The sequence below is a fragment of the Kaistella sp. genome, from assembly GCF_041824135.1.
In the GTDB taxonomy this organism is placed as follows: domain Bacteria; phylum Bacteroidota; class Bacteroidia; order Flavobacteriales; family Weeksellaceae; genus Kaistella.
The window spans coordinates 1-57,671 of sequence record NZ_JBGZYM010000096.1 but is presented as its reverse complement, the minus strand read 5'-3'; the positions used below and the strand labels follow the sequence as shown (position 1 = coordinate 57,671).

50 protein-coding genes (1 of these 50 running past the window's edge) are annotated in these 57,671 nt (G+C 35.6%); 37 read left to right on the top strand and 13 right to left on the bottom strand.

Annotated features, from left to right (window positions below; translation table 11 throughout):
- From mutY to ACEYOS_RS12425, 12 genes are all read left to right on the top strand, one after another.
- Positions 1 to 184 carry the end of an A/G-specific adenine glycosylase gene (mutY, locus tag ACEYOS_RS12480; RefSeq protein ID WP_373708906.1) on the top strand. The gene continues 866 nt to the left of window position 1, outside the view, so 184 of the gene's 1,050 nt are visible here — the last part of the coding sequence; its start codon lies beyond the left edge, outside the window; its stop codon occupies positions 182 to 184.
- A gap of 544 nt (positions 185 to 728) precedes the next feature.
- Positions 729 to 1,286, top strand: coding sequence for a gliding motility lipoprotein GldD (gldD, locus tag ACEYOS_RS12475; protein WP_373708907.1), 558 nt, complete (start codon positions 729 to 731; stop codon positions 1,284 to 1,286).
- A 170-nt stretch (positions 1,287 to 1,456) separates the two neighbouring features.
- Positions 1,457 to 2,377, top strand: a complete 921-nt coding sequence (locus tag ACEYOS_RS12470) for a PfkB family carbohydrate kinase (protein WP_373708908.1) — start codon at positions 1,457 to 1,459, stop codon at positions 2,375 to 2,377.
- A 75-nt stretch (positions 2,378 to 2,452) separates the two neighbouring features.
- On the top strand, positions 2,453 to 2,716 hold the full coding sequence (locus tag ACEYOS_RS12465) for a hypothetical protein (RefSeq protein ID WP_373708909.1): 264 nt from the start codon (positions 2,453 to 2,455) through the stop codon (positions 2,714 to 2,716).
- Positions 2,717 to 2,725: 9 nt separating this feature from the next.
- Positions 2,726 to 4,570, top strand: a complete 1,845-nt coding sequence (locus tag ACEYOS_RS12460) for a peptidylprolyl isomerase (protein WP_373784625.1) — start codon at positions 2,726 to 2,728, stop codon at positions 4,568 to 4,570.
- A 65-nt stretch (positions 4,571 to 4,635) separates the two neighbouring features.
- Positions 4,636 to 6,012: a peptidylprolyl isomerase gene (locus ACEYOS_RS12455; RefSeq protein WP_373708911.1), complete on the top strand. Its 1,377-nt coding sequence runs from the start codon at positions 4,636 to 4,638 to the stop codon at positions 6,010 to 6,012.
- Between the two features lie 565 nt (positions 6,013 to 6,577).
- Positions 6,578 to 7,912: a hypothetical protein gene (locus tag ACEYOS_RS12450; protein ID WP_373708912.1), complete on the top strand. Its 1,335-nt coding sequence runs from the start codon at positions 6,578 to 6,580 to the stop codon at positions 7,910 to 7,912.
- A 182-nt stretch (positions 7,913 to 8,094) separates the two neighbouring features.
- Positions 8,095 to 8,559, top strand: a complete 465-nt coding sequence (locus ACEYOS_RS12445) for a hypothetical protein (RefSeq protein WP_373708913.1) — start codon at positions 8,095 to 8,097, stop codon at positions 8,557 to 8,559.
- 160 nt (positions 8,560 to 8,719) lie between these two features.
- The gene (locus ACEYOS_RS12440) at positions 8,720 to 9,019 is read left to right on the top strand and encodes a hypothetical protein (protein ID WP_373708914.1); all 300 of its coding nucleotides are present in this window, start codon (positions 8,720 to 8,722) and stop codon (positions 9,017 to 9,019) included.
- Positions 9,020 to 9,482: 463 nt separating this feature from the next.
- On the top strand, positions 9,483 to 10,043 hold the full coding sequence (locus ACEYOS_RS12435; protein WP_373708915.1) for a hypothetical protein: 561 nt from the start codon (positions 9,483 to 9,485) through the stop codon (positions 10,041 to 10,043).
- 219 nt (positions 10,044 to 10,262) lie between these two features.
- A complete protein-coding gene (locus tag ACEYOS_RS12430; protein WP_373708916.1) occupies positions 10,263 to 10,514 on the top strand; it encodes an FUSC family protein in 252 nt (83 codons plus the stop codon).
- A gap of 146 nt (positions 10,515 to 10,660) precedes the next feature.
- Positions 10,661 to 10,999, top strand: coding sequence for a cupin domain-containing protein (locus tag ACEYOS_RS12425; protein ID WP_373708917.1), 339 nt, complete (start codon positions 10,661 to 10,663; stop codon positions 10,997 to 10,999).
- Positions 11,000 to 11,134: 135 nt separating this feature from the next.
- On the opposite strand, the gene ACEYOS_RS12420 is transcribed toward ACEYOS_RS12425, so the two are convergent.
- Positions 11,135 to 12,433, bottom strand: a complete 1,299-nt coding sequence (locus ACEYOS_RS12420) for a DEAD/DEAH box helicase (RefSeq protein ID WP_373739070.1) — start codon at positions 12,431 to 12,433, stop codon at positions 11,135 to 11,137.
- Positions 12,434 to 12,663: 230 nt separating this feature from the next.
- Here ACEYOS_RS12420 and ACEYOS_RS12415 point away from each other — a divergent pair, with 230 nt between their 5' ends.
- The 3 genes from ACEYOS_RS12415 (at position 12,664) to ACEYOS_RS12405 (ending at position 14,674) form a co-directional block, all read left to right on the top strand.
- Positions 12,664 to 13,149, top strand: a complete 486-nt coding sequence (locus ACEYOS_RS12415; RefSeq protein WP_373797587.1) for an N-acetyltransferase family protein — start codon at positions 12,664 to 12,666, stop codon at positions 13,147 to 13,149.
- Positions 13,150 to 13,161: 12 nt separating this feature from the next.
- On the top strand, positions 13,162 to 13,503 hold the full coding sequence (locus ACEYOS_RS12410) for a hypothetical protein (protein WP_373708920.1): 342 nt from the start codon (positions 13,162 to 13,164) through the stop codon (positions 13,501 to 13,503).
- Between the two features lie 226 nt (positions 13,504 to 13,729).
- The gene (locus ACEYOS_RS12405) at positions 13,730 to 14,674 is read left to right on the top strand and encodes an NAD(P)H-dependent flavin oxidoreductase (protein ID WP_373708947.1); all 945 of its coding nucleotides are present in this window, start codon (positions 13,730 to 13,732) and stop codon (positions 14,672 to 14,674) included.
- A 565-nt stretch (positions 14,675 to 15,239) separates the two neighbouring features.
- Here ACEYOS_RS12405 and ACEYOS_RS12400 read toward each other — a convergent pair.
- The gene (locus ACEYOS_RS12400) at positions 15,240 to 15,575 is read right to left on the bottom strand and encodes a HopJ type III effector protein (protein WP_373708921.1); all 336 of its coding nucleotides are present in this window, start codon (positions 15,573 to 15,575) and stop codon (positions 15,240 to 15,242) included.
- A 136-nt stretch (positions 15,576 to 15,711) separates the two neighbouring features.
- Here ACEYOS_RS12400 and ACEYOS_RS12395 point away from each other — a divergent pair, with 136 nt between their 5' ends.
- Positions 15,712 to 16,422, top strand: a complete 711-nt coding sequence (locus ACEYOS_RS12395) for a hypothetical protein (protein ID WP_373708922.1) — start codon at positions 15,712 to 15,714, stop codon at positions 16,420 to 16,422.
- 212 nt (positions 16,423 to 16,634) lie between these two features.
- On the opposite strand, the gene ACEYOS_RS12390 is transcribed toward ACEYOS_RS12395, so the two are convergent.
- Both ACEYOS_RS12390 and ACEYOS_RS12385 read right to left on the bottom strand, forming a co-directional pair.
- Positions 16,635 to 20,651, bottom strand: coding sequence for an AAA domain-containing protein (locus tag ACEYOS_RS12390; protein ID WP_373708923.1), 4,017 nt, complete (start codon positions 20,649 to 20,651; stop codon positions 16,635 to 16,637).
- A 244-nt stretch (positions 20,652 to 20,895) separates the two neighbouring features.
- Complete coding sequence (locus ACEYOS_RS12385) at positions 20,896 to 22,380, bottom strand: cytochrome P450 (RefSeq protein WP_373739069.1); 1,485 nt, start codon at positions 22,378 to 22,380, stop codon at positions 20,896 to 20,898.
- Positions 22,381 to 22,460: 80 nt separating this feature from the next.
- Here ACEYOS_RS12385 and ACEYOS_RS12380 point away from each other — a divergent pair, with 80 nt between their 5' ends.
- A complete protein-coding gene (locus ACEYOS_RS12380; protein WP_373708925.1) occupies positions 22,461 to 25,379 on the top strand; it encodes an ATP-binding protein in 2,919 nt (972 codons plus the stop codon).
- Positions 25,380 to 25,476: 97 nt separating this feature from the next.
- On the opposite strand, the gene ACEYOS_RS12375 is transcribed toward ACEYOS_RS12380, so the two are convergent.
- Positions 25,477 to 26,835: an acyl-CoA dehydrogenase family protein gene (locus tag ACEYOS_RS12375; RefSeq protein ID WP_373708926.1), complete on the bottom strand. Its 1,359-nt coding sequence runs from the start codon at positions 26,833 to 26,835 to the stop codon at positions 25,477 to 25,479.
- 252 nt (positions 26,836 to 27,087) lie between these two features.
- Here ACEYOS_RS12375 and ACEYOS_RS12370 point away from each other — a divergent pair, with 252 nt between their 5' ends.
- From ACEYOS_RS12370 to ACEYOS_RS12360, 3 genes are all read left to right on the top strand, one after another.
- Positions 27,088 to 27,312, top strand: a complete 225-nt coding sequence (locus ACEYOS_RS12370) for a hypothetical protein (protein ID WP_373708927.1) — start codon at positions 27,088 to 27,090, stop codon at positions 27,310 to 27,312.
- Entirely contained in the window at positions 27,300 to 27,593 is a 294-nt protein-coding gene (locus ACEYOS_RS12365; RefSeq protein ID WP_373708928.1) for a type II toxin-antitoxin system RelE/ParE family toxin, read from the top strand. Before ACEYOS_RS12370 ends, ACEYOS_RS12365 begins: the two co-directional genes overlap by 13 nt.
- Positions 27,594 to 27,928: 335 nt before the next feature.
- Positions 27,929 to 28,444 carry a hypothetical protein gene (locus ACEYOS_RS12360; RefSeq protein ID WP_373708929.1) on the top strand — a complete coding sequence of 172 codons (516 nt, stop codon included), beginning with the start codon at positions 27,929 to 27,931 and terminating at the stop codon, positions 28,442 to 28,444.
- A gap of 67 nt (positions 28,445 to 28,511) precedes the next feature.
- Here the strand turns inward: ACEYOS_RS12360 and ACEYOS_RS12355 are convergent, their stop codons facing one another.
- Entirely contained in the window at positions 28,512 to 30,863 is a 2,352-nt protein-coding gene (locus tag ACEYOS_RS12355) for a polyribonucleotide nucleotidyltransferase (protein WP_373708930.1), read from the bottom strand.
- Positions 30,864 to 31,217: 354 nt separating this feature from the next.
- On the opposite strand from ACEYOS_RS12355, the gene ACEYOS_RS12350 reads away from it, so the two are divergent.
- Positions 31,218 to 31,460 (top strand): GlsB/YeaQ/YmgE family stress response membrane protein, encoded by a 243-nt coding sequence (locus ACEYOS_RS12350; RefSeq protein WP_312819755.1) that lies wholly within the window; start codon positions 31,218 to 31,220, stop codon positions 31,458 to 31,460.
- A 65-nt stretch (positions 31,461 to 31,525) separates the two neighbouring features.
- On the opposite strand, the gene ACEYOS_RS12345 is transcribed toward ACEYOS_RS12350, so the two are convergent.
- On the bottom strand, positions 31,526 to 33,451 hold the full coding sequence (locus ACEYOS_RS12345; RefSeq protein WP_373708931.1) for a DUF2207 domain-containing protein: 1,926 nt from the start codon (positions 33,449 to 33,451) through the stop codon (positions 31,526 to 31,528).
- Positions 33,452 to 33,455: 4 nt separating this feature from the next.
- A complete protein-coding gene (locus ACEYOS_RS12340; RefSeq protein ID WP_373708932.1) occupies positions 33,456 to 34,007 on the bottom strand; it encodes a LemA family protein in 552 nt (183 codons plus the stop codon).
- A 181-nt stretch (positions 34,008 to 34,188) separates the two neighbouring features.
- Between ACEYOS_RS12340 and der the strand changes: the two genes are divergently transcribed.
- Together der and upp are read left to right on the top strand one after the other, a co-directional pair.
- Positions 34,189 to 35,496, top strand: coding sequence for a ribosome biogenesis GTPase Der (der, locus tag ACEYOS_RS12335; RefSeq protein ID WP_373708933.1), 1,308 nt, complete (start codon positions 34,189 to 34,191; stop codon positions 35,494 to 35,496).
- Positions 35,497 to 35,577: 81 nt separating this feature from the next.
- Complete coding sequence (upp, locus tag ACEYOS_RS12330) at positions 35,578 to 36,228, top strand: uracil phosphoribosyltransferase (protein WP_373708934.1); 651 nt, start codon at positions 35,578 to 35,580, stop codon at positions 36,226 to 36,228.
- A gap of 90 nt (positions 36,229 to 36,318) precedes the next feature.
- On the opposite strand, the gene ACEYOS_RS12325 is transcribed toward upp, so the two are convergent.
- Positions 36,319 to 36,972 (bottom strand): ComF family protein, encoded by a 654-nt coding sequence (locus ACEYOS_RS12325; RefSeq protein WP_373708935.1) that lies wholly within the window; start codon positions 36,970 to 36,972, stop codon positions 36,319 to 36,321.
- Positions 36,973 to 37,053: 81 nt separating this feature from the next.
- Positions 37,054 to 38,523 (bottom strand): helix-turn-helix domain-containing protein, encoded by a 1,470-nt coding sequence (locus ACEYOS_RS12320; protein ID WP_373708936.1) that lies wholly within the window; start codon positions 38,521 to 38,523, stop codon positions 37,054 to 37,056.
- A gap of 177 nt (positions 38,524 to 38,700) precedes the next feature.
- Between ACEYOS_RS12320 and aceB the strand changes: the two genes are divergently transcribed.
- The 10 genes from aceB (at position 38,701) to ACEYOS_RS12270 (ending at position 50,046) form a co-directional block, all read left to right on the top strand.
- Positions 38,701 to 40,278 carry a malate synthase A gene (aceB, locus tag ACEYOS_RS12315; protein WP_373708937.1) on the top strand — a complete coding sequence of 526 codons (1,578 nt, stop codon included), beginning with the start codon at positions 38,701 to 38,703 and terminating at the stop codon, positions 40,276 to 40,278.
- A 273-nt stretch (positions 40,279 to 40,551) separates the two neighbouring features.
- Positions 40,552 to 41,844 (top strand): isocitrate lyase, encoded by a 1,293-nt coding sequence (aceA, locus tag ACEYOS_RS12310; protein ID WP_373708948.1) that lies wholly within the window; start codon positions 40,552 to 40,554, stop codon positions 41,842 to 41,844.
- A 144-nt stretch (positions 41,845 to 41,988) separates the two neighbouring features.
- Positions 41,989 to 42,657, top strand: a complete 669-nt coding sequence (locus ACEYOS_RS12305) for a Yip1 family protein (RefSeq protein ID WP_373708938.1) — start codon at positions 41,989 to 41,991, stop codon at positions 42,655 to 42,657.
- 86 nt (positions 42,658 to 42,743) lie between these two features.
- Positions 42,744 to 43,196 (top strand): 6-pyruvoyl tetrahydropterin synthase family protein, encoded by a 453-nt coding sequence (locus ACEYOS_RS12300; RefSeq protein ID WP_373708939.1) that lies wholly within the window; start codon positions 42,744 to 42,746, stop codon positions 43,194 to 43,196.
- Positions 43,197 to 43,294: 98 nt separating this feature from the next.
- A complete protein-coding gene (locus ACEYOS_RS12295; RefSeq protein WP_373708940.1) occupies positions 43,295 to 44,059 on the top strand; it encodes a UDP-2,3-diacylglucosamine diphosphatase in 765 nt (254 codons plus the stop codon).
- An 83-nt stretch (positions 44,060 to 44,142) separates the two neighbouring features.
- Positions 44,143 to 44,556 carry a hydroxyisourate hydrolase gene (gene uraH / locus ACEYOS_RS12290; RefSeq protein ID WP_373708941.1) on the top strand — a complete coding sequence of 138 codons (414 nt, stop codon included), beginning with the start codon at positions 44,143 to 44,145 and terminating at the stop codon, positions 44,554 to 44,556.
- Positions 44,557 to 44,650: 94 nt separating this feature from the next.
- Positions 44,651 to 45,685, top strand: a complete 1,035-nt coding sequence (locus ACEYOS_RS12285) for an acyl transferase (RefSeq protein ID WP_373708942.1) — start codon at positions 44,651 to 44,653, stop codon at positions 45,683 to 45,685.
- 11 nt (positions 45,686 to 45,696) lie between these two features.
- Positions 45,697 to 46,236, top strand: coding sequence for a hypothetical protein (locus ACEYOS_RS12280; RefSeq protein ID WP_373708943.1), 540 nt, complete (start codon positions 45,697 to 45,699; stop codon positions 46,234 to 46,236).
- Positions 46,237 to 46,328: 92 nt separating this feature from the next.
- Positions 46,329 to 47,081 carry a DUF4230 domain-containing protein gene (locus ACEYOS_RS12275; protein WP_373708944.1) on the top strand — a complete coding sequence of 251 codons (753 nt, stop codon included), beginning with the start codon at positions 46,329 to 46,331 and terminating at the stop codon, positions 47,079 to 47,081.
- 97 nt (positions 47,082 to 47,178) lie between these two features.
- Entirely contained in the window at positions 47,179 to 50,046 is a 2,868-nt protein-coding gene (locus ACEYOS_RS12270; RefSeq protein ID WP_373708945.1) for an alpha-amylase family glycosyl hydrolase, read from the top strand.
- Positions 50,047 to 50,103: 57 nt separating this feature from the next.
- Here ACEYOS_RS12270 and ACEYOS_RS12265 read toward each other — a convergent pair whose 3' ends face one another.
- From ACEYOS_RS12265 to pfkA, 3 genes are all read right to left on the bottom strand, one after another.
- Entirely contained in the window at positions 50,104 to 50,913 is an 810-nt protein-coding gene (locus ACEYOS_RS12265; RefSeq protein WP_373739292.1) for an oxygenase MpaB family protein, read from the bottom strand.
- A 744-nt stretch (positions 50,914 to 51,657) separates the two neighbouring features.
- Positions 51,658 to 52,662, bottom strand: a complete 1,005-nt coding sequence (gap, locus tag ACEYOS_RS12260; protein ID WP_373739290.1) for a type I glyceraldehyde-3-phosphate dehydrogenase — start codon at positions 52,660 to 52,662, stop codon at positions 51,658 to 51,660.
- A 33-nt stretch (positions 52,663 to 52,695) separates the two neighbouring features.
- Positions 52,696 to 53,682: a 6-phosphofructokinase gene (pfkA, locus tag ACEYOS_RS12255; RefSeq protein WP_373709838.1), complete on the bottom strand. Its 987-nt coding sequence runs from the start codon at positions 53,680 to 53,682 to the stop codon at positions 52,696 to 52,698.
- A 164-nt stretch (positions 53,683 to 53,846) separates the two neighbouring features.
- Between pfkA and ACEYOS_RS12250 the strand changes: the two genes are divergently transcribed.
- From ACEYOS_RS12250 to ACEYOS_RS12235, 4 genes are all read left to right on the top strand, one after another.
- On the top strand, positions 53,847 to 54,203 hold the full coding sequence (locus tag ACEYOS_RS12250) for a hypothetical protein (protein ID WP_373709837.1): 357 nt from the start codon (positions 53,847 to 53,849) through the stop codon (positions 54,201 to 54,203).
- An 89-nt stretch (positions 54,204 to 54,292) separates the two neighbouring features.
- On the top strand, positions 54,293 to 56,677 hold the full coding sequence (locus ACEYOS_RS12245; RefSeq protein WP_373709836.1) for a TonB-dependent receptor: 2,385 nt from the start codon (positions 54,293 to 54,295) through the stop codon (positions 56,675 to 56,677).
- A 12-nt stretch (positions 56,678 to 56,689) separates the two neighbouring features.
- A complete protein-coding gene (locus ACEYOS_RS12240; protein WP_373709835.1) occupies positions 56,690 to 57,247 on the top strand; it encodes a hypothetical protein in 558 nt (185 codons plus the stop codon).
- Between the two features lie 106 nt (positions 57,248 to 57,353).
- The coding region (locus ACEYOS_RS12235) for a trigger factor (RefSeq protein WP_373797586.1) at positions 57,354 to 57,671 on the top strand (318 nt) is incomplete at its 3' end.

The following is a 57,671-nucleotide window of genomic DNA, read 5'->3' as shown; positions in this document are numbered from 1 at the left end:
CACTCATAAAAATTTAACCATCCAAATGAGTCATGTTAGATTGGAGTCCAAAGAAGTTTTCACCGAATTTGCTGTTGAGAATGATTATCTAATTATTAATGAAGAAGAATCGCATCTTAAATCCTTCCCAAAACCCTTAGAAAATTACTTAACTGATTTTTTTAAAAGAACTGAACTGTTTTAAGATAAACCGAAGTTCTTAAACCACAAAGTCACAAAGTTTTTTACGGTCTGTTCGAAGTGATTACGATGGTATTAAAGTTCATGAAGATTGGCGCACCACAATTTCCGTAGGAAAACCTTAATGAACCTTAACACCTTTATAGAAAACTTAAAGGTTCAATTCAGCTGATGTTTTTTAGTTTTTTAAACCACAAAGTCACAAAGGTTTTATGATGTAAAAAGCTTTTAAATATAATCTAAAAGTTCATGAAGATTGGCGCAGCACAATTTCCGTAGGAAATCTTAATGAACCTTAACTCCTTAATCAAAACCTTAATGGTTCAAATTTTTTAATCAAAATTATCCCGCAGATTTTGCAGATCGTGCAGATTAATTAAATGCATAATGATGAAATTCGCTCAGTCCACAAAATTTACGGGAACTTAAATTTTTATCTTTGAATAATCACACCATATAAAAAACAAGAAAAGTCTCGGTTTTCAGAACTCAATTCGAACCATAATTATCTTTTTTAAAAATTTAAAACTAATTCGTATTTTTGCGCAATGTTTAAAAAACTCATTTTCACTTTTTTAGGATTTGTTTTACTTTCCTGTTCAGAGGAAACGCAGCCAAAACCTTCTGGTGAACTTCGTTTAGAATATCCCACCCCGAAATATCAACGGTTCACATCTGCCTGTAATTTTGGTTTTGACTACTCTGATTTTGCGAAAGTTAGAGAGGCGAAAAATCCGTGTTGGTATTATATCGAATATCCGGAAATGAAAGCGAAAGTATTTATTACCTATTTTCCCATTAAAAACGACTTCGATCTGCATGTCAAAGAATCGGAGAAAATGGTTTACGAACATACCATCAAAGCAAGCTCGATCGATACGAAATCCTTCAGTTTTCCAGAGCACAAAGTTTTTGGAAACTTTTATGAATTAAAAGGACAAAGCGCTTCGAATCTCCAGTTTTTTGTAACGGATTCTACGCGTCATTATGTGACGGCAAATTTATATTTCAATTCCAGACCGAAACCGGATTCATTAGCGCCGGCGGTAGCTTATATTAAAAAGGATATGATGCGTTTGATTGAAAGTTTTGAATGGAAGAAGTAACAAGGAGTGATGGATAATTAGTAATAAGCAATGTTGGGAGATTGTAGTAAAACTATTTTTCAATTTAAAGATGATAAAATATAAAGCCACCAAGTGGTGATTTAACAAAGAGTAGGATGTGATCCTATTTATATTAAGAAACAAAGTACATTTAAAAAAAAGAATTAGATATGAAATTATTAGTTGTTGGGTCAGTTGCCTTCGATGCGATTGAAACTCCTTTCGGAAAAACAGATAAAATTTTAGGTGGCGCTGCAACCTATATTAGTATAGCATCTTCGATTTTGGGTGTAGAATCTGGAATTGTTTCCGTAGTGGGTGGCGATTTTCCACAGACCGATTTAGACATGCTTTCTGGAAGAGGAGTGAATATCGAAGGAATTGAGATCATCAAAGAAGGAAAAACTTTTTTCTGGAGTGGAAAATACCACAACGATTTAAATTCAAGAGATACTTTGGTTACAGAAGTAAATGTTCTAGAAAACTTCGATCCCAAAATTCCTGAATCAATGCAGGATGCAGAAATCTTATTATTAGGAAATTTACATCCGGGCGTGCAGCTTTCAGTTTTAGAAAAAATGCATAACCGTCCGAAACTGGTAATCCTTGATACCATGAATTTCTGGATGGATTCTGCAATGGATATTTTATTGCAAATGATTGCTAAAACTGACGTAATTTCTATTAATGATGAAGAAGCGAGACAGCTTTCTGGTGAATATTCATTGGTAAAAGCGGCTCAGAAAATTCACGCAATGGGTCCACAATTCGTGATCATTAAAAAAGGAGAACACGGTGCTTTACTATTCCACGAAGGAAAAATATTTGCCATTCCTGCTTTACCTTTAGAAGAAGTTTACGATCCAACTGGAGCTGGAGATACTTTTGCGGGTGGATTTGCCTCTTATTTAGCCAAGAAAGAAGATTTCTCTTTCGAAACCATGAAATCTGCTCTGATCGTAGGTTCTGCGATGGCTTCCTTTACAGTTGAAAAATTCGGAACTCAGCGTTTGGAGGAAGTGACAGAAGCTGAAATGTTGGAAAGAATTCAGAGCTTTAAAGAATTAACCACTTTTGAAGTGAACGTTTAACTTTCCTGGAAATTACAAATCTTATCAGTTCGTGTTTGTTGTAGCGGAAAGAAATAAGAAAAATATAAAATAGACATGAAAGCCAATCAGACTAAAGACGGAAAGCTGTCGCAAATGACCGAGCTAGAATTATCAAAAGTAGGAAGAACCAGAAAATCATTGTTCTACGTTCTTACTATTCTGGTTTCAATAATGGTCTTGGTTGCAATTTTCACAACTATTAAAAACGGTTTTACTTTCTTTACGCTTTTCCCTCTGTTTTTCGCTCCAATGGTTGTGAACAATTGGTTGCAGCTTAAGGCAGTGAAAGAGGAAGTTAAAGCGCGTAATGCAAACTAATCTATAAAAATGAAAGATAAAAATATGAGAAAAATATTCGGTGTAGTGATGATGATGGTTTTGGGCGGTGGACTTTCTGCACAATATATGATTGTGGGCAAAGACAGTATTTCACTGGCTCAGTTTAAAAAAGAAAATGTTTACGGTTTAGAAAATACCGGTGTTCAGAATACCATTAACACCACGCAGAATTTCTACTTATTTCAGCAATTTGCAGCCGATAAGAAAGCCGATACGCTGACTTATTTCCGCGAAAGAATGTCGGAGAAAGAAGCGGAATTAAGAGGCCAGTATTTTTTTCCAGCTCAGGTAATTGATCCTGTTTTAAATGATTACGTAAAAGATAATCAGACTGAAAAAGAAGTGCAGATTTTCATTCTTGAAAAAACTGCTGATGACAAGAACAATTACCAACAAGTTTACAATGAAGTGAAGTCTGGTAAGATGACGATGGAAGAAGCGATTTCTAAATATACGAAAGCAAGTCCGAAAGCAATTTTCATTAAACCCGGAAGTTTGGATAATCAAATGTATGCAGAGATTAAAAAACTGCCGAACAATACCATGACCCAATTCTTTGATACGCCTTCTTATATTGGATTTGCCAAAGTTTTGAGTTCCAGACCAAGTTTAGGTTATATGGTTTTCGGAACGGTTTCTTTTCCTAAAGATGGCAATTCTGAAACGGTGAAAGGAAATATCTACAAAGATTTAAAAGCCGGAAAAACTTTTCAGGAAGTTGCCAAATTATACGGAAGCAACGAGCATGAAAAAGACAATGGGGGTGTGATCATGGGTTCACCAACTTTGCCAAATGAAGTGTATGAATTATTCAAAGGTAAAAAAGCAGGTTATTATACGTCAGAACCAATTTTGTTTGGCGAAAATTATTTCGTGTTCAATATCTACAATGTAGAACCATACATTTTAACGGAGAAAAACAGAGCCTTTTTCTTAAGAGAAATGAACAACTCACTTTACGCAGAAATTTTGCAGGATAAAATGACGGCTTATTTGAAAACTGATCCTACTTACAAAGAGTTTCCAGCTTTACAGCAAGTCAAAAAATCGTATCAGAATTTAATGGCCGCCAAAGACAGCGAAGTTCTTTATCAATATAAAAATGAAAAAGTGACCGCTGGATTTATCAAAGAAATGATCGGCGACAAAAAAGATGATGCAGCTAAATTATCACCAGCAGTTTGGGCGGATGCGATCGAAAATATCAACTCGCAGGATGTGTTGAGAATTTACAGTAAAAACTTCACCAACCTTAAAAATGTAAAAGAAGAACTGGCTGCAAATAAAAAATCATTGTTCTCTGATTATATTTTCTCTAAATATCTGAATGAAGAAATTACAAAACACCCAGAATGGATGACTGAATATTACAATCAGAACAAAGCCAAATACATGTGGGATGAAAGAGCAGAAGGAAGAGTTGCGATCACCGGCGATGATAAATTGACCAAAGAAATTGCGAAAGACATTAAAGATCCGAAAACCTGGGAAACTTTGAAATCAAAATTCTCTGGAAAACTGAATGAAAAGAAACAGGTATTGGTCAACTTTGAAAAAGGCGAAATGTCGAAAGAGGCAGAAGTATTCACCAAATACAATGTTCCTTTTAAAACCGGCGTTCATCAAACCAAAATGGGCGATAAATCTTTGATCATTGCGATTGATAAAATCCTGGCGCCATCTCAAATGACGCAAGAAGAAGCCGCTGAAGAATTGAAAGATGCCGTGAACGAGAAAAAACTGAACGAGATCATCGCAGAACAAAAAGCAAAAACGAAAATTGTAGTTCAACCTGAATTCCTAAAGGATTTAGAAAAGAATTTTAAGAAATAATTATAATAAAAAATGCACGTTATTTCGTTTAGAATGATAGTTTTGCAAATCGATAAAAAATAGATATGAACAAGAATTTAAAATTCACCCTGCTCTTTAGCTTAATGCTTGTGTTTTTCAGCACGCTAAGTAAAGCGCAATCGCAGATGAAGAAAGGAGATTTAGTTGATGGTATTGCGGTAGTGGTAGGTGATGAAATTATTTTGGAATCCGATATAGAAGATCAGGCCAACTTTGCAAAACAGCAGGGAGCGACCGTGGCAGACAAATGCGAGTTCGTTGAAAGTATCATCAATAATAAGCTTTTGATTTATGAAGCGAAAAGAGATACCTTGATCGAAAACCGTTCTGCAGCCATAAAAGAAAATGCCAATCAAAAATACACGCAGATCTTGGGACAGTTTCCAGATGAGCGTGCGATGTTGACGACTTATAAATTCCGTACTTCTTATGAAATGAAAAACGCTATTGAAAAAATCGATAGCGATAACTATTACGGACAAAGTAAATACGGGCGTATTACCGAGAAAGCGGATGTTACTCCGAATGAAGTAACCGATTTCTTTACTACGTTTCAATATCAACTTCCAGAAGTGAAAGACGAAGTTTCTCTTTCTCAGATCATCATGTATCCGAAACTGACCAATGCGCATAAAGACGAGATCATTGCGAGATTGAATAAAATAAAAGCAGATATTCAGGGTGGTGAAACCTTTGAAAGTCAGGCGAGAATTTATTCCGACGATCCAGGTTCGGCGGCAAAAGGAGGTTTGTACACCAATATCTCCAAAGGGAAAATGGTGAAGCCTTTTGAAGCAGCAGCACTTAATTTACAGGAAGGAGAACTTTCTGAGCCTGTAGAATCTGACTTCGGATACCACTTAATTCAGTTGGTTAAGAAAAGCGGAAAGCAGTATGACGCACGACACATCCTGCTGAAAGCGGAACCAAATGCTGATGAAATCAGTGCCGCGAAAAAAGAATTAGACAGCATCAGAACCCTGATTGTAGATGGTAAAATGAGTTTCAAAGATGCGGCCTTCCGATTTTCAGATGACAAGCAAACCAAGTTCAATGCTGGTATTGTAACTTCTGCAGAAGACGGATCGGATAAAATTGAAAAACTGAATTTGCCACCAACGCTTTCTTACCAGATCGCTGGGTACAACAAAGGTGATATTACCGATGTATTCGAAGATGTTGCAGCACAGGATCGTAAAACAGTTACCATCGTGAAGATCGACGATGTGATCGCAGCGCACAAATTAGACATTTCTACCGATTACAACCGAATCAAGCAAATGGCGCTCAACAAAAAGAAAAACGAAATGGTTGAGAAATGGGTGAAAGAAAAATTACCCAATGTATTTATCTCCATCAACGATCGATACAAGGATTGTACCTTCAAAACCGACTGGCGTAAAACAGTTGAAACCAAATAAAATTAGATCTCTGCAGTAGCGGAGATTTTTTTTTGCCTTATGATTCCAGAATGGACATCTATTCTTTAGGAGCAATACCATTTGAGCTTCTTCCAAAACCCGTCCTGCTCTTCGTTACAATTCCTCATGCGCCGCTCTCCGCCGCGGCGGCTCGCGCCTCATTCCGGGATTTCCACTTCGCTCAGGGCTAGAAGTTCAGGCAGTCTTTATCTCAACCGATTTCTGCTGTAGTTGATTACACATTTTGTCTTGTTTCAATCAGTACATTTCCTTTTCAGTCACACCACAAATTTTCCACAACACCAGAGCTCATCCCCGTGTCGATATTTATGTCCACGATCGACCTCAGTATTATTTTTTGGTGATTTTCGAAACTTGCGTATATTTGAGAGTTGTAGGCAATTTCAAGAAAATATCTCCAAAATACGGTTTCCCGTAAAATATATCAATTGAAACGTTTTATTTTTGAAAAGTTAATTACAACGGCGGGTAATCTGAATTAAAAAAACATTCCAATTTGACGTCTAAGCGCATCATTGCGTAAATCAGGAATTAAAAAAAAATTATGAGACCATTATTACTAATTTTTGCATTTTTCTTGGCAATCGGAATAAATGCACAAACAGACAATTCTTTTAGTAAAGGATTTAGAGAAGGTTATGAATCAACTATTAATGATGCAAACTTACGAGGTCAGTATCATTTAGCAGATGAAAGAAAATGTACTCCTTCTCGAATATATAACAAAACTATTGATAAGAACGCCGATGAAAAACTATATGCAGAAGCTTATCGTTGTGGAGTACAGCAAGCAACTTCACATATTTCTAGAATTCAAGAATTAAATGCTTACGATGCAAATAAACGAATTCAAGATAATACTCAGATTAACAATAATCAAAATTCTGCAAATAATCAAAATTATGGTCAAAATGCACAAGTTGACCATAATCAGCGTCAACAAAATGAGGCAACAAACACTCAAAGAAGAGTTGAGCAAGAACGTAATATGAAAATGCAACAAAATCAAGCATATTATGAGTCAACCTTACAAAATATGAGAAACCAGCAGATTCAATCACAACAAAATTTTCAGCAGGAATTATCAAATAATCTAAATAGCATATCTTCTTCATTACAAGCAATGCAGTATAATGTGATAAAAAAAGAAATAGATAGAAGGCTTACAACAGCAAATAATTTTTCTCAATTTCAAAGTAACAAAATTGAAAAATTGCAAAATTTTTATAATCAAATTCCGAAATCTGAATTTAACAAGGTATTAAGTGGCATTTTTTCGGCAAGTATTTTAAGCAAAAAAAAGTATTCTTTTGTTAACAATCAAGAACTTACTGCGGAAACACCAGTATTAGTTAACATAGAAGATAATGTTATAAAGAATATCTATTTATACGGAAAAGAAAAAATGGAATTAGATTACCCAAAAAATAATCCTGAAAAGTCATATTTATCTAATGGATTTGTTACTTATTCTGATTTTAAAACGCTTGAAACCATCAATGTAGTTGTTTTAGAACCTTACACAACTTCAAATCCAACGAATTACAAATTGACCACCAATGAAGTTTCTTACATTACCTTATGGACATCTAATAAAGATGCTGTCAATAAAATTATTTATATTCAAGAATTAGATAAAAACGGAAATATTATTCGGGAAATTTCTGCACCTATTAATTATGCAAAAAATGAAAAATCTATTGATGATAGTTTCCCAAAAATCCCAATGAATTCTAATAACAAACTTTTATTTTTTGGAGAAGTTACAGCCACACCTTTCGGAAATTTTCCATTATATCCTAGAATGTCAAAAAGTGATATGAATGCACTAAAAGATGGAGAAAGTAGATTAGTAGAAATTAAAAAATACAGAGAATAAAGAAACTGCCTACAACAAGGGTTTGGCAATAGCGGGCGGAAAGTAAAAAGTTCACGTTTTGTACTTCGATTAAAATTTGTATTTTAGTTGAAAGTTTCGGCTTCAATTTGCCCGCCATCGCCAAGCCCCGAAACGTTATCGGCAATATTACAAACTTACTTTTCAAAAAAAAATCAAAGTATATGAAACTAAATTCAATGTTTATTTTATGTTCTATAATTTTTATTTCAATTTCTTGTGACGGACAAAATAAATCTACACCGCAGAAAACAAAATTTGAAGAAATAGAAAATGTAAAAAAACCTGAAAAAATAACAAATAATATGCGGATTGACAACCTAAAAAAATCAATGACTGAATATATGGAGATAGCAAATCCGTCATATTCTAAAAAAGACGTAGAAGAATGTGGAATAATTTTAAATGAATTTTTATCTGAAATTAATAAATCAAATTCTAAAGAAGAAGGATTAAAAATTGTAAAATTTGCTGTTGAAAAACTTAACAATTTGAATAACAAATGTGAGTCGGAACTTATTGAAACCTCTGAACGTGAAGAAATCACGGATATAATAAATTTGGCTACAAGTTCAAAAGGTTATAATAAATATGAGGACGATATTACAGAAGAATGGAGAGAATGGTAAAAAATACTGCATACAATACGGTATTTCTACAAGCGGGTATGAAGTTTTCATCGAAATTTTAGCGATTAATTAAGATTTTAGCAAGTAGAAAGTTTTCGTATTTTTAGCGTGGCGGCAAATGTCTGACAGATATTTGCAATTTTAAACTAAAAGTCCGCTGATGAAAAAAATTCTATTCTTTCTAATACTTTCCATAATCTCAAACTCGCTTAGTGCTCAAGATCAAGAATTAAATTTATTTAAAAATATACTTCTGAAAGGGGATTCGATTACCAAAGTTGAAATGGATACAATTCAACTATTTAAAGTTGCAAATAAGCTGGATAAAAAGCATCCTTCTCAATATTTCGATGAAATGGCTAATTATCTAAACGAAGAAAAATTTAACGAAGCAGCATTCCTATTTTATCTGGGACGAATGCGATATAGATATTATAATTCTGCAAATCCCAAATATTAAGCTTCAAATGATGGAGCATTATTAGCTTCTCTGTCAATGGTTCTTGGAGAACCTATAAATCTGTATTGTAGAACAAACGCCAATAATTTCATCCGCATTCTTTCAGTAACTAAAGAATATTTTAAAAATAATGACTACTAGTTTTATTCAAAAAAGAAGAATGAAATTAAATATGACGAGCAAATTAATTCAGTCAACAACTTAATTCAAACTATTGAGAATGAAAAGTTGACATTAGAAGAAGATTGGAAAGAAGAGCGCGAAAAATACATGGAATTATATCAAGGAAAATGAAAACTGCTACAACAAGTTTTCTACAAAGCAGATCTGAAGTTTTAGTCAAAGATTTTAGCGATTAATTAAGTTTCTTGCAAGTAGAAAGATTAGTGTTTTTAGCCCGCCTGCGTTAACAATCAGCTTAATACCAAGTCGAAGAATTCAGTAACGTAAGCAAATCAACAATATGTCAGACAAACAAAGAACGCTTGAAGAACAGAAAGAAGAATTCAAACAGAAGAAACTTCTGGCTTCTCCGATCGCAGGTATAATCGCGTGGTCTGTAGTAGCTTTATCTGGACTTTTCTTTTCTGATGAAATTACTGTTTGGGTCTTGTTCATCGCAACAGGTTCTATCGTCTATTTAGCGATGGCAATTTCGAAATTCACGGGCGAAGATTATCTTGACAAAAACAAGCCTAAAAACACTTTTGACAATCTCTTCTTTCTGACCGTAGCTCAAGCCGTTTTGGTCTACTCAATTGCGATTCCATTTTTTATTGAAAACTATACCTCTCTTCCTTTAACTGTTGGCATTTTGACTGGACTGATGTGGGTTACATTAACCTGGATCATTGACCATTGGGTTGGTCTATTTCACGCCATTGCACGGACGGTTTTAGTGGTAGTGCTTTGGTATTTATTTCCTGCAGACAGATTTGTGACAATTCCGATCGCAATTGTTATCGTATATATCGTATCAATTTTAATTTTGAAAAATAGAAATAGTAGAGCAGATAAATCCTGAACGTTTAAATAATCAAAACTTACCCAGATCTTTAGGATAAGTTTCTCGAATTTTAAAAGTAAAATCAGTTGTTCAACAGCAGGAAACAATTCAACAAAGATATAGTCAATCGTATATGTTCAGAATCAATTATATTTATTAGTAGTTTTTAGTTGGGTATATTTATATTTGTCAATACTATTAAATATTCAAGATCATCACCAAAACAAAACCCGCTCCATGAGTCAAAAAGAATTATCAGAACTAACCAACGAAGACCTTCTGCTTGAAGGCAAGAAAATTAAATCAGGTAATATTATGAATGCTGTTTTATTCGGTGTGATGATCGGTGTTGCAACCTGGAGCACCGTAAAATATGGTCTTGGAATCATTACTTTCTTTCCCTTACTTTTTATTCAAATGCTTCTTAAAAATAATGCCCGCAGAAAAGCTTTTGAAAATGAATTAAAAGAACGGAATTTAACGTTGTAAAGATGTTTAAATTCTGGTAATCGAAAATCAGAATTTTTGATATTAGCGCAATATATCAAACTCTTTTAATTAAAATTGTCGTCACAGGCAAGAAATAATATTCGAATGATTTCAGTAACTTGAAGGATAATATAAAAATCGAAATTATGAAAACAGCATCTTTAAGAAGCGAACTTAATTACAACGAAGATAAAGTAGCCGTAACGGTGATGATGGAAACAGAATCATCCAAAGAAATCCGGATCCTTTTTAGAAAAGGTCAAACCATGAAAGAACACAAAGCCGGTTTCCCAATTACCGTCGAGATTCACGAAGGCACGATCGAATTCGGAGTTTCGGGCGAGAAAATGGTTTTGAATGCAGGTGATCTGATCTCTTTGGAAGCTAATGTTCCGCACGATTTACTGGCACAGGAAGACAGTATTGTGAGATTGACGCTATCGAAATTTGATACCATCGAAAGAGTAAAAAAAGTAGTGGAATAGATCTCAAACTTTAAGTTGGAAACAATTTAAATAAAATTGATAACAAGACTTACCTAAAAGAAAAGCGGTCTAAATTTGGAGTTCAATACTTCAAATTTAGACCGCTTTATTATTTGGTGACAGAAACAGCAATAATTATTTACTATTCTCTGCTAAATAATTCGAGAGTACTTTATCAACCAGTTCTTCTTTCGTCAAATGGTGAAAGATAGTTTTAACCTGCTGTCTTACTTCCTCTGGAACCTCACGGTTGGGCTTCGTTTTAAACACTTTTTTCGCCCAAACTAAAGTATTATTCCATTCGATATCTTCAGCGTTTGCTTTCTTAACTGGATGAAATTTAATGCCTAATTCCTGCTCAAAATCTGCGATTTCTTTCACTTCTTCCTGCTGAATGATCGTCATCGAAAGTCCTTTGGCGCCAGCTCTACCTGTTCTTCCACTACGGTGAACGTAAGCTTCCGGCGTGTCAGGCAAGTGGTAATTCACCACGTACGCTAATTCCTTCACATCAATTCCACGCGCCACCAAATCGGTTGCGACGAGAATGTCAATATATCCTTCACGAAACTGATCCATGATACGGTCCCGAATTCCCTGCGTTAAACTTCCGTGCAAAGCTCCTGACGAAATTTTACGGATCGCTAGATTTTTAGCTAATTTATTGACGGCAGCTTTGGTTTTACAGAAGATAATTCCTCTTCCGCCTTCCTGCGTATTTAAAAAGTGCAAAAGCACATCTAATTTCTCAATCGGATCTACGACGATATATTGATGATCAATGCCTTCATGTCCAATCGTCGCCATATCAGAATTAATGGACACCGCATTCTTCGACATATAATTATGAACGATATCTTTCAGTTCTCCCGGCATAGTCGCACTAAACAAGTACGTACGTCGATTTTTAGGAACTGCTTTCAAGATCGACATCAAATCTTCCTTCAATGCTTGAAACATTTCATCGGCTTCATCTAAAACCAAATTCTTCAACGATTTAATATCGACTTCACCTTTCTCCAGCAAATCTAAAAAACGACCTGGCGTGGCCACAATAATTTGGGGAGCCGATTTCAACTCTTCCACTTGCGATTTTACGGTATTTCCTCCTGTTAATAAAACGATGGAAACTTCAGGCATATATTTCGCAAAGTCCGTCAGGTTATTATAGATCTGCTGACTTAATTCTCGTGTTGGCGATAAAATTAAAGTCTGAACCGTTGCGTTATCAGGATCTACCAACTGTAAAAGAGGCAATCCGAAAGCTGCAGTTTTACCAGTTCCCGTTTTTGCCAGCGCCACCAAATCTTCAGTCTGATCCAGAATGACCGGAATAACCTGTTCCTGAATATCAGTGGCCACCGTAATTTCTAAATCGGTTAAAGCGTTTTGAAGTTTTTTAATAATTCCTAAATCGGAGATAAGTCTGGACATGCTAATTTTTTTGCAAAGATAATCCTAGTTTTTTTGAATTGATTGATTTCCAGCTTTAATTAAAAATTTTATTAAAATATTTAAAGCGAAGAGACTTGAAGAAAAAATAGAATCCTTTTTCAATATCATACTCATCTTTTTATTATATTCACGAAACCATATCACCGCTTTTTAAAGTTGGCGCAGTCAGCTGTAAATAGAGTAGTGGCTGACAAATAATTCATTTATAAGTGAAAAATAATTTGAAAATAATTACGACGACAATTCTTTCAGAGGAAGAGAAAACACAGGTCTTTGATTTGTGGAATAGGGAGTATCCAGAAAAACTCTGTTACAACTCTTTGGCTGATTTTGACGAATATTTAGAGAAGCTAGCCGATCAGCACCATTTCTTATTGATCAATAATGAAAATAAAATTTTAGGTTGGGCCTTAACTTTCGATCGAGAAAATGAAAGGTGGTTTGCCATTATTCTAGCTGATGAAATACAAGGTCAAGGCTTCGGACGAAAAATGCTGGACCACTTAAAAGAACAGGAGTCAGTTTTGAACGGTTGGGTCATCGACCAAGAAACGAATCAAAAGAAGAATGGAGAACTATATAGATCACCTTTAAAATTTTACGAAAAATGTGATTTTGCAATTCTCACCAGCGAAAGAATAGAGCTGCCAAAGATCTCCGCTGTAAAAATTAAATGGACTAAACCGAAATCCTAGAAACCCAATATTATGGACCAATTAAACGAACTTGAATCAATACTTTTAGATCATTTAATCAAAAAATATCCGTCTTTAAAATCTCACGTTCCTCATTTGAAAGTGAGAGAGCGCGAAATAACTAAAAGCGGAATGATTGTACATTTTGACTACACGAATGCTAAAGAAGAAATCAATTTCGACGACATCAACGCTCTATTTAGCGGCGGAGAAAATATAGAGATCAAAAGTTTAAAACAGGGTTTAAGTTATGTCATTGATGTTACTGATGGTCAAATTTTCTATATAGAATTTACAACCTACGGCGAAAACTGGAATGGGAAATTTGATGACTATAAAATTATTGCAGAATAAATAGTCCCACGCTCCTAAGTGTGTAACTTCGAAATATTTTTTTAAATATTGGATGGTAGTCTTAACCATTAAGTTGTTGCGAGCTTTGCGAAGTGAAACTCCTTTGCGTTAATTTTATTTCTCTCATCAATTTTCCACTCCAACATTTTTTCCTCTTCACTGATTTAATTAAATTTACCACATGAGTACTATTTTAGATTTTGGTGTGGCCAAAAAAATGAAAGAAATGAACGAGAAACAAAATAAAGTCACCGACTTATTCGAAATAAAATATCCCATCATTCAGGGTGGAATGATCTGGCATTCAGGTTGGCGTTTAGCATCTGCCGTCTCACATAACGGCGGTTTAGGACTGATCGGTGCCGGAAGTATGTATCCAGATATTCTGCGAGAGAACATTCAGAAATGTAAAGAAGCGACCGACAAACCTTTTGGCGTCAACGTTCCGATGTTGTATCCGAATTTAGATGAAGTGATTCAGATTATTTTGGAGGAAGGGGTGAAAATCATTTTTACTTCTGCTGGAAATCCAAAAACGTACACAGAAACATTACAAAAAGAAGGCTTAAAAGTCGCTCACGTCGTTTCCTCCACCAAGTTTGCCATGAAGTGCGAAGACGCCGGCGTTGATGCTATTGTTGCCGAAGGTTTTGAAGCTGGCGGTCACAACGGTCGCGATGAAACCACTACTTTCTGTCTGATTCCAAACGTAAAACAACATATTTCAAAACCGTTGATTGCCGCGGGTGGAATTGCGTTAGGATCTCAAATGAAAGCCGCCATGATACTTGGTGCAGACGGTGTTCAGATCGGTTCTCGTTTCGCCGCCACCGAAGAAGCAAGTTCCCACGAGATCTGGAAAGATAAAATTATTTCTTTGAATGAAGGCGACACGCATTTAACATTGAAGGAATTGGCACCTGTAAGAATGGTCAAAAATAAATTTTTCCATGATTTAGAAAAACTCTACGACGCCGGACGAAATGTAGAAGCTTTGAAAGAAACGCTCGGACGAGCCCGCTCGAAACGCGGAATGTTTGAAGGTGATCTGGAAGAGGGAGAATTAGAAATTGGTCAAGTTTCCGCTTTAATTCACGAAATATTACCCGTCGAAAAAGTCTTTGAAAATTTATTGAGAGAATATCGCGAAGTGAATTCCTTTGATTTATAAATAAAAAAATTCCGTTTCAATTTTGAGACGGAATTTTTTTGTGTTAATATGAACCTGTAATGGGTTCTGGATTTCAACTTATCTCGTTCTTACCGAGCCTTGTTTTTTTCCATTGAATTTTTTCATAATATAACCTAATAACATTGGTGCTGCGAAGATTAAAATTCTTCTAAATAGTGTTCCCATAATAATTTATTTTTTTGTTAAAAGTAGTTTTGCAAATAATTTGCCAAACATGATCGACCTTTTATGTAGGACAGCTTTTTGATTAAGTTGAATGTCTATTTATTATTTTATTATGGCAGCTTTTTCCGCCTTCCGCTCCCGCTTTTTTGTTCCACTGCGTTTCACAAAAAGAGCTCCGCTCAAGTCGGGCTGTAAGATTAGGATTTCTAATGTAACTCTGTTTTACGTTTCGAACTACTTGCTGAAAAACATCATTTCTTCAATATTACCCCTAAACAATTCTTCTGAAAAAACCTTGTCAAGGTTCTGAACCTTGACAAGGTTAATATCAAAATATCCTCACAGCTGGTAACTGTAAATTTTCCATCCTCAAAAAAATCTACCTTTTTTCACTCAAAGCTTCACCTTCAAAATAAATTCCATCCCAACCAAACTGTATAAAGTTTCTGATATTTTGATGATCACTTCCGTCTGGATTTTTTAAAACATCGTTTCTATAAAATTCTCCAAAAAGAAATAAGGTTTCTTCTTGTGACAAATTATTCAACTTTGCGAAACTGAACACTTTGCAGGAACCATTATTCTGATTAGCTTCATTGCTGGTGTTTCCATTTCTGAATGGAGTTGGCGTGAAATCATAATGCTCATCAATAAATGAAATAACATCATTGAACTGTATGTTTTCAGGATTTGACTTTAACTGCGATAGTATCATTTTAAAATTTTCGTTAAAAATAAGAAAACGTTCGCAATTTAAATAGTAACTATTTAAACAAGAAACCGTAAAATCACCCCGATCACATTGGTGCTGATAGACCATATTTGCTCCTACTTCTATAAAAATCTAACCTATGGAAATACCTAACATCCATGAATTAGCGACTGAAAAAACAGATTCAACAACCATTTCGTACTTTCTGCTGCGACAGCTTATTGGGATTCTCGGAATTCTATTGCCGTTTGCTTTAATTATTTTCGGCGGGCGATTACAACCGTCGCTCAGCCACTATTATTATAGTTTTTCTCACACCATCTTTATAGGGACGTTAGCAGCGCTGTCAACATTTTTAATTACCTACAAAGGAGAATACAGAATTGAAAACTGGCTGGCGAACATTGCCGGAGTTTGTGCGGCTGGCGTAGCGATATTTCCGACCAATGTTAAAGGTTTCATCGGTGCGAAATTTATCAGTCTTCCCATTTCTGCGGAATCTTCGCACTTATCAAATGCACTTCACTATGGTTTTGCAACAGCTCTGTTTATCTGTTTTGCTTTATTCTGTGCGGTAGTTTTTCAAAAACCTGATAAAAACGAGATCGTTGATGATAAAAAACGGAGGCGGAACAGGATCTATCGAATTTGTGCTTATATAATGATTTTCAGTATTCTCGCGATCGCCTTTCTTTCTATTTTTAAAAACTTAGATTTTCCATATTCAACTCTTATTTTTGAATCGACCACCTTACTTCCTTTCGGGATTTCCTGGTTGTTGAAAGGTTCCTACAACTGGACTCATTCCAGGTATGATATTATCAAAATATTGATTAAACCTCTGAGGTAATTGAATCGAAGTTTTGATTGCAAAAAACACCCGAACTTCTCGGAGTTTCGTACTTATAATACAAGCATTTAAGATTGGAACTACGTTTTAGTTTGCTTTCGTTGACGTTGTTTGCATTCTTGAATTTTGACTGAAATATTAATGTTCAAAAATGAAAATGATGATCGCTTAAATTTAATATTTTCTGAAGATTTTTTTCAGTTGTTTTGAAATCATCCTAATTTCTTCACGATTTTTTGTATTTCCGAATCTAAGTTCTGCCAGCAGTTCTGACTCCAGATCCGCACATATTCAAACCCGGAATTCTGCAGAATTTTTGCTTTGTGAAGATCTTCCAGATAACCAAGCTCACCATCATATTTTTCCTTACTCATGCATTCCACGATAATTGATCGGTGATCCGGCTTTTCGATAATAAGATCTAAAACATAGCCGCCAAAATGATGGTTTTTAGAAATTTTTAATTCCGGAAATTTTTCTTTTAAATGCTGTTCGATCTCGTTGATGAAGGAAGTAGTTTCAGTATCTTTTTCTGTGGAAGCTTTATGTCCGTAAACATCCAACACATTAAGAACTTCATTTCTTTGCATTTCATTTTGGTCACTTACCGCCTTGCAATAAGCCAGATATGCATAGAAAACCGCTTTCCGATTATTCGCGCCTTCTTCTTCGAGCGCATTTTTGTAATTCATGAAAAATTCTTCGGGAATGGAATTGCAAATATAAATTTTCTCTTTCGCTCGCGTAATGATCACATTCAATAATTTATAGCCTTTGGAGTGATTCACCGGACCAAAACTTTGCACAAACTTGCCGCTCGGTTTTCGTCCGTACGTCGTAGAAATAATGATAATGTCTCTTTCGTCGCCCTGAATGTTTTCCAGGTTTTTAATGAAAAGTCCGGCTGCTTCTAAACCTTGAATTTTCTCTTTAAACAGTTCATTTTCCGGAAGATTAATTTGATGAACGATCTTTCGTTTTATATAATTCCGCTGCGTAATATTAAAAGTCGCAATTCCGACGGACGGATATTTTCCATCTTTGTTAGGTTCAATTGTTCCCAAAATATCAAGCACTTTATCAGCTTCTTCCGCATTAATGTGATCATTGAAAATACCATCAACCTGAAAAAATTCAATCGGTTTATTTTGCGTTTGCGTCGGCAGCGGTTTTAGTCTCGAATTGTAAAAAGCATGGTTAGAAAAGTCAATCAAATAAGGATGTCTGGAGCGATAGTGAAAATCGAGATGGTTCTTTTCGAAATTGTTTTCCATAGCAAAATCCAGTAATGATTCGATATTGAGCATGGCATTTTTGTAGGTGATGATTTCGTTTTCGCCTTCCAACTCATACTCATCATCGGTAGAACCGTCAAAAACTTTACTGAAATAATTCGACGGCGGCATTTGATGTTCGTCTCCCGCGATGATGATGTTTTTTCCTTTGAGCAAAGCCGGTAGATTATCTTCCAGTTTTAGCTGGCTCGCTTCATCAAAAACTACATATTCGAAATAGGAATTTTTGTTCTGAAAAAGATTACTGCAAACATCCGGCGTCGTTAAAATAATAGGAAAAAATGTCGTGAAAAGATCAATGTCTTTTTGGGCAATTTGTCGCAGCGTTAATCGCGTGTGATTGATGCTGCTTCGTTTGTTGTAAAGGTTCGCAACCGTAATATCTTTATTGTTTTTCTCGAAATTTTTCACGGCTTCCTGTTGCGCCGTATTCCAAAATTGTTCAATGAAACTTTTCTGTGTAAAACCGAATATTTTTAGTTTTTTAATAATTTCCGCGTATTGCTGCTCGTTGAAATTAAGTTTCTCATCGCTGTGATATTTTAGCAAAAGGGAAAAGTAAGCAGAAAGAAAAGAAGATTTCCAGTTTTGAAGTGGATACAATTTCTCCAGCAAACCTTTCTGGAAAAAAGACAGATTGTGATGAAAAGAAAACCAATTGTATTCTGCCAACAAAGGATTCGACGCATCATTTCGAAGGGCGGAATATTGGGAGAAGACCGTCTTTAACCGTTCTTTGGTTTGTAGATACGTATTTCCAAAATCAGTATTGGTGATCCAACCATCATTCAAAATGAACTTCTTTAAATTCTGAATTTTTTGTGAAATAGTTTCAGTTTCCCGACCGGAAATAGCTGCGTCAAAAAGGTTTAGAAAATCCAGCGACTCATAATTCTCTTCTATGTTTAAGGAAAACTGAGTTTGTGCAATTTCTGATTTCTGACGATAATTAATGATCTCCTTTTTGTTGTTCCAAAGATTTCCGGAGATCTCAATTGCCGGAAAAAGCGGATTTAAACTGATCTCTTTTATGGACGAAGAAATTTCCGTTAATCTTTTTTGATTCTGAATTTTCCTTTTTTTCGTTGATGAAAATAAAGCACCCAATTTATAAAAGAAACTTTCTGTGACTTCTGGTAAAAACTCGTCTGAATGAGAGGTCAAGGTAGAAGTCATAATTTCTGTTTCATTAATAAGATAAGTCAGCTTTTGTAAATTTTGACCAAATTCCTGCTTCTTCTTTTCGATGTAAATGGGCTGAAAATCCCGAATAAATGTTTGGATTTCCTCCCAGAATTTTTGATAACTCTGGAACGATTGATCTAAATTTTGTAAACTGCTGAGAAAATTTTCCTGTATTAATTTCTCCGTATTCAGGAAAGACGACGCGATAAAAGGTTCATATTCTTTAAAAAGAGATTCTCCTTCATTAAGCAAAATCTCAATTTCAGTAAACTCTTCCTTTGAAAATGAAAAAATAGAATCCTGCAGATCCAGCGTTTCGTTCGATTCTTTAAATTCCAAAAGATTTCCTACAATTTCCGACCAGTTTTTCTCTGGCAATAATTGGGTATTCAATAAATGATGAACAGCGTTGACGTTATTTTGATGACCTGTTATTTCCGCAATCTGATCGTTTAAAGACTGCGATGAATAGAGTTGCATTGGTTTTTTAAAATCTGCCGGATCGATCAGATTTCTGACTGAATTCACGACGAGCTTCCGGTCTGAAATACTGTCTTTGATCATCGTGCAATATCGAGCGTAACCCATTTTATGAAGTGCATTGTACAAAACTTCAAGAGCGGTTTGTTTCTCACAAACCACGATGGTTTTTTGTTGGTTTTCTAACGCATTAACCAAAACTGCCGTCAAAGTCTGACTTTTCCCAGTTCCCGGCGGACCTTGAATCAAAATTTTATTTTGGGATTTCAACGATTCCAGAATTCCCTGTTGCGAAGGATCGGTTTCGATGGAAGTGATGGATTGAAAAGATTCTTTTACGGGATCTTCTAAAGGTTTAAAGTTGCTTTTTAAAACCTCATAATCATTGATGATATTCTGTTTCTGAACTTCAAAAATGGAGAAGATCCCTGATTTTATAATGAAAGCGTCGCCTTTTTTTGGCAATAAAGTTTCGTAAACCGCTTTGGTTTTGATGGCCGGAATTTCCGCATAATTATTCATGATGAAATCCAGATTCTGTGTGACTTTCAACTGACTCAAAATGGTTTCGCAAATATTGAAAAGTTCGGGTTTATCGATCTTTCCGTCTGAAAGCATTTCTTCTGACAGTTGGTCTAAAATAACTCCGGAATCACTTTTCAAATGGTTGATGAGCACTTCGTTCAGATAAATGGGATCATCTTCCGCGCGCGTGATTTCCCACGTGTTCATTTCGTTGGTCGGCTTGATGTTGATGGACCAAATGAGTAGGGGAGAAGCCGAGATCTGTCCGTCTGACACATCTTTTCGGATCAATATTGGAAAACCAAATCCTAATGAATTGACTCCTTTTTCGGAGTAGATCACCTCATTCTGAAAAATCAGATTTTCTAAACTTCGTGACAGTTTTTCCTTGTTCTTTTCTTTCGTTTCTGCATTTGGAAGTTCAGTCGATGTTTGATTTTCTTCCTTTTCAATTTCTTCGGACTCTCCATTTTCATCTTCGAAAGAAAGAATTCTGCTTGATGAATCTGCAGAATCTTTCACCACAATTTGATCGTGAATCGAAAATTTAAAAGAAACATTTTTCTGCGTCAAAAGATTCACAATAAAATGTTCGGGCAAACTTTTATGAATTTCAGAAAGCTGCGCCAGATCCAACTTATACCGCGAATTCCCTGGAATAGCATTCAAGTGAACACCACGACGGTTACCGGTTTTTAATTTGTTTTGAAAAGCTTCGAAGATTTCTGGGGTGAGGTTCAGCATTGAATTTAGTGGGAAAGTTATGGTGGATTAAAAGTAGGAAATTTTGGTTGGAATGCAATACAATCAACTTTTTTGCAGCGTCATTTAAAAATCAAGCCAATTTTTTCTTTCCGTAGGAAATGTAAGAAAGTGATTTCATAAAGTCAATCTCAACACAAAGCGCGACAAAAAATTGCTGAGAAATTATGACTAACCTTCCTCTTTAATATGTTAATTTTCATTTGCTTTTACCAAAACTCTCCTATTAAAAAGAACCTGGAACAATCTTCCCTCTCAATTCTGTAGGTCGTAAAGTGATCAGCGCGATGGTTTTCATTTCTTTGGTCTCCAGTTCTAATTCGTATTTTTTATAGAATAATCTTAGAAAAAGGATCATCTCCATGTAAGCGAAATGTTCGCCGATGCAGTGTCTTGCTCCATTTCCGAATGGAAAATAAGGTTTATTTTTAACGTCACTATCTTCAAATCTTTCGGGCACAAAAGAATTGGGCTGTTTCCAGTCAGCCGGATTTCTGTGCATATCATACAACAGAAATTCTACAATCGTCCCTTTTTCCCAGGAGAAGCCTTTAAAAGAATCATCCGCCAAAGCCACGCGGTCGATGATCCACGCGGGTGGATACAATCGCAAGGATTCTTTGATGATGGTCATTGTTTTCGAATTTCCAAAAAGCGTTTTTAAGGCTAAAAAATCGTCGCCCAGATCTTCAATTTCTTTTACTAATAACTGCTTTTCATGCTTATTATTCTCAATTAAAAATAAGGTGAATGCCAACGCATTCGCAGAAGTTTCATGTCCGGCAACGAAAAGGATGATGATTTCGTCGATCAACTGTTCCATCGCCATTGGTTCGCCGCTGTCTTCGTATCTGCTGTTCAATAGATTTTGTAGGATGTCATTAAATTCTCCCGTCTCACTTTGCCTTTTCAGAATAATTTCCCGAAAAACCGTACGCATCTCCTCCGACAGTTGCAGGTGTTTTTTCAGCTGTCCCGAAATTTTATACCAGGACATCAAAAAAGGTTTTCGCACTTCTTTGATGAACATTTTCTGAATTTCCGTTATAGAATCTGAAATTCTCAGAATCTGCGTATAGTCGATGGAGTTGCCAAACAAAGTCTTCGCGATGATATTAAAAGTGAGACTGTTGGTCATCTTATAAAGATCGATCGTTTCATTTTTGAGCTGACTTTCAATCGTGGCATTAATCTCATCGATCATCGTTTGATGCAGCAGTTCTATATTTTTATTGCTAAAATTGGGCTGAATGAGCCGACGTTGTTTCAACCAATTTTTCCCGGTATTCGTCAGTAAACCTTTGCCCAGATATTTTCCTAAAACATGGGTTTGAATGGCAGATTTCTCATAATTTTTTTGATTCTTCCGCAACACATAATCAAACAGTTCGGGATCTCGACTAAAGACAAAACGCTTTTTTACCAAAAAGGACTGCAAGGTATAAGTTTCTCCCAATTCCCGAAAATTCTGAGAAATAATAGCGATCGGATCGCTGTTCAACTTCAACAAAGTTTTCCAGATATTTTTCTCGCTGACTTTTGGTGGATAGTTGTACACAGTTCTGTTTTGTATTTGTAGCGAAATTACGGCTAAAATTTTGGGGAAAAATTTAATTTTATTAATGAGGACGAGATTGAATTTTGTAATTAAATAAGTTTTATGAGTAGAGAATTTCAAGTTTTTTAAAAAGTATAATATATCAATTAACATATCGAGTGTATTTTGTTAAAAATAATTGATTAAAATAAAAAAATTATCAATTAATTGGTAAATTTGAAAAAACTCAAATTATGATTAAAGAACTAGAAGAATTATTGTATACAAAAACTTTAGGGAAGCAAAGTGATATTCTATTTGCTCACTGGAATTATGATAAAAAGATTATTCCTTCTGCACTAAATGCTGTTGCTAACTTATTCCCGCATTATAGTTTACATGATGAATCTCATTCGGAAACCATTATTAATAATATTGTGAGAGTAATCGGATTTGAAAATATTAAGAAATTGTCAGCAATTGATATATGGTTTATTCTTGAAGCAAGTTATAGTCATGATTTGGGAATGGTCGTCTCAAGTGAAGAATTAGTTGCAGCATTAAATTCTGATGAATTTTTAGATTTTTTTAAAGATTTAAAGGACGATTCTAAAAATGGCTTACATGAATTTGCAGATCAGTTCGAAATTGAAAATAAAAAAATAAAGTATAAACATTATGAATTAAATTTAGGATTTCATGATGGTATAAAATTTATTTTAGCAGAATATTTTAGGAGATCTCATTCTGAAAGATCAAAAGATATAATTTTAAATCCTACTCGTGAACTTTCATTAGCAACTCCACGAGGCGTAATACCAAATCGTATTTTTAAAATACTAGCTGATATTTGTTCATCTCACACAAAAGATTTCGAAGATGTAATGCAACTAACATTTTCAGAGGTTGGGATAGATGTTGAGGATGCTCATCCAAGGTTTATAGCATGCATGCTCCGGATAGGTGATTTATTAGATTTAGATAATAATAGATTTTCAGAGGTTATGTTGAGAACCTTAAGTAAAATTCCTATTGACACATTAAATCATAAAGCTAAGCATCTTTCAATTGAATCATTTAGGGCTGATACAGAAAAAATAGAAGTGTTTGCTAAATGTAATGATTATGACGTTGCAAATATTACTCAACATTGGTTTAATTATTTAGATACTGAAATCAGAACCCAAATGATTAATTGGAATGATATAGTACCATTTAAAGATTATGGATATCTTCCAACAATCGGAACTTTAAAAGTTGAGTTAGATAAGTATGATTATTTAGATGGTAAGAAAAAACCTAAATTTTCAGTTGATACTGATAAGGCATTATCACTTTTACAGGGCGCAGGTTTATACGAACATGCATATCAATCAATTAGAGAGTTACTACAAAATGCTGTGGACTCCACCCTTATTAGAGTTTGGTTAGAACACAAAGATAATTATGATTTTAAAACGCCTCAAGATCATGTTTTTTTTAATTATTTACAAAATTATCCGATTGAAATATTCATTGATCAAAAGGAAGTCATAGGTTCTGAACAACGATCTATAATAAAAATTAAAGACAATGGTACTGGTATTTCATCAGAAGACTTGAAATATTTAATGAATACAGGTAGCTCTTCTAAAAATAGAAAAAAAATTAGCATTGTTGAAGATATGCCTGAATGGTTGAGACCTTCAGGAATTTTCGGTATAGGATTTCAAAGCATTTTCATGTTGACTGATGAAGTTGTGATTGAAACAAAAAGCTATTTTACCGAAGAATATCAGAAAATAGAATTATATAGTCCAAATAGTAATAGGGACGGAGCTGTTCTGATACAGAAGAAAAAAACAGATCATAGTGTAAAACCTGGATCGCTAATAAGTTTAAACTACAATACGCCTGCAATTCCAGAAAGTTGGTCTATAAAAACAAAACAAGGAAATGCTATGTCAATTGCTCACAATTTCGATCCGCTAACAAATGAATCGCTTGATATTAACTTGGGGATGATTATAGATGAAATATTAGAATTTGAAAATGCATCAGTTATTCCCATGAAATTATTTATCAATTCAAATAAACACGAGTTTCTCGAAAAAAAGGAGAATTATTTCAAATTTTACGAAGAAAGTAATTCATTAGAAATAAACATTTTACCCAATTTAAATTTTAAATATATTGGAAGTTTTTACAAAAATCAATATGTAGAAAATAAATTTGAAAGTTTACTTTTTATCGATTTAACTGTAAACATTCACAAACAAAAAGCGAATGAAATACTAACACTTAATAGAAATAAAATTAAGTCCGAAGCTTTAGATGGTCTGTTCGACGAAATTCTAATTAGTTGTTTCAAATTAATAACAGAAAAATTTGATATTATATTTGCTAATGAGAGAGAAAAACAGATTGCAAGTATGTTTTTAAAATATTATCAAATAGAATACAACTTTTTATCTAATTTCAATTTATCTCAATTTCAACAGTGGGAAAATTTTGAAATTCCAATAAACAATCAACCTAATATTAAATTGTTAACGCTTTTAAACCAAATAGAAACCATAGAATTAAAACTTGACGAAGAGCAGATTTTTCCTCCACAAGACTTGTATTTTTTAAATGACAGCCATTTCACAATTAAATGTTCTGGAATGAGTGTAAATTCTCCTGTTTCATCTTTAATTTATTCTATTATTGAGAAAAATATTACAGGAGTTAAAAATTTTGAACATGGAAAAAATCATTCTCTAACGCAGGTAGAATTTTTCTTGAAACAAAATGAGAGCGAGTTTTTTCCGCATAATAAATATATAGAAATACTAAAAGAGACTATTAGTTGGAACAGGACTTCACGAAAAATCATACCATGTTTAAAAAATTATAATTATCTACGCTTAAAACAAAACGCTAAAATCCCATATCTGTGTCATTATCAATTAAGCCATATCATCAGTTTTGATTATCCTAAAATGGCATCTCCGTATGTAGTTACGGAAGATTATAAAGCAAAGAGAGAAGATAAATATACTGTTTCAATCGTTATAAACGATAAAGTATTGGATTGGGTCTTCGAGAATAGATTTGACACCAACACAACTCGAGAGAATATAATTTCCGCTTACGATGAATTCATTACTGAATTCCCATTGAATCTAGTTAAAGCTTCTCCGATTCTGTAGCTGCAGATTATTTATTCTAAATAAGATATTAAAATTCGTATAAAATTATGGAGATTCTCAAAATTAAACCCCTCAATTTATTGAGTGGTTTAATATTTTAAACAAACGCACTAAACCCCGTAATACTTCTACCAACAATCAAAGAATTAATTTCCTTCGTGCCTTCATAAGAATAAATGGCTTCGGCATCGGCAACAAATCTGGCAACGTCGTATTCCAGTAAAATGCCGTTTCCACCCAGAACTTCACGCGCCCGAGAAACAATATCGCGGGTTCTCATGGTGCAGAATACTTTGGCGAGCGAGGCGTGTTCGTCTTTTAAAATACCTTCGTCCTGCATTTCAGACAAACGGAAAACCATGGTTTGCATCGCCGTTAAATTGGAAAGCATTTCCACCAAATGTCCCTGGATCATCTGGAAAGACGCGATGGGTTTTCCAAACTGTTCGCGGGTTTTCGTATAGGCTAAAGCACTTTCATAAGCGCCTCTCGCGCAACCGGTCGCCATCCACGCCACGCCGGCTCTGGTCATGCGCAACACATTTCCGGTATCTTTAAAAGAATTGGCGTGTTCTAATTTATTCTCATCGGTGATCAAACAGTCCGTCAAAGTGATCAAGCCATTCTGAACAATTCTCAACGCCATTTTTCCCTTTATTTTTTCAACTTTGAAGCCGGGATTGTCTTTTTCTAAGATGAAACCTTTTACTTCGCCATCATCTAAACTTCTTGCCCAGATAATAATGACATCCGCGAAAGTGGCATTGCCGATCCATTTTTTCTGACCGTTCAGGATCCAGCCGCCTTCAGTTTTTTTACAGGTCGTGGTTAAACCTCCCGCTGCGCCAGAACCAACTTCGGGCTCGGTTAATCCAAACGCACCGATCTTATCGAAGTTTTGCATTTGCGGCAACCATTTTTGTTTTTGTGCTTCAGAGCCGCACAGATAAATGGAGCCCATCGAAAGTCCCGAATGAACACCGAAAAAAGTCGCGATCGAAGCGTCAACTCTTGCCATTTCCATGGCCAGAACGCCTTCCATTAGAAAAGGCAAACCGGGACAACCGTACCCTTCGTAAGTCACGCCGCAGACATTCAGTTTCTTAAATTTTTCAATAATTTCAAAAGGAAAAGAATCGTGCAGCCAGTGATCATTCACCAAAGGTTTTACTTCCGTTTCCATAAACGTTCGAACTTTAAGTTGAATTTCTTTTTGTTCCGGTGTCAAAGTCTCGAAAACATCATAGAAATCGCCATCAACGGGTGGAAGATCTTTTTTCTTTTTTTCCGGATCAATGGCACGCATCAGCATCTTGATCTGCTTGTCGTTCATTTTAGAAAAACCTTCCATCATCTTTGGAAGATCTACTTTCCCAGATATTTTGGAGAGTTCATCCAGATCAATGGATTTAAATATTTCAATAGCGTTTCTGACTTTGGAAAAAATATTTGACATTGAATTTAAAATTTAATTAAAAAGGTACGGAAAAGATTTGAAGGTGAATTGCAATATAAAAAACTTTTAACCACAGACGGCGCAAAGGTTTTAGACAGTGATTAAAAATAATTTTCGCAGAGGAATTTCATTTAGCAGATAACAATGAGAAATATTAAAATTAGATGATATCAAATTATTGCGTATTTCAATCAGGTATTTTTTAATTCTATACATTATAAAAATAATTACATTTGTATAAATATTAAAGATATGGAAGGCCTGACTGTTTATCCTAAAAATAATTCTGAAATGGATTTGCTTCAAAATTTATTACAGAAAATGAAAATTTCTTTTGAAAAAACTATTGTTGAAAATAAAATTATCCTGTCGGAAGCTCAAAAAATATCAGTGACCGAAGGAATTGAAGAAGCTGATAAAGGGATATTTTACACAGAAGATGAAGCGAAGAAAATTATTGAACAATGTTTCAAATAAAATGGACTAAAAAAGCCCTTCACGAACAGGCAGAGATTTTGACTTATTGGATTGCGCGAAATAAATCTAACACCTTTTCAAAAAAGATTTTATTAGAATTAAAGGATAAGGAATTACTTTTAAAACAAAATCCACTAATAGGAAAAGCGACTGATTTCGAACAAGTACGTGTTGTTATAATTTTGAAAAATTTCTCATTATTTTATCGAGTGAAACCTGGTATTGTTGAAATTCTTTCATTTTGGGATAACCGACGAGATCCAGAAAACATCGAAATTTGAACTTCTTAAACATAAAAAACTCCCAAATCACTTTGGGAGTTTCTATTTAATCTGAGCTCTTTTTAGTTCTGATTATCTTCTTGACGTGGTCCGTTATTTTCCGGTCGGTCATCTCTTCGTTGAGGTCGGTCGTAGGAGAGATGTAGGAAAAAAATGTTTTTGAAAGGACAGTCAAAAGAAAATTAATTTAGATCGCTGCCGCATGAATTCTTTCGCGCGGACAGAAAAAACCTCCAGTACGTAAAGCGGGAGTATTTACCGATAGAAAAATAAATACCCTGGATTGGGTATTTCACCGCGTTGAATTTCTTCTAATTTTACCAAAAATAATTCACATGAGAAAAATAACGCTCGCTACTTCGATTTTGTTATTCGGAGTAATCGCTATCAAGGCCCAATATGGTGATGCCTATCACAAACCCAATCAGGAAGAGATTCGCAAAGCCACACAGCAGCGGCAACAGGCACAAAGTGATCAGCATTTTAAAAATATTGCTCCCTCCAATACAAATTCTTCCGTTTCCTCGGCCTTGCCAACCTCATCATCGAATTACAGTCCTTACGCTGCGGAACATCAGGCTAAAATGGACGCCTATAACCGAAAGGTGCAGGCAAAAGCAGATGACTGGGAAGCAAAAGAACGAAAGTTTGTAGCTTTAAGTGCAAACGTGCCGAAGAATGAGGAAAATTATCGGAAACTTATTGCAGTTGCTGAGGAGGCAGGATTTGAATATTATGATGCACTACGACTGAATAGTTCATATAAACCAAAAGTTGAAGCGAACACCCCCGAGAGTAAGCAAGAACAGACTAATGAGTTGTATAAATTGTTGCAAGGGCTTAATAAATAACATTTTACTTGAAAAAAAAACCACCGAGCAATCGGTGGTTTTATTATAAATAGCGGATGATCTTTAATTAAAAACCTTCTGGTTTATTATCGGTATCATTCGAAGGTCTTAAATTTTCCCCTTCGTTTGATGGGTTATTATTTTGAGAACCTTGTTGAGGTCTGTTATTTCCTCCGTTAAAGTTACCGTCTCTACGGTCATCTCTTCTTTGAGGTCTGTCGCCTTGTGGACGATTTTCTCTTGGTCTGTCATTATTGTATTGAGGACGATCTCCCTGTGGACGATCACCTTGAGGTCTTTCTTCACGAGCTGGTCGGTCTAACAAAACTTTTCTTGAAAGTTTCATTTTCTTACGGTCATCGTAACCCATGAATTTCACTTCTACCATATCGCCTTCGTTGTACGGAACTTTGTCCAAACGCGCCCATTCGATTTCTGAGATGTGAAGTAATCCTTCTGTTCCTTTTGCAATCGCTACGAATGCTCCGAAATCCATTACTTTAACAACTTTACCGTTGTACACGCTTCCAACTACAGGCACGAAACAGATTTCGTTAATTGCTGCAATCGTTGCGTTAATATTCTCTCTGCTAACACCGGAAATTTCGATTCTTCCGATTTCGCCAATTTCTTCAATCGCGATAACCGTTTCGAAATCTTTCTGCATTTGCTGAATGATTTTTCCTCCAGGTCCGATGATCGCTCCGATGAAGTCTTTGGAGATCTCCAATACTTCCATTTTCGGTGCGTGTGGTTTCACGTCTGGTCTTGGTGCGTCTAGCGTTTTCAATAATTCATTAAGGATATGCAATCTTCCGTCTTTCGCCTGGATCAGTGCTTTTTCCATAATGTCCATTGAAAGTCCTTCCACTTTAATGTCCATTTGACAAGCCGTGATTCCGTCTGCAGTTCCTGTTACTTTGAAGTCCATGTCACCTAAGTGATCTTCGTCTCCTAAGATGTCAGAAAGTACGGTGAATTTACCTGATTTTGGATCAGTTACCAATCCCATTGCAATCCCGGAAACCGGTTTTGAAATTTGAACACCTGCATCCATTAAAGCTAAAGTTCCAGCACAAACAGTTGCCATTGAAGACGAACCGTTTGATTCTAAAATATCGGAAACGATACGGATGGTGTAAGGGTTTTCTGTAGGGATCATTTTTGCTAAAGCTCTTTGAGCTAAGTTTCCGTGACCTACTTCTCTTCTTGAAGTTCCTCTTAAAGGTCTTGCTTCACCCGTTGAGAACGGTGGGAAGTTATAATGTAAGAAGAATTTTTGATCGTAGTTGATGGCAACCGTGTCCACCATGTTGGCATCTTTTACAGATCCTAAAGTGACCGCAGTCAATGACTGAGTTTCTCCACGTGTAAAGATTGCAGAACCGTGAGCTCCTGGTAAATAATCAACTTCTGACCAGATCGGACGAATCGTTTCCGGAGTTCTTCCATCCAAACGGATTTTTTCGTTCAGAATCATTTGACGCATTGCTTCTTTTTCTACATCGTGGAAATATATTTTTGCGAAAGGTTTAGCAACTTCTAATTCTTCTTCAGAATACTGAGTTAGGAAGTCTTCTAAAATTGCCTGGAAGTTATCATGTCTTTCTTCTTTAGCAGAAGCAGTTTTTGCAACTTCATATACTTTATCATAAGTGGCTGCCCAAACTTTTTCACGAATTTCTTCGTTGTGATCTTCGTGCGTGTATTCTCTTTTTGGAAGAGATTTACCAACTCTTTCGGCTAATCTTTCTTGAGCTGCAACTTGAACTTTAATTTCTTCGTGTGCAAATTTAATGGCTTCGATCATTTCCTGTTCAGAAATTTCTTCCATTTCACCTTCTACCATTACGATCGAATCTTTGGTTGCGCCAACCATAATGTTCAAATCAGCTTTCGCTAAATTTTCCATACTTGGATTCACCACTAATTTTCCGTCGATTCTGGCAACAGTAACTTCAGACATTGGTCCGTTAAAAGGAATATCGGTAATTGCGATTGCTGCAGAAGCGGCTAGTCCTGCCAAAGATTCTGGCATACATTCTTTATCATAAGAGATCAGGGAAATCATCACCTGAACTTCTGCATGGAAATCGGATGGGAAAAGTGGACGCAAAACACGGTCAACTAATCTCATTGTCAAAATTTCTTCGTCAGATGGTCTTGCTTCTCTTCTGAAAAAGTTTCCTGGAATTTTTCCTGCTGAATAAAATTTCTCTCTGTAATCTACTGTTAAAGGTAAAAAGTCAACACCTGGTTTAGCATCTTTACTGGCGACAACTGTTGCAAGAAGCATCGTGCCTCCCATTCTTACTACTACAGCACCATTAGCTTGTTTTGCTAATTTTCCTGTTTCGATGGTAACTTCTCTACCATCACTTAATTGAAATTTTTCAATAATTGCTTGTGGAGCATTCATAAAATTTGTTCGTCTTTGGCACTCCGTATTGAGTGCGTTATTATTTAATTTATTTAAATTTTCGTGTGCAAAGATACGGAATTATTCTCGAGTAAAATTGGGCATAAATAGTATAATGATTCGATTAAATCAATGAGAATTGTAGGTTTGAAACCGAAAGTGATCTTATTATAAAAATTTTAATTATACCTTTTTTATGAAACTCCTTCCTTTAATTTAACATATCGCTTTTAGACTTAAATAGGTGAAAGGTGAACATTTTAATGATTTTTATCAGTTTTTCAACAATTTCGGCACACAATTGGATAAAGTGATTAGCATAACAGAATTATAAACATTAAAAAATTTAACATTATGGGAATTTTATGGACATTGATTATCGGAGCAATCGCAGGTTGGTTAGGATCACAAATCTTTAAAGGCGGAAGTCTTGGATTAATCGGAAATATCGTTGTTGGTATCGTCGGTGGTTTTATCGGATATTGGTTATTAGGAGGAAGACTGGGTGAAGGCGTAGTCGGAGAAATTTTAACTGGAACAATTGGAGCAATTGTCTTATTAGCAATTGTAAACTTATTTACCAGGGGAAAAGTTTAAACAAAATATTAGGCATTAGCCTTTAAAAAAAACGTTCTGAAATTATCAGAACGTTTTTTTTTGTTTTACCAGCCTCCGCCACCGCCTCCGCCACCGCCACCTCCGGAGAATCCACCGCCGCCAGAACCGCTTCCGGAACTGGAAGGTTGCGTAGATGAACTCGCAATCGATTGCGATAGAGAAGAAGTTAACGTATTCGCAAAGTTCATGTGCATCATCGAACTTCCTACGTACCAGCTGGAATTGTACTGTTGGTTTTCTAAAGAAGAAGTTTTCAGCATATTCTGAAATTTATTTCCCCAAATTTTATCAACGCCTAGAACCATAGCATAAGGCAACATTGTTTCAAAAACCTGCGGAGTCATCGCTGGCGGATTATGAAACTGCAATGTTTTTTCTTCTGCCGTTCCCAAATACATTTTGAAACCTTCGATGAGCGATTGGGTTTCTAACTTTTCGGGTGTGGGTTGTTTGATGAGGTATTGGTAAAATACGAGTCCAATAGAAGTTAAAATTAAAAAAATAAAACACGCATAGAAATTGAGGTTTTCCATCATCGAAGTATCTGCAGTGGCCACGGGAATAAAAGCGATAACTAATCCAACAGCAAATAATCCGTAAAGCCATCTCATCCATTTATATCTCGCGAATGCCAATGAGAAAATAATGGATGTTACGGTAATGAAAATAAATAAACCGATGCCAATTCCAAAGTAGGTATCATTGTAGGAGAGTTTGTAACTCAAGTATAAACCGCCGATATAAAGAATCAAGATTGCTAGAATTGGGATTAACAATTTACTTAAATTATTTCCTTTCTTTAAAAAACTGTCGTGTTGAAATGTTAAACTCGCTTTAAAATCATTCACTGCATTTTCAATTTTAGAATTATATTTTCCGTCAAAAGAAATGGTGTTCGAGTTGCCTGAAAATAATTTATTCATCAAATTAATTTCCTCTTTTGGTAGTGTTTGATCTTGCTCTTTTAATTTTTCTAAAGTATATTCTTTGCCACCGAAGATTCCTAAAATTCTTTTATCATCTTCAATAATTTTAATAAAACCTTTAACTGCTAAACTCACAATCGCGGCGGTGATCATTGGAGCCGAATAATACTCATTCTCCAAGTACCCTAAGGAAGCTGGCGAAAGATTTTGGGGCGAATTGAACTGTGGATAAACAACCGGCTTCTGCGGATCAATTCCGTATTTCTGCCAGGTGGAATAAAAATAAACGAATAATCCCAACCCTGCTAAAAGAAGAACTGCCAGAATTCCATACTTTTCCAACATTCCGGGTGGAGGTGGAGGAGTGAAAATTCCTTTATTAAAACCTACAGCAATCGTTAAACCTTGATTTTGACCCAAATTTTTTGCAGACCATTCAATAGTATTTGATGATAATTGTTTACCTATGCAATTCGATTCATTTGAACCATAATTGCCAGTGTAGCAAGATTGTTGCAAAATTTCTGCACCATCTGGCAAAGTGACTTTCGCTGAAATTTGATCAACCGGAAAATCCCACAGAGCTCCGTTAACGTTCCAGTAAAATTCATCATATTTCTCGAAGAAGCCAATCTGGTCTGAAGTTTTATATTGTAGTTCATATTCATAAACTCCGGGAGTTAGGATGATACCTTTGTCTCCAAAATAAATAGCGAAATCGTCACTCGTGTTTTCGGTGTGGTAATTTTCTTTAGAACCATTTTTTTGAACCGAAATGATATCATATTTAATTCTGATTTTCTTGCCATTAACATTTCGCCAAAGCGGAAGCGATCGAAAAATACCACGTTTGATATTAATACCTTCCGCATATACTTTTATTTTTTCGGTGATGGTAGTTTCGGCATCTTTCGAAATCAGAATATCAGAATCAAATGATAAGATGTGTTCATAATTAGGCGCTTCCTGATTAGCGGAATTCACATCTTGTGCAAATCCGAAACTGAAAATCAGCAGGACAAACCCTATCAATAAACGTTTCATGATTTTAAAATTTAATGCTGGGAACAACTCTCTCTGCTACATTATCTAATTCAAAGAAAGTTGATTTCGTAAATTTGAATATGTTTGCCAGGATATTGCTGGGGAAGGTATCCACCAAAATATTATTCTCACGCACAGTTCCATTATAATATCTTCTCGATTTTTCGATATCACCTTCTAAGGCAGAAAGTTCTCCTTGAAGTTGCAGGAAATTGGTGTTTGCTTTTAGATCTGGATATTGTTCCGCAACAGCATTCAAATTCATCATTGCTTGACTCAGATTTTTCTCAGCCACTTCTTTTTCCTGAATGGTGTTGGCACCCATCGCTGCGGCTCTGGCTCGGGTAATACTGTCCAACGTTGCTCTTTCATGCGTCGCGTAACCTTTTACGGTTTCTACTAGATTCGGAATTAAATCGTGCCTTTTCTTCAACATCACATCAATGCTGCTCCAGGCTTCCTCCACCATTGTTTTCAGTTTTACCAATCGGTTGTAGATTGAAATTCCGTAAAAGAAAAAGATGGCGATTACCGCCAGAATAATTAGAGTAATCATAATTTTAAGTTTTGGTTGTTAAGTTTTATTTTATCCTTATATAATGAGTGGATAAATGAAAGGGAAAGTTACAAATATTAACATTAATAATAAACCGCTTAAAAAAACTATATTTGCAAAAATTTTTGGGCTCGAAAAGTTCGAGTAACCCATTAATAATGTCATTATTAAACAAAATTTTATGTCGAATATCGTCGCCATAGTAGGACGTCCCAACGTTGGGAAATCCACCCTTTTTAACCGTTTTCTAGAACGTAGAGAAGCCATCGTAGATTCAACAGCCGGAGTTACCAGAGACCGTCATTACGGAAAATCTGACTGGAACGGAGTTGAATTCACTGTAATCGATACTGGAGGTTATGAAGTAGATACTGAAGATGCATTCCAGGGAGAAATTATCAAACAGGTTGAATTAGCCGTTGATGAAGCTACATCGATCATCTTCATGCTGAATGTTGCTGAAGGTTTAACAGATACGGATATCGAAATTCATGAAATGTTACGCCGCGCCAATAAGCAGGTTTACATTGTAGTGAACAAAGCAGATTCTGCAAAAGAAGAATTGGCTGCCACCGAATTTTATCAGCTCGGAATTTCAAAATATTACACCATGTCTTCTGCAACAGGTTCCGGAACCGGAGAGTTGTTGGATGATATTGTAAAAGATTTCCCGACGACCGAATACAAAGATCCTTTCGAAGGTTTACCTAAAATTACCATTGCAGGAAGACCAAATGTTGGTAAATCAACTTTAACCAACGCACTTTTAGATAAGGAACAAAATATCGTAACAGATGTTGCCGGAACTACGCGTGATTCTATCCAAACTTTATACAATAAATTCGGACATGAATTTGTCTTGGTTGATACCGCCGGAATGCGTCGTAAAGCGAAAGTTAAAGAGGATTTAGAATTTTATTCTGTAATGCGTTCTGTGCGTTCTATTGAGTATTCTGATATCGTTATCATCATGGTTGATGCCACTTTAGGTTGGGAATCTCAGGATATGAATATTTTCGGATTGGCTCAGAAAAATAGAAAAGGAATTGTGATCGTTGTTAATAAATGGGATCTGGTTGAAAAAGAAACCAATACAACCCGTGATTTTGAAGCGAGAATTAAAGAAAAGATCGGTCAGTTTACAGATATTCCAATTCTATTTGTATCTGCTTTAACGAAACAGAGAATTCTGAAAACGGTAGAAGTGGCGATGGAAGTTTATGCCAACAGAGCGAAGAAAATTAAAACTTCTAAGTTGAATGAAATTATGCTTCCGATTTTTGAAAAAACGCCGCCGCCAGCATTGAAAGGGAAATACGTGAAAATTAAATATTGCGTACAGCTTCCAACGCCAAGTCCGCAATTCGTATTTTTCTGCAACTTACCTCAATATGTAAAAGAAGCCTATAAAAGATTTACTGAAAACCAACTTCGAAAAGAGTTCGGATTTACCGGAGTTCCTATTGAAGTTTACTTCCGTCAAAAATAAAAAGCCAAGCCTTTTAGATTTTATCTGAAGGGCTTTTTAATACCTAAAATAATCACGAACTTTGCAACCTAAATAATAGATATGATTACCGTTTTATCAGATAACTTTTCTCTTGTCAATACTTGGATCAACGAACTTCGAAACGTAGATGTACAACAGGACCGTTTACGGTTCCGTCGCAATATGGAACGCATCGGCGAAATTGCTGCCTTTGAAATCAGTAAAGGTTTGGCAACTGAAGAAATTGAAATTACTACGCCCTTAGATCAGCTCAAAGTTACAGAAGTTTCGGTTCAACCCGTAATTACAACCATCTTAAGAGCTGGAGTTCCTTTGTTTCAAGGTATTCTAAATTATCTCGACAAAGCAGATTGTGGTTTTGTTGCAGCTTATCGTAAACACGACGCCAACGATTATTTCTCTATTAAACAGGATTATTTAACCTGTCCAAATATCGATGGAAGACCTTTAATAGTGGCAGATCCAATGTTGGCAACGGGTGCGAGTTTAATTGAAGCCATTAAGCATTTATTAAATCACGGCACTCCATCGCAACTTCATATTGTTGTTGCAATTGCTTCTCAACAAGGAGTCGATACCATTCAAAAAGAATATCCGAATTCAAAACTTTGGGTTGGGGTAATTGATAAAAAATTAACTTCAAAAGGATATATCACGCCAGGATTAGGTGATGCTGGAGATTTGTCTTACGGTGAGAAATTACAGAGATAATGATAATTTCAAAATAAATAAATTATCCTTCTTTTCAGAGGGATAATTTTTTATAGTGATTTCCAACATCCAATATCCAACATCTAATAATTAATCCATCGCCATTACCAACACACTTACTTTATTATTTCCTTCTTTTAAAATTTGCCAAGCCACCGCGCTCATCGTATTTCCAGTGGTAAAAACATCATCAATTAATAGAATATGTTGGTTTGAAATGCTTTTGGTGATTGTAAAAAGATTTTCATTAAAAGTTCTTTGCTCTCTTCGTTTTTGTGCCTGAGCTTTCTTGTAGAAGTTTCTTTTAATTAAATGATGATTGCACGGAATCTTTACATAGGTAGAAAGACGATCTGCAAAGAGATGCAGTTGATTATAGCCACGCTCTTTCTGTTTCTTTGGATGCAGCGGAACGGTTGCTAATAAATCAAATTTTGACTGACTGAAATCTATTTTTTCTAAAGTCCAGTTGGCGATGATTTTACCTATTTTCTCCCGACTGCCGTATTTTAGCTGGTGAATGATCTTTTGACTTGTACTTTCTTCTTCAAACTGCATTAACGCAAAAGCATTTTCGATAGGGAAAAGCAGTCGGCATTTTTCAAGTAAAAGATTGCTTTCAGAATAGTGGTGATGCGTAAAATGAATCTGATCAAAACACAATACGCAAACCACTTCATCGTGATGAATAATTCGATTGCATTCCAGGCAGCGATTCGGGAAAAGTAAGTCCACTAAAAACATACTTAATTTGTTTAATGAAAGTTACGATTTAGTTTTATAAAACCACAAAGTCACAAAAGTTTTTATTTGATGAAAATTGGTTTAAAGTATTTCCTTCCGAATCGTCTTAATCGATTTCTTCATATTTTCATTAAAGATTTCCTTTTCTAATCTTGAGGGTGGAGCTTGTCTAACTTCGCAATCCGGAATACTACAGAATTCGCAAGTAACACCAACATTCACGGTTTTGATCTGATTACTTTTTGCAAATTTTATTTTCTTAAGAGAATTAGAATTCAGTAAAATGCCAACGCAATAACTTCTATTCGTTCCATCAGAAAATGGATTTTTTTGAGATGTTGAAATCACCAAATAAGTTAATCCGCTATCTTTATAATGAGATATTTGAGCGTCGGTTAGTTTCTCATTTCCTTTCAGATTAGTCATGTTCTTCACTGCGATCCAACGTCTGCAATAATGTTCGTTCGTTGCGTTGGCGTGTGGTGCCTGTTGCTGATTCAGATGCAACTCTTTTAAAATCTGAATTTTATCTGAATTTTTCTTCTTCGTAAAACAGAGATAAAACAGATCTTTAATTCCTAATTCCTGTGGTAGAATATTAGTTAAGCGATAATAAAAAGTTTCTGGAGAGTTCGTAAATTCTTCAATTAAATTTTCAAATAGTTCGGGATTCCATTCTGAGTTTTGGAAAAAATCATTCAATTGAGTGGTTAAGATTTCTTTGCGAATCAATAGGCATCCAGCAAAGTAAGAAGCATAATAATTATTCAGAAGTTCTTCGAAACTTGTAAAATCCAGCCAAGAATAAGTGTTTGGACGTGGATTCAAATTCAGAATATTAAAGCCGATTTCTTTTGCCAGAATAAATGTTTTTTGATCTTCATCTAAAAGTTCATTCAGTAAAAGTAGTTTCTTCTCGGGAATATATAGCGATCGTAATTTTCCTGATGCGCCATATTGCTCCAAATCGAGAGATTTAATTTCATATTCAAATTGTTCTTTTAAAATGGATTCAAATTCTGCAGAATGAGGTTTGTTAGAGAGCTTATTTTCTAAAATATAGCTGGTCGCTTTCTCCTCAATTTCCGGAAAATAATTATCGTGTAATTCTTGAAAGCTTCTGATCACCGCAAAGTAAAAACGCTCTTTGCTCAAATTATAATTCTTCGAAATTTCAATTAAGGTATTAATGAAAGCTGTTACTTTTTTCGGTGCATCACTGATAATGCTGATCAAGTTGTTTTTATTAATGCCGAAGAGATCGAGTGGTATTTCTTTAAAAAAGTCAGACTGTAAAATTTCGGTAATCGGCGCTAAACTTTTATCCAGTTTAGTAGAAACCAAGTCGTCATAAGTGCAATTTAATGCTTCGGCCAACTGCGCGATCTTATCGTGTTTCGGATATTTCTTACCATTTTCAATCTCATTTAAATAGGATTTGGAAACGCCTGTTAAATTCGCAAGATCCTGTAAAGAAAAACTCTTCTTTTGTCGGAACTGCTTCATTTTCAATCCGAAAACCGTTTTTATAAAATCACTGTCGCTTGCCATTAATTAAATTTTAATTTATAATATTTCTAAATAGAAGGTGAAATACGATGAATACAAAGGTAAATATAATTAAGCGATTGTTCGCATAATAAATTATAAATAAAATTAGCGAACGTTCGCTATTAGTGAAAGTTTTTGTTTATGTTTGCAGTAGTAAATCATTAAAGTTTATACAAAATGGAAACGGCTACCCAATTTCAAATTCTTCCTCAAGAACAGTACAGCGATATTTTTACGGCTGAATTAGTAAGTTTTCTAAACGAACTTCATTCTAAGTTTAACAGTGAAAGAATTGCGCTTCTTCATTCAAGAACGATGAAACAAGTGGAGTTTGATCATGGCCAACTTCCGAAGTTTTTTCCGGAAACAGCAGAGATTAGAAATGGAACCTGGGTGTGTAATTCACTTCCAAAAGATCTATTAGATAGAAGAGTTGAAATTACCGGACCTGTTGAAAGAAAAATGGTCATTAATGCTTTGAATTCTGGCGCATCAACTTTTATGGCAGATTTCGAAGACAGCAATTCGCCAACTTGGGAAAACTGTATGGAAGGTCAAAGAAATCTTTCCGATGCCATAAACAAAACGATTAGTTTTGAAAATGAGAATGGTAAAAAATATGAATTGGTTGAAAATTTAGCCACTCTTTTAGTCCGTCCGAGAGGTTTGCATTTAGAAGAAAAAAATATTGAATTTAACGGTGAAAAAGCTTCCGGCTCTTTGATCGATTTCGGGATCTACTTTTTTAGAAATGCTAAAAAATTAATTGAGAATGGAAGTGGACCTTATTTTTACTTGCCAAAACTTGAACATTATCAAGAAGCAAAATGGTGGAATAACGTTTTTAAGTTCTCTCAGGATTATTTAGAAATTCCCCAAGGAAAAATCAAAGCCACAGTTTTGATCGAAACTATCACGGCAGCTTTTCAACTCGATGAAATTTTATTCGAATTAAAGGAACACAGTTCCGGTTTGAATTGCGGACGTTGGGATTATATTTTTTCCTACATCAAAAAATTCAGAAATCTGCCTGAATTTTTAGTTCCGGATCGTGATCAGGTGACGATGACCTCACCTTTTATGAGCGCTTATTCCAAAAGAGTGATTCAGGTTTGTCATAAACGAAATGTTCATGCGATGGGCGGAATGGCGGCACAAATTCCCGTGAAAAATAATGAAGAAGAAAACGAAATCGCGTATGCAAAAGTTCGCGCCGATAAAGAAAGGGAAGTTAAAAACGGACATGATGGAACCTGGGTTGCACATCCGGGATTGGTTTCGGTGGCTAAAAAAATCTTCGATGAGTTCATGCCCACTCCAAATCAAATTAATAAAAAATTCGAAAATTATCAGATTTCTGAAGAAAATCTCCTCGAAATTCCAAAAGGAACGATCACCGAAAATGGCGTTAGAAAAAATATTAACGTCGGAATTCTTTACCTCGAATCCTGGTTAATGGGAGTTGGAGCCGCAGCTTTATACAATTTAATGGAAGACGCGGCAACCGCAGAAATCTCCCGAACTCAAATCTGGCAATGGCTGAAAAATGAAGCAAAACTGGAAGACGGAAGAACATTAATGCCCGAAATGGTTTTGACCTGGCAGGAAGAAGAGTTAGAAAAGATCAAAAATTATGTCGGCGAAGAGCGCTACAAAAATGGAAAATTCGAATTAGCAACCGAACTTTTTGATGACCTGATCCTTAATGACAATTTCGCGGAATTTTTGACTTTGAAAGCGTATCAGTTTTTATAAGAGCCGGGAGAAAAGAGCCAAGTAAAAAGTAAAAAGAGACAAGTTTAGGAAAGTTAGAAATTAACTGATAAAAAACTGGGAAATCTTAACCACAAAGTCACAAAGTTTTAATATTAAAGTCATTTATAAAGATCATGAAGGGCGATTTCAAAAATTTGCAATTGCTGAGTGAAACGCCTTTGTGCTCGTAATTTTAGAAGTATAGTATTAAAAAATCTTTGCGTCCATTGCGTTAAAAAGAATAGTCCACAGAAATAACAAAACAAAAACAAAATCGATATGAAAAAGCAAGAACAAATCCAGCAACTGGAAAAAGAATGGTTAGAAAGCCCAAGATGGAATGGTATCAAAAGACCTTATTCCGCAGAAAAAGTATTGAAACTTCGGGGTTCTTATAAACTCGATTACACCATCGCCAAATTAATGTCCGAGAAATTATGGGAAAAATTAAACGCCCAGGATTTCGTGGCAGGTTTAGGCGCCTTAACCGGGAACCAAGCGGTACAGGAAGTTGACGCTGGTTTAGAAGCGATTTATCTTTCTGGTTGGCAGGTTGCAGCCGATGCGAATTTAAGTGGTGAAATGTATCCTGATCAAAGTTTATATCCCGCGAATTCAGTTCCGTCTGTGGTGAAAAGAATCAATAACGCGTTGTTGCGTGCTGATCAAATTCAGTCTGTGAATGAAGTTAAAGCGGAAGATTGCAAAGATTATTTAGTTCCCATCGTTGCTGATGCGGAAGCAGGATTTGGTGGAAACTTAAATGCTTTTGAATTGATGAAACAAATGATCGAAGCCGGTGCAGCCGGAGTTCATTTCGAAGACCAATTATCTTCTGCAAAAAAATGTGGACATCTTGGTGGAAAAGTTTTGGTTCCGACTCAGGAAGCGATCAATAAATTAGTTGCCGCACGTTTGGCAGCCGATGTTTGCGGAGTTCCAACTGTTTTGGTTGCGAGAACAGATGCTGATGCTGCGGATTTATTGACTTCAGATATCGATGATCGCGACAAAAGATTCGTGACTGGAAAAAGAACTACTGAAGGTTTCTACGAAGTGAATAATGGAGTAGAACAAGGTATTGACAGAGGTTTGGCTTATGCACCTTACGCCGATTTGATCTGGATGGAAACTTCAAATCCAGACTTGGATTATGCCAGAAAATTTGCGGAAGGAATTCACGCAAAATTCCCTGGGAAAATGCTGGCTTATAACTGTTCACCTTCTTTCAACTGGGCTGCAAAATTATCAGTTCCCGAAATGGAAACATTCCGTGAGGAGTTAGCCGCAATGGGTTATAAATTCCAGTTCATCACTTTGGCCGGTTTCCATGCTTTAAATACCTCCATGTTTGAGTTGGCTTTAGCTTATAAAGAACGTGGAATGGCAGGTTACAGCGAATTGCAGGAAAGAGAATTCGCTCTACAATCAAAAGGTTTCCGCGCAGTGAAACACCAGAGTTTCGTAGGAACTTCCTATTTTGATGAGGTTCAAACCGTAGTAACCGATGGAAATTCGTCTACAACTGCTTTGGCAGGCTCAACAGAAGCGGAACAGTTTCATTGAGTAAAAGCACAAAAACTCCATAATTTTTATAATTGTTTGAAGTCCTTCCCAGTTTTTGGGGAGGATTTTTTTAAATAAAATCAACTGAAATTTTTCCCCATTGTAAATAGAAATTTAATTACTTTCGGAAACTAAAATAAATCGATGGAAACCGAAAACATTCAGAGTGAATTTCAAGAATTTGAAACTTACGATACGCTTACCGACACAGAGATTTTTACAAAGATCTGGACGGAGCCAAGAAGGGTGCTGAAATACATCAATGAAACAAAATACGAGAAATACTTTTACATCCTATTGTTTTTGGCTGGCGTTTCCGGAGCATTTGATAGAGCTGCTAATAAAAATATGGGCGAGAATGCATCTTTATTTGGCATTGTCGCAGGTTGCGTTATTTTAGGTGGTTTTTTAGGATGGCTAAGTTATTACATTTATGCCGCGCTGCTCAGTTGGACTGGCAAATGGTTAGACGGAAAAGGAAATACAGATTCAATTTATAGAATTTTAGCGTATGCAATGTTCCCATCTGTGGTGTCGCTTCTATTTTTAGCTCCACAAATTGCAGTTTATGGCATCGATCTTTTCCGACAGGATGGAGATTTAGTTAATGCCGGACTTTTTGGAAACATCATATTTTGGAGTTCTCTTTCTTTAGAAGTTGTTCTGGGAATCTTCACCCTTGTTTTTTCTGTAATCGGAATTTCAGAAGTGCAAAAAATATCTATTGGGAAATCGATTTTAAATCTATTGCTTCCATTATTAATAATTGTAGGTCCAATTCTGGTTATTGCATTGATCGTTTATGCTTTTTAAAAAGAAGGTATTTCCACCTTTTTATCTTTTTCAAAAAATTGGTTTTATAGCAAAACTTAAATATTGAATTTGATTACCTTTGCAAAATGATACGCATTACTAAAATTTTCACTTTCGAAACTGCCCACGTTCTCTACAATTACGACGGCAAATGCAAAAATATGCACGGACATTCCTACAAACTATTTGTCACCGTAAAAGGAAATCCGATCAATGATTTAGACCATCCGAAAAATGGAATGGTGGTCGATTTTGGTGACATCAAAAAAATCGTAAAATCCGAAATTCTTAATATTTGGGATCATGCCGTAATGTTGAACGGAACTTCTCCGCACAAACAATTGGGTAAAGATCTGGAGAATCAGGGTCATAAAGTAATTTATTGCGATTACCAACCGACGTGTGAAAATATGTTGTACGATATTGCAGTTAAAATAAAAAAGCAACTCCCAGAAACAGTTTCTCTCGCTTATCTTAAACTTCACGAAACCGAAAACTCTTACGGAGAATGGTTTGCAGAGGATCAAGAGTCAAAATAAAAGAGCCAAGTGAAAAGTAAAAAGAGCCAAGTAAAATAAATAGAAATAAATTATTCCCACACCTCAAATCTCGAAACTTGCAACCCGAACCTCGCAGCATGAAAATCACTTTAGAACAAAATAAAAAAATTTACTTCGCTTCCGATCAGCATTTTGGTGCGCCGACGCCGAAAGAAAGCAAAGTTCGGGAAGAAAAATTTATCCGGTGGTTGGACGAGCTAAAATCCGATGCGCAGGTTTTATTTTTGATGGGCGACTTGTTCGATTTCTGGCATGAATGGAATCATGTAATTCCCAAAGGTTACGTGCGAGTTTTAGGAAAATTAGCAGAGTTGAAAGATTCTGGGATTGAACTTTTTATGTTCGTTGGAAACCACGATCTGTGGATGAAAAATTATTTTGAAGAAGAAATTGGGTGCAAAGTTTTTTTTGACAAACAATATTTCGAAATTAATGGAAAAAACTTTCTGCTCGCGCATGGAGACGGACTTGGTCCAGGTGATAAAGGGTATAAAAGAATGAAAAAATTATTCACCAATCCTTTTGCACAGTGGGCTTTCAAATGGTTGCATCCAGATATCGCGATGAAAATGGCCATCTATTTTTCTACCAAAAACAAAATGATTTCCGGCGAAGAAGACAAAGAATTTTTGGGTGAAGACAAAGAATTTCTTATCATCTATTCCAAAGAAAAACTCAAAACTGAAAAAATAGATTATTTCATTTACGGTCATAGACATTTGCCAATGGTCTTGCCTTTAGAAAATGGAAAAGCGTCCTACATCAACCTCGGTGACTGGATTTCTTACTTCACTTACGGTGAATTTTCTACCGATTTTGAATTGAAGACGTTCGAAAACTAAAATTTGAAGGCATTATCTTTGCCCAGAAGAATCGGTAACGATTTTGGTAAAAAACTTACCGCATTTTAAACTTAATTTATTTTATGAAAAATTTTATTTTCGCATTTGTATTTGCGTTGATCTCGACAACTGCATTCGGTCAAAACACCGAAAAAACGTATCAACTTTCCAGTCATATTCTGGATGTTTCTAAAGGAATGCCCGCTTCTGGAGTGACCATTAAACTGGAAAAATATAACGAAACGAATAAAACCTGGACTTCCGTAGAAGAAAAAGTGACCGACAAAAATGGTCGTGTTCCAGATTTTTTATCAAATGATAAATCGAATTTGGGAATCTACAAATTGACCTATTTTACAAGCGATTACTTCAAAAAAATGAATGAGAAAAGTTTTTATCCGTGGGTTGAAGTAGTTTTCGAAATTACCAATAAAGAACATTATCACGTTCCAATCACGCTTTCAGCGTATGGTTATTCAACGTATAGAGGAAATTAAAAACCGTTTATTCTTCAATTAAAAATTTTCAGGCGGAATTCAATATTTAATTTTGAATTCCGCTTTTCTTTTGGGACTTTTGCAAAATCAAAATATGAACAAGATTTTCAACATAAAAACCGAAGCCGATTTCAAGCACAAATGTTTGGAAACTTTTCAATATCAATATCAAAATATTGAGGTTTATCGGAAGTTTGTCGATTATTTAAAGATCAATCCAAAGGAAATTCAAGAGATAGAGAAAATTCCCTTTCTGCCTATTGAAATGTTTAAAAATCATACGCTTTTAGATAAAAATAAAACGACAGATCTTTATTTTCAAAGTTCTGGAACAACGCAGATGAATCTTTCTAAACATTGGATTGCGGATGAAAATCTGTATCAGGAAAGCATTGAGAAAAGTTTCGAGCAATTTATTGGAAAACCGGAAGATTATATTTTTCTCGGATTGTTGCCAAGTTATCTGGAAAAACAAAATTCGTCCTTAATATATATGGTGGATTTTCTGATGAAGAAATCTGGAAAACCAGAGAATGGATATTTCCTCTATAATCATGAAGAGCTTTATAAAGTTTTAAAGGAGCTTTCAAAGCAAAATGAAAAAGTCATTTTATTCGGAGTTGCTTTTGCTTTGTTGGATTTTCTAGATTTTGCGAAAACAAGTCATCAAATTATCGAATCGTCTGATCAACTCATCATCATCGAAACTGGCGGAATGAAAGGTCGTAAGCAGGAAATGACCAAAGATGATTTGCTGGCTATTTTTCATCAAGGTTTCGGCAGCGATAAAATTTACTCAGAATATTCAATGACGGAACTGCTTTCGCAAGCTTATTCTTTAGGTCAAAATATTTACGAAACTCCAAACTGGATGCGCATTCTCATTAGAAATACAGAAGATCCTTTTTCTTATGTAGAAGCCGGAAGGAATGGCGCAATTAACATCATTGACTTAGCGAACAGATATTCTTGCAGTTTTATTGCGACGCAGGATTTGGGTAGAACATTGACAGATTCTGAGATTCTTCACTTTGGTACAAAAGGTAAAAAAACTAATTCGAATCAGTTTCAAGTGTTGGGAAGAATTGATCATTCCGATATTCGGGGTTGCAGTTTGCTGGTCTCTTAATTAAAATTTCCATGCTTAAAGTAGAAGAACTAACGTATAACTATATTTCGAAATTTTGTGATTTTGAGAAAGATCTGGTTTTGACCAATCATTTCCATTCCGATTGGGAAGCTGATATTTTAATTATTAATGAAGATGGATTCAGTCATGAACTGGAAATTAAGTTTTCAAAAGCTGACTTTAAAAACGATTTCAAAAAGCAATATCAAAATCAGAAAACCAAAGAGCGGTTTCTGAAACATGATAAAATTTCTTGTGGTGATTATCCGTGCAATCAATTCAGTTTTCTTTTGCCACAAGGAATGGTTGAAGCTTATCAAATTCCAGAGCACTGTGGAATTATCGAATTTTATCACAATCCAGATTCTTGGGTTACTAGTTTTGATGAGATCAGAAAACCAACGAAAGTTCATCAGGAACCGTTTTGGAAATTCTTTGATAAAGATTTAATGCTCAGAATAATGGCGAGAAACCTTTATTATAAAAAATTAGAAGTCAAAGGTAAATTCGAGGAATTAATTCTTCCACCGAAGTTTTTGTCCAGGAAATAAAAATATTTACGAACGGTTTACCTTACAATACTTTGGTTAAAGAGCTTCAGTAATTTTTTGAAAATTCATACCTTTACCTAAATTGAAATCGTATGAACTTTAAAAAATATAAGATCATGTTCTGGTCTGCTGGAATACTGATCGCCCTTTTCTTAGCTTATTTTCTTTATCAAATGACGCAAAGTGAATCCATTAATTCGATGATGACGTTGATCATGTTATTGTTAGGATTAGTTTTGGGTGGAATTATTGCCTTCTTGATTTCCAATAAAATGAGTGCGGCGCCGGTTGTTATTACCGAAAGTTCTCATACGATCGCGGAAAGCATGCGCAAGGTTTTCAAAGTAGTTTCGGCGGAAGGTCATTTCAATGAAATCTACAATTACGAGGAAACGACCAAAATATTTAATTTTATTCCTTCAAAAAAGAAAGCACTGGTTATTGTTCAGGCAAAAGTTTTGGTAGGCTATGATTTTGAAAAATTTCAATGGGAAGTTGATGAAGTGAACCGAAAAGTAAAGTTGCTGAATTTTCCCGCACCACAAATAATTTCGACCGAAACCGATTATAAATATTATAATATTGAAGAGCAGTTTTTCAATCTTTTCAGCAAAGATGATTTGGCAAAAATTCAACAGAACGGAAAACGCCAGGTGATTGAAGCCGCTAAGAAATCCCATTTACCTGAAGTCGCTGCTGAACAAATGCGAACTTTGCTCACCGAACTTTTAGCGGGAAAAAATTTCTTCTTAGAAAATGCCAACGCCATCTCAGAAAGCAAAAATCAAATTGAATATAATTCTATAAACATCACGGATACTTCTCAGACAAAGGCTATTTTGTAATCGTTATTTGATTATGAATCAGATGATAAACAATAAAAATAAATAGAGGCTTCATGATGAAGTTTTACTATTTTTACATTCTTAAAATAATTTGAACATGAAATATTTTTACACGCTTTTTTTAGCTTTGATCCTTCCGTTTTTTGCGGTCGCTCAGCAAAATATCACCTATGCGGTCAACCCTGCCACTTTTAATGAAACTGAAGCAATTACGCTTACTTTTACGGTAAACGAAACCGCATTTGGAGTTGCAACCTCTCACGCTCTTTATCTTTGGGCCTGGTCGGTTGATTCTAATAATTCGCAAGTTGACGCTCCCACCAATGGAGCGTGGACTGCTTCAAATGCAGCGAATAAATTGACTTACGTTTCGAGCTCAGGCGGAGTCGGGACTTATACTTTCACCATGAACACGGTGAAGTCCTTTTACGGAAACCGCGCTAATCCTCTTATTAGAATTGGGATGTTGGTGAAAACAATTAATGGCGGCGTTCAATCACAGGATATCTTAATTAATGTCGGAAAATTCCAGTTTAATTTAACCAATCCAGTTGAAGGCAGTACCAATGTGGTGACTTCGGGAACTGTTTTGAATATCATAGGAACTTCATCTTTACCTGCGAATTATGTTGTGAAAGCAAATGGAAATCCAGTATATACGAGTTCTACTGCAGGTACGACTTTGAATTTTCCTTATACGGTCACTCAAGATGCAACGATGGAAGTGATTGCTACGGACGCTGTTGGCGGAACCATAGTGAGTAAAACTTTTACAGTTGCCCTTTCAATTCCGGTAACTGTTGCGGCAATTCCAGCGTACATGAGACAGGGAATTACGTACGATCCAGCAGATCCAACCAAGGTTGGCCTGGCAATTTATGCACCTTTAAAAGCATCTGTTCACGTGATCGGAAGTTTTAATAACTGGGCAGTAAGTGCTAATTATTTAATGAAAAGAGATACCACCAATCCTGATTTGTATTGGTTGGAAGTTACAGGTTTAACGCCGCAGCAGGTTTATACTTTTCAGTACAGAACCGCCGACGGGATTAAAGTAGCAGATCCTTTTTCAACTTTAGTTTTGTCACCAGATGATGATCCTTGGATTAATCAATACGCAAACGTTTATCCTAATTTGCCGGTTTACCCAGCGGGACAAAGCTTTGATGTTTCTGTGATTCAAACGGCGAAACCAGCTTATAACTGGACGGTTTCTAATTTTACGAAGCCAGCGAAAGAAAATTTGATCGTCTATGAATTATTGGTGAGAGACTTCACGGCAGAAAGAACCTGGCAATCGCTGATTGATAAAATTTCCTATTTAAAATCATTGAATATCAATGCGGTAGAATTAATGCCGGTAATGGAATTTGATGGAAATAATTCTTGGGGTTACAACACAGGATTTCATAATGCTTTAGATAAAGCGTACGGAACTCCAGAAAAATTTAAAGAGTTTATCGACTTATGTCACCAAAACGGAATCGCCGTGATTCTGGATATTGCCTTAAATCATGCCACAGGAAGAAGTCCATTGACCAGAATGTGGATGATCGATCCGGATGGTGATGGTTATGGAGAGCCGGCAGCGAATAATCCGTATTTCAATCAGGTTGCAAAACACTCTTACAGTGTATTTAATGACTTCAACCATTCTACATCGGCTACCAAATATTATGTGAACAGAGTATTGGAGCAGTGGATCAAAGAATATAAAGTGGATGGTTTCCGTTGGGATTTAACGAAAGGATTTACCCAGAATTGTACCGCTGGCGATGATGCTTGCACGAATAAATATCAGCAGGACCGTGTCAATATTTTAAAAGGATATGCTGATTACCAATGGAGTTATGATCCTACTTCTTTCATTATTTTCGAACATTTAGGAACTGATTCTGAAGAAGCACAATGGGCGAATTATAAAGTTGCGGAGGGAAAAGGCGTAATGATGTGGGATAAAGAAACTGGTCCTTACAACCAAAATACAATGGGATTTGCTCCAAATAGTAACTTTAACAGAGTGAATTATCAGGCACATGGCTTTCAACAGAGAAGAGCAGTGAGTTATGGTGAAAGTCATGATGAAGAAAGATTGATGTACAAGAATATCAACTTCGGTAATTCAACTTCGGGATATAGTGCTAAGGATCTGGCGAACGCTTTAGAAAGACAAAAAGCCTACGGTGCAGTTTTCTTAACCGTGCCAGGCCCGAAAATGATTTGGCAGTTTGCAGAATTAGGTTTCGATAAAAGTATCTATACTTGCGAAAATGGAACCGTTAATACCGAGGATGATTCAATTCCCGGTGACTGTAAATTAGATAAGAAACCATCAGCATTTGGATTGTCTTATGATACCAATGCCGCCAGAAAATCAGTTTATGATACTTGGGCAAAAATTCTTTCTTTGAGATTATCAAACGACGTTTTCAATACGACTACCTTCACTGTAGAATCCGGAAACTTGATGCCGAGATTGTTTATCTATAATAATTCTAGTTCAAGTGCCTTGAAAAATGTGGTGGTCTTAGCCAACTTCACTTTGACTTCTCAAAATATTGTTCCTGATTTTCCTTACGTTGGAGATTGGGTGAATTTAATGGATAACAGTTCTGTATCTGTAACGAGCACAACTACACCGATCACCATTGAACCAGGTGGATTCAGAATTTTCGGAAACGCGGCGGGTTTAGGAACTGATGAAGTGAGTGGAAGTAAGAACTCTGTATCTTTGAAATTAACACAGAATCCAGTTACCAACGGAAACGCAAATATTCGATATACCAATGCGAAGAACGGAACGATCGCAATCTATGATCTTGCCGGAACTTTGGTGAAAACGGTAAAAGCATCTAAAGATAATGGTGATGATACCATTTCTATCAACGGATTAAAAGCCGGGATTTATTTAATTCAATTGAAATCTGAAAAAGGAGTTGCAGTCACAAAAATGATTGTGAAGTAATTTTTTTTCCAATAAAATGAAGAACGGTTTGCAGTAAATGCGAACCGTTTTTTTTGTTTAATAATGAAAATTTTTCGGCGTATGTTTAATATAATCCGTTAGAACTTTTTGCTGCTGTACATTTCCAATCTCTACCAATTTTTGATATTGGGTAGCATTGCGCAAATAGATTTTCTGAAAGATCTGATTTCCTTTGACCACTATTTTTGGGAAAACTGAAAATGCTTTCGCAGGTTTTGGAATTTGAAGTCGCTTATTAATTTCTTCATCCAATAAAAACCAGTTCATGCTTTGATGTAGATTCTTCAACATTTTCCGCTGAAAGGAATGTTTGTAAATGGTGTTTTCTAAATTTTCATTGAGTAAGGCTTTTGTCAATTGCGCAGAATCGTCGTCGCCTTCATCCTGAATCGTTGTCCACCAATAAAATTGTTCAACGGCTTGATGGCGGTCATTGGGCAAATAGTCCACTGGAATTCCCAACAGATATCCAATATATTTCCAAAGATGAAAAAGTCCTTTTTCTTCGTCGTCCGAAATGATAATTCCCAGTTTTTTTAAACCCTGCATAAATACCAGTGAAAATCCAGTATAGGTTGCGATCATATCCCAGGAATTAATCGGTTCGCCCCAGTTTTGATAATCCCATTGTTCGGTTTTTTCTTTGATTTTTAAACGCGCGTAGGAATGCATTAACCTCGTTCTTACGATCAACTGATAAGCTTCGGAGTTTGGTTGTAAAGCACTTTCTCTTGTGACATTTACCCAAAATTCTAAAGTGTCTTTTAAGCGTTTTACAGCACCTTTCTTTAACGCTTCGGTGAAGATCAAAGGTTTGCTGATGTAAGCGAAATCATAACCGCCCATTAAAGTAAAATCGCGTAGAATCATTAAACCGTTTGCGCCAGTTCTCATGCAGAATCTTGCTCCTTTGTTGGCTAAATCTTTATCGAACCAATGAGGAGTTTCTTGAAGTTGCAAAAAAAGTTTCTTTACATTTTCTGATGCATCGTCATTTTCAGTGATCGGTTGTTTTGAATACTTGTGAATGATTGCACTCGCTTCTTTATAATTAAGTTTCAAATAGGTTTCTTTCACCACTTCGTCTCCCAATTCATCAACTTGATGGTAGAGTGGAGCGTACTTTTGAAAAGTTTGAGAGTCAGGAATTATGTCTGCCCAATCGAGCAACTCCTTTCCGTTTCCATGTTCCCAGAAATTTTTGAAGTGAGTGGCGTTGTGGAATTTTGGTGTCATCGTTTTTTATAAAGGGATCAGTTTAACGCAAAGATCCAAAGGTTTTTAAATAAGATGCTTGTCAAATTACTGACGCAAAGGCAAACTTATATTTTTGATTAATTAAATTGGTTTTTGACTTTATTAAGATACGGATTTCTTTCTACAATTTTTAAACCAATTTTGTTGCTATAACTACCTTGCAATAGGGATTGTAATGGAAATCCTTTTTTGAAAAAAAAGATTGTAATGAAAAGCTCGACCCGAGCGGCTGGATAAGCAAGGCGAGGGGATTGCCCAAATTACCGCACAAAAAAACCTCCCGAAATTCGAGAGGTATATATTGCTCATTAGTTATTACTAATTGCTTATTTCCTATAGAGAAGCAGAATGTACCAACAAATCAGCTAATTTGTTAGAGTATCCCATTTCGTTGTCATACCAAGAAACGATTTTCACGAATTGTGGAGATAACATTATTCCAGCGTCTTTATCGAATACCGAAGTTCTTTTCTCTCCTACGAAATCCTGAGAAACTACCGCGTCTTCAGTGTATCCTAAAATTCCTTTTAGTTCCCCTTCTGAAGCGGCTTTCATTGCCTGACAGATTTCTTCGTAAGAAGTTGGTTTTTCTAATCTTACTGTTAAGTCAACTACAGAAACGTCTGCTGTTGGCACTCTGAAAGACATTCCTGTTAATTTTCCGTTTAGGGAAGGAATTACTTTTCCTACTGCTTTTGCAGCACCTGTAGAAGAAGGAATGATGTTGTTCAAAGCAGAACGTCCACCTCTCCAATCTTTCATTGATGGTCCGTCAACTGTTTTTTGAGTCGCAGTAGTTGCGTGAACAGTGGTCATTAAACCTTCTACAATTCCGAAATTGTCGTGCATTACTTTTGCAATCGGCGCCAAACAGTTGGTGGTACAAGAAGCGTTAGAGAAAATTTTGATATCGTCTGTCAATTCTTTGTGATTCACCCCCATTACAAACATTGGCGTATCATCTTTGGATGGAGCAGAAAGAACTACTTTCTTAGCACCAGCAGTGATGTGAGCTTGAGCAGATTCTTTAGAAAGGAATAGACCTGTAGATTCTACGATATATTCTGCACCTACTTCGTTCCATTTTAGGTTGTTAGGATCTCTTTCAGCAGTTACTCTGATTCTGTTTCCATTAACGATAAGGTCATTTCCTTCGACAGAAACTTCACCGTTAAATTGACCGTGTACTGAATCATACTTTAGCATATACGCCATGTATTCGGCATTGATAAGGTCGTTGATTCCTACAACTTCGATGTTTTCTCTTTCGGCCATTGCTCTGAAAACAAGACGACCAATTCTACCGAATCCGTTGATTCCTACTTTGATTTTTGACATAATTTCTATTTTAAAATTAGATTTGTTATTGAATTAAATTGATAAGATCTCTGAAATTTTCAGTAGATCCTGATCGAGTTCATTGTGTTTTTTTACCGCTTCTTCAATGTCGGTATAAACCATTCTATTGGACTGCATTCCCACCATCACGTTGGTTTTGCCCTCCATTAATCCGATGACGGCACCATATCCTAATCTGCTCGCCAACACGCGGTCTGCACAACTTGGTGATCCTCCTCTTTGGATATGTCCTAAAACGGCAACTCGAATATCATAACTTGGGAAACCATTTTGCGTTGCTTTGGCAATATCGTAAATGCTACCCAATTTTTCACCTTCTGCAACAACAACGATACTTGAAGCTTTTCCGGCTTTTTCTGCTCTTTCAAAAGTGGCAAAAAGTTCGTCGATGCTGTCTTTCTTTTCTGGAATTAAAATACCAATTGCGCCAGTTGCCAAACCACTATTTAAAGCGATAAATCCAGCGTCACGTCCCATTACTTCCACAAAAAATATTCTGTTATGAGAAGTGGCGGTATCTCTGATTTTATCGATGGCTTCCATAGCCGTATTTAAAGCCGTGTCATATCCAATGGTATTATCGGTACCGAAAATATCATTATCAATGGTTCCGGGAACTCCGATCACTTGAATACCGAATTCTTCGTTAAACACTTTCGCACCTCTAAAAGTTCCATCTCCACCGATACAAACCATTCCGTCGATACCGTGTTTCTGACAATTTTCAAAAGCTTTTTTTCTACCAGCTGGTGTTTTAAATTCTAAAGATCGGGCAGATTTTAAAATCGTACCACCTTCTGTAATAATATTTTTAACGGATCGAGGTCCCATTCTGGTAAAATCATCATTGATCAAACCATTAAAACCTTCTCGTACTCCGTAACATTCTATTTTGTAGTGACTTGCAGTTCTAACAACCGCTCTCAAAGCTGCGTTCATTCCAGGGGCATCTCCACCTGAGGTGAGAACTACAATCTTTTTCACTGCACTTTCTTTCATAGTTAAAAATTTCAGCACAAATTTACGAAATCTCCATCAATTATGTAAGGCTTTAGGGTATGAGATTTAACCGTTTTTAAAATTTTGATTAATATCTTTTTTTCGTTAATAAAAGTTCATTTTGCTTTTTCTTTCTTTTCGTTTAAAATTCCTAAGTTTGCAAAATGTTGAGAAATAAGAAAAGCCAGAAATTTTTAGCATCGCTGTTTACGGCGGTCTATCTTTTCGTGGCGTTATTTTCTCAAATTTTTCACGATCATGGAAGTGGCGAAGTTTTTAAGGACTTTCATTTTACTAAAGTTGATAAAACTTTTACGAATTCTTCTGACGCAGTACATTACGCAGATTGTTTGTCCTGTCATATTTTGCATGAAGGAAAGTACATTAATTCCCAGGAGTTTTTCTTTTCCGCAATTTCAGTTGAAGATTTTCACGTAGAGATTTTTACGAATGAAAAAGCCTTTCTCAAGCTTTCACTCTTCAATTTTCATGTACGCGGTCCACCTGCACTTTTCATTTAAAAACAGCTTAGTTTTTTCGAAAGTAATATTAAAGAATTGATTTTCAGTTTTTTAAATATTCTTGTTTTTTTATTCTTAAACTTAATTAAATGAAATTTACTTTAAATATCATCGCAATCTTTTTTGGATTGCTCTTTACCAACGCACAAACTACTTTTACAGTCAAAGGAAAAGTGATCGATTTTCACGATAAAATCCCTTTGAAAGACGCTAAAATTACCATCGGAACATTAATTCAGATTTCAGATGCCAAGGGCAACTTTATTTTTAAAACGGTACCAAAAGGAAGTTATACGCTTATCGCAAACCATCCAGATTGTGATGCGATTTCGGAAGATCTGAATGTCCATAAAGATCTGGAAATTACGCTTCAACTCGAACATCACATTGAAGATATCGAAACCATTACGCTGCACGGAACGCATAAAAATGCTAATTCATTAATCGTAAAATCTTTAGATAGAACGGAAATTGACCGAAATTCTACCGAGAATTTAGGTAATATCTTATCCAGTATTTCAGGTGTTGGCGCTCTGAAAAGTGGAAATAATATTGCGAAACCGATTATCCACGGATTGTATGGAAGTAGAGTTCCGATTATCAATAACGGCGTGAAAATGGCCGAACAGGAATGGGGTGTTGAACATGCACCGAATATTGACGTCAATCAATTTGATCATGTCGATGTCATTAAAGGAGCTTCTGCTTTAAAATATGGAAGTGACGCTATTGGTGGAGTGGTTGTTTTGGAACCTCAAATTTTTAAAAGAAAAGATACCATCCAGGGAAGTGTCAATCTTGCCGGAATTTCAAATGGTCAAGGAGTTGGACTGGGAATTAATTTATTGAAAACCTGGGAAAATGGTTGGGCCATAAAAACGACTGGTGGATTTAAGAAATTAGGTGATTTAAAAACGCCGGATTATAACCTGATGAATACCGGTTTGCAAAATCAATCGTTCAGTTTTACGGTTCAAAACAATACTTTTTTACAGGGAATCTCTTTTGATTACAGCGTGACTGATTCTGAACTTGGAATTTATAGAGGTTCTGATTTGGGGAATTTGGAAGATTTTTACAAAGCTTTAACTTCGGATATTCCTATTTACGAAAGAGATTTTTCTTATCAAATTAATAATCCGAAACAGGATGTTCAGCATCATATTGCCAAGATCTCAGCTTTTAAACGATTTGAAAATCTAGGGAAAGTTTCGGTGGACTATAACTTTCAATACAATCACAGAAAGGAATATGATGTAAGACGAGGCGAACTCGCTGAAATTCCATCTTTGGATCTGGAATTATATACGAATCAGTTTAACATCAATGATTTTATCGAGCGTCAATACTGGAGTTTAGAAACCGGAATTGATTTAAAATACCAGTTTAATTATTCTACTCCGGAAACGCAGGCGAGAAGATTGGTTCCGAATTATGATCAATATGCGGGCGGAGTTTATTCCGTTTTTAAATATAAGCTGACGCCAGAATTGAATGCAGAAGCAGGATTGCGATATGATATTACCAAATATGAAGTCAAAAAATGGTATGATCTAAGCGACTGGGAAAACCTGTATGTAAAGGATTTCTCTCAGTTTTATGTGAAGACGGACGGGAACCGTGTTTTTACCAAACCGAATTTAACCTTCAAAAACTTATCATTTAATGCTGGTTTGGATTATCAGCCTTCGAAAAATTTAGATATCAAATTTAATTATGCAAAAGTTGGACGAACGCCCAATATTGCAGAGCTTTTTGCGGATGGATTACATCATTCTGCCGCGATCATTGAAGTGGGAAATATGGGAATTCAGAATGAAGATGGAAATCAATTCAATTTAAATATCGATGGAAAACTGAACGTTTTAGATGGTTTAAGAGTTACCGTAAATCCTTATTTATTCATTACCAAAAACTTTATCACCGAAATCCCGACTGGAATTCAGAATACCATTCGTGGCGTATTTCCAGTGTGGTCTTACAAACAGATCGATGCGAAAATGTACGGACTAGACGTTGACGCGCAGTTGAAACTAAATGATCACTTTGAATATCGTGGGAACTTCTCTTACATCAATGGTGAAGATCAAACGAATGATCAACCACTAATTATGATGGTTCCAACGAATTTCACCAACAGTCTGGAATTTAAAAATGAGCAATGGAAAAATTTCTATTTCAAAGTTCAGCAACAAACGTTCTTACAGCAAAAAAGATTTCCAGTTTACAATCCAACCATTAATATTTTTGAAAACGGAGTAGACGTGGAGAAAAGTTTGGATCTTTCTACGCCGCCGCCGACTTATACTTTGTGGAGTGTGCAAACCGGTTTCGACTTTAATAAACATTTTACGGCAGGTTTAAATGTGACCAATCTTTTTGATACCAACTATAAAGATTACCTGAACAGAATGCGTTATTTCTCTTATGAAATGGGCAGAAATATCATTTTCAATGTTAAATATAACTTCTAAAATTCTTTAAAAATGAAATCATTAATTCAACTAAAATATATCGTCTTTTTATTAATAACTGTTTTTGCAATTAGTTGCAGCCGCGCTGATGAAGATGATGACGTTCTTTCGCAAGAAGATATTTCAAATATCATTTTGAATGTAAAAGACGACGCATCCGGAATTACTCAGACTTATAATTACACGGTCAATTCTACAGCAAATCCAGATATTAAATTAACGGATGGAAAAACCTACACTGTCAATGCTGTTTTCCTCAATGGAAATCAAGACGAAACAGAAAGTATCAAAGAAGCTAAGGATGAACATTTCTTATTATTCGACTTTCAAAATTCTACTATCAATTTAGAAAGGATTGACGACGAATCATCTATTAGAACTGATGGAAATAAAGTTGGTCTTATTACAAAATGGACCGTAATCAAAGCGAAAAACGGAATGAATCCACAATTGGTTCTCACCGTAATTCACGATGCAGTATCTGTAGACGAGGCTCAAAATGGTAGCGAATTCGGTTCTGTAATCGGTGGTGAAACCGATGCGATGGCGACTTACAGTATTTCTAATTAATATCCATTGAATACAAATAAAGTTAAGGAAAGTTAACTTTTTAATGCTTTTTAAATAATCAAAAAAAAATTCCTATTTTTGCAACCTAAATTTTCAATATATTACAATGAACGTTACAGCGACCAACCATGACGAAGTAAGTGCGTTACTTACCGTTACTTTAGATAAGTCAGATTATAAAGAGAAAGTTGAAAAACAACTGATCAACTATGCAAAGAATGCACAAGTTCCTGGATTTAGAAAAGGGAAAGTGCCATTAAGCATGGTTAGAAAGCAATATGAAGCAGGAATCGCTTTTGAAGAAATCAACAAACAGGTTTCTGAAGGGTTGAATAATTATGTGACTGAAAACAAATTGAGATTGGTCGGTCAGCCGGTTCCACAACCAGTTGATGCAATGGATCACAACGCAGAATCACTTTCT

Excerpts from the sequence above, each read along its gene's own strand:
- pfkA (WP_373709838.1), bottom strand. The coding sequence starts at position 53,682 with ATGAAAGAAAGTGCAGTGAAAAAGATTGTAGTTCTCACCTCAGGTGGA.
- ACEYOS_RS12340 (WP_373708932.1), bottom strand. The coding sequence starts at position 34,007 with ATGATTACTCTAATTATTCTGGCGGTAATCGCCATCTTTTTCTTTTAC.
- ACEYOS_RS12400 (WP_373708921.1), bottom strand. The coding sequence starts at position 15,575 with ATGATACTATCGCAGTTAAAGTCAAATCCTGAAAACATACAGTTCAAT.
- ACEYOS_RS12300 (WP_373708939.1), top strand. The coding sequence starts at position 42,744 with ATGATACGCATTACTAAAATTTTCACTTTCGAAACTGCCCACGTTCTC.
- ACEYOS_RS12245 (WP_373709836.1), top strand. The coding sequence starts at position 54,293 with ATGAAATTTACTTTAAATATCATCGCAATCTTTTTTGGATTGCTCTTT.
- ACEYOS_RS12465 (WP_373708909.1), top strand. The coding sequence starts at position 2,453 with ATGAAAGCCAATCAGACTAAAGACGGAAAGCTGTCGCAAATGACCGAG.
- ACEYOS_RS12425 (WP_373708917.1), top strand. The coding sequence starts at position 10,661 with ATGAAAACAGCATCTTTAAGAAGCGAACTTAATTACAACGAAGATAAA.
- upp (WP_373708934.1), top strand. The coding sequence starts at position 35,578 with ATGATTACCGTTTTATCAGATAACTTTTCTCTTGTCAATACTTGGATC.
- ACEYOS_RS12355 (WP_373708930.1), bottom strand. The coding sequence starts at position 30,863 with ATGAATGCTCCACAAGCAATTATTGAAAAATTTCAATTAAGTGATGGT.
- uraH (WP_373708941.1), top strand. The coding sequence starts at position 44,143 with ATGAAAAATTTTATTTTCGCATTTGTATTTGCGTTGATCTCGACAACT.
- ACEYOS_RS12460 (WP_373784625.1), top strand. The coding sequence starts at position 2,726 with ATGAAAGATAAAAATATGAGAAAAATATTCGGTGTAGTGATGATGATG.
- ACEYOS_RS12280 (WP_373708943.1), top strand. The coding sequence starts at position 45,697 with ATGCTTAAAGTAGAAGAACTAACGTATAACTATATTTCGAAATTTTGT.
- ACEYOS_RS12450 (WP_373708912.1), top strand. The coding sequence starts at position 6,578 with ATGAGACCATTATTACTAATTTTTGCATTTTTCTTGGCAATCGGAATA.
- ACEYOS_RS12240 (WP_373709835.1), top strand. The coding sequence starts at position 56,690 with ATGAAATCATTAATTCAACTAAAATATATCGTCTTTTTATTAATAACT.
- ACEYOS_RS12410 (WP_373708920.1), top strand. The coding sequence starts at position 13,162 with ATGGACCAATTAAACGAACTTGAATCAATACTTTTAGATCATTTAATC.
- ACEYOS_RS12270 (WP_373708945.1), top strand. The coding sequence starts at position 47,179 with ATGAAATATTTTTACACGCTTTTTTTAGCTTTGATCCTTCCGTTTTTT.
- ACEYOS_RS12445 (WP_373708913.1), top strand. The coding sequence starts at position 8,095 with ATGAAACTAAATTCAATGTTTATTTTATGTTCTATAATTTTTATTTCA.
- ACEYOS_RS12320 (WP_373708936.1), bottom strand. The coding sequence starts at position 38,523 with ATGGCAAGCGACAGTGATTTTATAAAAACGGTTTTCGGATTGAAAATG.
- ACEYOS_RS12405 (WP_373708947.1), top strand. The coding sequence starts at position 13,730 with ATGAACGAGAAACAAAATAAAGTCACCGACTTATTCGAAATAAAATAT.
- ACEYOS_RS12275 (WP_373708944.1), top strand. The coding sequence starts at position 46,329 with ATGAACTTTAAAAAATATAAGATCATGTTCTGGTCTGCTGGAATACTG.
- gldD (WP_373708907.1), top strand. The coding sequence starts at position 729 with ATGTTTAAAAAACTCATTTTCACTTTTTTAGGATTTGTTTTACTTTCC.
- ACEYOS_RS12365 (WP_373708928.1), top strand. The coding sequence starts at position 27,300 with ATGTTTCAAATAAAATGGACTAAAAAAGCCCTTCACGAACAGGCAGAG.
- ACEYOS_RS12295 (WP_373708940.1), top strand. The coding sequence starts at position 43,295 with ATGAAAATCACTTTAGAACAAAATAAAAAAATTTACTTCGCTTCCGAT.
- ACEYOS_RS12440 (WP_373708914.1), top strand. The coding sequence starts at position 8,720 with ATGAAAAAAATTCTATTCTTTCTAATACTTTCCATAATCTCAAACTCG.
- ACEYOS_RS12390 (WP_373708923.1), bottom strand. The coding sequence starts at position 20,651 with ATGCTGAACCTCACCCCAGAAATCTTCGAAGCTTTTCAAAACAAATTA.
- ACEYOS_RS12250 (WP_373709837.1), top strand. The coding sequence starts at position 53,847 with ATGTTGAGAAATAAGAAAAGCCAGAAATTTTTAGCATCGCTGTTTACG.
- ACEYOS_RS12370 (WP_373708927.1), top strand. The coding sequence starts at position 27,088 with ATGGAAGGCCTGACTGTTTATCCTAAAAATAATTCTGAAATGGATTTG.
- ACEYOS_RS12420 (WP_373739070.1), bottom strand. The coding sequence starts at position 12,433 with ATGTCCAGACTTATCTCCGATTTAGGAATTATTAAAAAACTTCAAAAC.
- der (WP_373708933.1), top strand. The coding sequence starts at position 34,189 with ATGTCGAATATCGTCGCCATAGTAGGACGTCCCAACGTTGGGAAATCC.
- ACEYOS_RS12285 (WP_373708942.1), top strand. The coding sequence starts at position 44,651 with ATGAACAAGATTTTCAACATAAAAACCGAAGCCGATTTCAAGCACAAA.
- ACEYOS_RS12305 (WP_373708938.1), top strand. The coding sequence starts at position 41,989 with ATGGAAACCGAAAACATTCAGAGTGAATTTCAAGAATTTGAAACTTAC.
- ACEYOS_RS12395 (WP_373708922.1), top strand. The coding sequence starts at position 15,712 with ATGGAAATACCTAACATCCATGAATTAGCGACTGAAAAAACAGATTCA.
- aceB (WP_373708937.1), top strand. The coding sequence starts at position 38,701 with ATGGAAACGGCTACCCAATTTCAAATTCTTCCTCAAGAACAGTACAGC.
- gap (WP_373739290.1), bottom strand. The coding sequence starts at position 52,662 with ATGTCAAAAATCAAAGTAGGAATCAACGGATTCGGTAGAATTGGTCGT.
- ACEYOS_RS12380 (WP_373708925.1), top strand. The coding sequence starts at position 22,461 with ATGATTAAAGAACTAGAAGAATTATTGTATACAAAAACTTTAGGGAAG.
- ACEYOS_RS12375 (WP_373708926.1), bottom strand. The coding sequence starts at position 26,835 with ATGTCAAATATTTTTTCCAAAGTCAGAAACGCTATTGAAATATTTAAA.
- ACEYOS_RS12385 (WP_373739069.1), bottom strand. The coding sequence starts at position 22,380 with ATGTTAATTGATATATTATACTTTTTAAAAAACTTGAAATTCTCTACT.
- ACEYOS_RS12345 (WP_373708931.1), bottom strand. The coding sequence starts at position 33,451 with ATGAAACGTTTATTGATAGGGTTTGTCCTGCTGATTTTCAGTTTCGGA.
- ACEYOS_RS12470 (WP_373708908.1), top strand. The coding sequence starts at position 1,457 with ATGAAATTATTAGTTGTTGGGTCAGTTGCCTTCGATGCGATTGAAACT.
- ACEYOS_RS12265 (WP_373739292.1), bottom strand. The coding sequence starts at position 50,913 with ATGGGCGGTTATGATTTCGCTTACATCAGCAAACCTTTGATCTTCACC.
- ACEYOS_RS12350 (WP_312819755.1), top strand. The coding sequence starts at position 31,218 with ATGGGAATTTTATGGACATTGATTATCGGAGCAATCGCAGGTTGGTTA.
- ACEYOS_RS12430 (WP_373708916.1), top strand. The coding sequence starts at position 10,263 with ATGAGTCAAAAAGAATTATCAGAACTAACCAACGAAGACCTTCTGCTT.
- ACEYOS_RS12325 (WP_373708935.1), bottom strand. The coding sequence starts at position 36,972 with ATGTTTTTAGTGGACTTACTTTTCCCGAATCGCTGCCTGGAATGCAAT.
- ACEYOS_RS12435 (WP_373708915.1), top strand. The coding sequence starts at position 9,483 with ATGTCAGACAAACAAAGAACGCTTGAAGAACAGAAAGAAGAATTCAAA.
- ACEYOS_RS12360 (WP_373708929.1), top strand. The coding sequence starts at position 27,929 with ATGAGAAAAATAACGCTCGCTACTTCGATTTTGTTATTCGGAGTAATC.
- ACEYOS_RS12455 (WP_373708911.1), top strand. The coding sequence starts at position 4,636 with ATGAACAAGAATTTAAAATTCACCCTGCTCTTTAGCTTAATGCTTGTG.